Source organism: Pantoea sp. JZ29, from assembly GCF_035190385.1.
Classification (GTDB): Bacteria; Pseudomonadota; Gammaproteobacteria; order Enterobacterales; family Enterobacteriaceae; genus Pantoea; species Pantoea stewartii.
Genome location: NZ_CP045242.1, coordinates 230,686 through 288,356 on the forward strand (window position 1 = coordinate 230,686; position 57,671 = coordinate 288,356).

A 57,671-nucleotide genomic window follows, 5' to 3' on the forward strand; every position below is an offset into this window, starting at 1 on the left:
TTTAACCGTTACCGTGCCGGGCATGAAACGTTTTAACGAAGGTCATCTGACCGGGCTGCAATGGCCTGTCGATAAGCAATACCTGTTTTCCACTGCGAGCGGTAAACGCTGTTTACACGCTGAACAGCAGATGTCTGCCTCTTTCAAACAATACGCCGTTTAACTTTTACCTAAGGGAAAATCATGCCAGCCATTCGTCTGTCACGTTTGCTTTCAGCCTTACTTATCGCGACGAGCACGGCAGTCTTTGCCGCCGAGCCGGTCAAACTGCAAATGTATTACCCTATCGCGGTCGGTGGGGCGATCAGCCATACCGTGGAAGCGCTGGTGGCCGATTTCGAAAAAATTCATCCTGAGGTCAGCATTCAGCCTGTTTATACCGGTGACTACGCCACAACGGTTACGAAAGCCTTAACCGCCTTTCGTGGCGGGAATGCGCCGCAAATGGCGGTCATTGGTGATATCGAAGCCTACTCTCTGATGGATGCAGGGGCTATTGTGGCGGCCAGCGATCTGGCTCAGGATGACGCCGGTAAAAAATGGATCGACAGCTTTTACCCCGCTTTTTTGCGCCACATCAACGGCAAAGTCTGGGGCGTGCCTTTTCAGCGCTCGACGGTGGTGCTGTACTGGAATAAACAGGCGTTTGAAAAAGCGGGTCTGGCTGCTGATACAGCGCCTGCGAACTGGCAGCAGGTGGTGGATTTCGGTAAAAAACTGGTCGTGAAAGACGGCGATAACGTCAGTCAGTGGGGCATCGAAATCCCGACGACGCCCAATGGTTACTGGGTTTTCCAGGGCTTTGCGGCCACGAACGGTGCGCATCTGGATAACGGCAAGGGCACGGCGGTCTATTTTAATACGCCCAACAATGTCGAAACGCTGCAATGGCTGACCGATTTAGGCCAGAAGGCGGGCGTTTCCCCGAAAGGCGCGATTGCCTGGGGCACGACGCCACAGGATTTCCTCAGTGGTAAAACGGCCATGATGGTTACCACCACCGGCAACCTGAGCGTGGTGCGCAAAAATGCCAAATTCCCGTTTGGTGTTGCCATGTTGCCTGAAAAAACACAGCGCGGCAGCCCAACGGGCGGCGGTAATCTCTATGTTTTCAAAAGTGCTTCACCGGAACAGCAAAAAGCCGCCATGGAATTTATCCGTTGGGTCACCGCGCCAGAGCAGGCGGCGCGCTGGAGTATTGCGACAGGCTATGTCGCTACCTCCCCGGCAGCATGGGAAACGCCAGCGATGAAAGACTATGTGAAGCAGGTTCCTCAGGCGCTGGTCGCTCGTGAACAACTGAAATATGCCCAGCCTGAACTCTCTACCTACAACAGTGTGCAGATACAGGAAGCCCTGAACCATGCCATTGAGGCGGCGGTGACGCAGTCTAAAACCCCGGCTGAGGCACTGGAAGCGGCACAGAAGCAGGCCGATCGTTTACTGAAGGCCTATCAGTAAGGGGATGGCGATGAACATGGCGGCAACAGCAACGCCCGCACCGCGTGTGCGGCGCGGTTCACTTCAGCTGTGTGGCTATTTGCTGATTTTACCGGCGCTGGGTTTTCTGCTGCTGTTTACCCATTATCCTGCGCTGGCAACGGTGTGGGAAAGCCTGTTCAGCGCTGCCCGTGCAGGTCATCCGGCCCACTTTGTCGGGCTGGATAACTACGCTGCGCTGCTGGATGATGATGTGTTTATCCGGTCGCTGTGGAATAACCTGTTGTATGCCTTGATCACTATACCGCTTGCGGTTTCCCTGGCGTTACTGATGGCCCTGGCCGTTAACCGACGGCTGGCGGGTAACGCCGCTGTGCGTGCAGCCTTCTTTATTCCCTCTCTGCTGCCGATGATAGCCATCGCCAACCTGTGGCTGTTTTTCTACACACCACAGCTGGGACTTCTGAATAAGCTGCTTGCGCTGTTTTCTGTCGCACCGGTTAACTGGCTCGGCGAACCCGGTACGACGCTCGGGTGCCTGATGGCCGTTTCTGTCTGGCGCGAGGCTGGTTTTTTTATGATTTTTTATCTGGCTGCGTTACAGCAGATCGATCCGCGCCTCAGCGAAGCTGCACAAATCGAAGGGGCGTCAAAGGGGTATTTTTTTCGCCGCGTCCAGTGGCCGCTACTGATGCCGACAACGTTGTTCGTGCTGATTAATGCCTCGATGAATGCATTTCGTATCGTCGATCAGGTGATTGCGATGACCAACGGTGGCCCGGACAACAGCAGCAGCCTGTTACTGTTTTATATCTACCGTACGGCATTCAGCTACTGGGATCTCCCTGCGGCAGCGGCGATGACCGTCGTATTGCTGCTGATTTTAGCCCTGATTGCGGTGCTGAAATTTTCCCTGCTGGATAAGCGAGCGCACTATCAATGAAGCCTGAATTCTCTGCGGGCCGACTGTGCCTGAATATGGTTATCTGGCTGGCGGCGCTGCTGTGGTTGTTACCGATACTGGTGGCGTTGTGGGTAGCGGTTCACCCGGCGGCCGATCAGGGAAGCTTCTCGCTGTGGGCACCCCTGACGCTACAAAATTTCACGGATGCCTGGCACGCCGCGCCCTTTGGCCGCTATTTACTGAATACCATATTGCTGGTGGTCATGATTGTGGTGTGTCAGCTTATCCTGGCCACGATGGCGGCGTACGCGCTGGTCAGGTTTCGCCTGAAATATTCGGGTTTTCTGTTCGCGCTTATCCTGTTACAGCTGATGATAAGCCCGGATGTCCTGATCCTGAATAATTACAAAACCATTGGTGCGCTGGGCTTGCGCGATACGTTGACCGGCATTGCCTTGCCGTATTTTGCTTCAGCATTTGCGATTTTCTTGCTGCGCCAGACCTTTAAAAGCATCCCTGTGGTGCTGGAAGAAGCGGCCATTGTAGAGGGCGCCAGTCGGTTTTATATCCTGCGCAAAATCTATATTCCGCTGGCCAGGCCAATCTATATCGCTTTTGCACTGGTCTCCATTAGTTTCCACTGGAATGATTTTCTGTGGCCGCTGGTTATTACGGATTCTGTAAAAGTCCGTCCGTTGACGGTAGGACTGCAGTTATTTTCGGCACCGGAGCAGGGCGTGCAATGGGCACTGATTGGGGCGGCAACGATCATGACAACGCTGCCGCTGTTGCTGTTGTTTCTGGTGTTCCAGCGCCAGTTTATCCAGTCATTTATGCGCGCAGGCATTCGGTAAGGAAAATAACATGTTAACGCCGCACACTCTCAGCCCGTCACAACGTACCTTGCTGGCGGATATTGCGTCGCTGTATCAGCCGCCATCGTTACGTGCGTTGCCCGTCAGAGATAATGGCATCCGTTTTGGTCTGCTTGCCGATCCTCAGTATGCTGATGTGGACCCGGATATCAGCAACAATCTTTACTACCGCAATGGCCTTAATAAACTCAGCCAGGCCATCAAGGCATTCAACGCGGAGCCGCTGGATTTTGTGGTGACGCTGGGCGATCTGGTGGATCGCCACTGGCAAAGCTATGCCGCCATACTGCCGGTGTTTGCCCGGTTACAGCATCCGCATGCTGTGGTACTGGGCAACCATGATGCGCAGACCATCGCTGAACGACTAGATAATCAGGCTCCCTTACCCAAAGGCTATTACGCTTTCCGTTTTAACGGTTGGCGCTTTGTTGTTTACGATGGCAACGATATGAGCCTGTACTGTAATACCCTCAACGGCCGAGATCGTGAAGAGGCCGCAGCCTTGTTAGCGCAACTGCAACATGACCAACAACCTCAGGCGCAGCCCTGGAACGGTGCCGTTGGCAGGCAACAATTTAACTGGATTGAACAGCAGTTACAGGCTGCCCAACAGTCACGGGAAAGCGTGATTGTTTTTGGCCACTATCCGCTGGCACCCGTAACCACGCACCGCCTGATGAATGCCCCCGCGCTGGTGGCGTTATTCACACGTTATCGCGTACGCGCCTGTTTTGCCGGGCACGATCATCGAGGAGGTTATGCCTGTATCGACGGGACGGAATTTTTCACCCTGAAAGGCATGCTGGATGGCCCCACAGCGGTGCCCTTTGCGTGGGTTGATATCACGGGTGACCAACTCAGGGTGTCCGGTTTTGGTGGAGAAATCAGCCGGGGCTAGCGTTTTGTGGGTGCGGGTTCAGGGTCTCTGATGCAGGGGAAACGCGAACAGCGCTGTGTTATGCATTTTAGTTACATCATACTTTAACGATTTCCTGCCAGGGTGCCGGCATCAACTTTCGCGGCAAAATAGCGTTAGCAGCAGATAATCTGCGAACATACCTTTTCGCGGAAAACCCGCTTTCATCGGCCCGCCAGAAGTGTGTGCTATCCGTGACAGCGTAACGAGAAGCGGCAGCAGGGCAGAGATTAACGTGCAGTCTAATAAGGAAAACCCCCAGTTTCTTCACCACTATCACCTTGTTCATTCATCTGGCGGGGTGAATTCTTTGCACTGATTAGCGACTCACACCAGTGATGCCGCGCCTGAGGTAAAGCGTTCCGGTCCGTCACAGGCCAGCAAAGTGCGCTTTGATCGACTCGCAGAGTGATGCGGCTGCAGGGGATAACGGTTTTTCAGCACAGTGCAGGCTGACGCCAATCGTGCCCATCTCCGGCAGAGCTGATGTCAGCAACGTTAGCGAAGACGGTAAGCCCATCTGTGTCCGCAAGGTAATACCCAGCCCCGCCTCCGCGGCGGCCCATATTCCGCTCAGACTGCGGCTGGTGAACGCAATGCGCCAGGGAATATTTGCCCTGTCTAACGCCGCAGTGGCGGCGCTACGCATAAGGCAGGGCGCGTCAAAGACCAGCAAGGGTAGTGGTTGTTTAGCCTCCAGCAGACTCTGGACATCAAAACCCTTTACGCTGATCCAGTTGAGCGGCAACGCGCCAAGTGACTGACTGTGCGCCGTCGACTCCTCGCCTTGCCAGCAGAGGGCGACGTCAATCTCGTGCTGGCGTATTGCGGTAAGCAAGGGCTGATTGCGGCTCACGGATGCTGAAATTTGCACGTCGGGATGCGCACGCGAAAACTGACCCAGAACGGCAGGCAGTAATGTTTCGCCAAAATCTTCCTGCAAACCCAGCCGCACTTCTCCGCCAATCCCGCTGGCCTTGATGGCGGCACAGGCTTCGTCATTCAGGCTCATCAGCCTGCGCGCATAGGCAAGCATAATCTCGCCCTGCGCGGTAAGCGTCAGATGCCGTCCTGACTTCTGCACCAGCGCTGCTCCCGCCTGGTATTCCAGTTTCTTTAGCTGAGCGCTCACCGCCGAGGTTGATCGGCCCAGGCGCTGCGCGGCAGACGCAAAGCTCCCCAGTTCAATACCGGTCACAAACGTACGCAGGCTTTCTGCATCAAACGTCACGGGCCTTTTCGCCATTCTTATTCATCCCATAAAACGGGACTGTTTGTCCCAATATTTCTGATTTTATAAATCATCGCCGCCTTTTATCTTTTTATCACACCCCCAGAAGGAAAGAGAAATGAACCCCATACCGTTAACGCGCGAAAATCTGGCTGAGATCGCGCCCAGGCTGGCAGCGTTGAGTGAAGACATTTTATTTGGCGATATCTGGCAGCGCGACGGGCTTTCACCGCGAGACAGAAGTCTGATTACTGTCAGTGCGCTTATTGCGTTAAACCGACCCGAACAACTGAGCTGGCATCTGAAACTGGCTCGCAAGAATGGCCTCTCTGAGGCTGAGCTCACGGAAATGATGACCCACCTGGCCTTTTATTGCGGCTGGCCGGCGGCTGTTTCCGCCCTCACGGTTTTTAAAAACACGCTCTCAGAGTAAGGAATATCTATGCCCGTCAGTCGTATTGCGATATCTGAACACCGTATTGAACAGTGGCGTGAGGCTATCTCCACAGCGTTACAGGACGCATTCGAGACCTCTTTTTCTGTGCCGCACGGGGATTGTTTTCAGTTCTTTGACAGTTATCACCGGCATACACGTATTTTTGACCGGCACTATTTGTGCAGCGCGCAGACGGGCCGAAGTGATGACTTCCTTCTGTTTCACATTACGGCAGGGAAAGCGCGTAGCCTCGCACAAAAGCAGGCTTTTTATGCAGATTTGAATGCGCGTCTGGTAAAGGCGATTGGCATTAATCCGGCTGACGTCATGATTGTCGTGAATTTCAGTGACCCCGAGGACTGGTCATTTGGCAACGGCAAGGTGTTTAGTCTGGCCGATATCTCATCACGCTGAGGAGAAAAAATATGCTGGCGATGCAGTACCGTTTTGTTCTTCCCGCTGACTACGATATGACAATCATTCAGCGCAGGATTGCTGACAACGGCAAAAAAATGGATGGCTTTCCAGGCCTGCTGTTTAAAGCTTTTCTTTACGCCTGGCAGAAGGGCGCCGATATGAACGGCCAGGAAAACAGTTATGCCCCGTTTTATCTCTGGCAGGATGCGGACAGTATGCACCGCTTTTTAGCCAGCGAGGGGTTCAAAAGGTTGACGCAGGCCTTTGGCTGGCCGCGTATTGATACCTTTCCGGTGCTGTCTGCCGACATATCGACGGCTATCAGCCAGGCGAGTTGGGCCGTCTGTGAAATCAGCCCCGTACAACCTTACAGCGATCTCGCGCTACTGACTCACCATCGGCCGCTGGACAACGCGCTGGCACGGGTGTCCGCACTGGACGCCTGCGGCTGGCGGCGCCTGACATTCACCTTATGGCGAACGCCGCAGGCCGTCACTTGTCCGGCTCGCGCTTATCAGGTCGGATATATTGCGCGGGCGTGACCGACGGACCGTTACGCTCTGTCACACATTTATCTTACTAACCGCATATCTATTAGAACGGTTATATGACTATCTTATTTTATCTGCCGGGTACGTGTGTATGACCTTTCTGTCCGCCCGGCCATGCGGCTAAATATTTCCATTTTTTGCCAGTGAATCTAGTATTAATGTGCATAAGGCACTGTTGCCTGTTTGCCGATGGAGAGAAAAAGAATGCATCAAATGAAGCGCCTGAAAATGCTGACGGCAGCGACGCTGCTGGCGTTAAGCCTGCCTGTGACTTCTGCGTTTGCTGCGCTGGCCGCAGGAGAAACCGCACCGGACTTTAAACTGGAAGCGGCTCTGGCAGGTAAAGAAACGACCTTCTCCTTACAGCAGGCACTGAAAAAAGGACCGGTTGTACTTTATTTCTTCCCGGCGGCGTTCAGCGCCGGCTGCACGCTGGAAGCGCATGCTTTTGCGGAAGCAACCGATGAGTTTAAAAAGCAGGGCGCAACGGTAATTGGCGTGACCGCAGGTAATACCGATCAGATTGCGAAATTCTCTCAGCTTGAGTGTCGCGATAAATTCACCGTCGCCGCCGATCCGGGTGCCAAAGTGGCGGCCGAATACAAAAGTACGATGGAAATGAAAGGCAAAACTCTGTCTGACCGCACATCGTATGTTATTGCGCCGGATGGCAAAATTTTGCTGAGTTACACCGATAAAAATCCAGAGGCCCATATTCAGAAGACCCTGGATGCCGTGAAAAAATACCGTCAGGCTAACCCGGCTTAATCTCACATCTGGACAGCGCCATCATGTTGACTGCTATCGCCGCCGCGTTTCTGGGCGGCATTATTCTTAATCTCATGCCCTGTGTATTCCCGGTGATCTCGCTGAAGGCCCTGAGTCTGCTGCGCCACAATGCCCAACCCGCACATGCGCGAGCCGAAGGGCTGGCTTTTCTGGTGGGTGTGGTTGTCACGATGGTGCTGCTGGTCAGTGTGCTGTTACTGGCAAGAATGGGGGGCGCTTCCGTCGGCTGGGGTTTTCAGTTGCAATCGCCGCTGGTGATAGCCTTACTGGTGCTAATCATGGTGGCATCGGCCCTCAACCTGTTCGGCCTGTTTGAGGTTGGCTTATCCCTTCAGCGGGCGGGTGAAGTCGGAGGCGAGCGGGGAGGGCTAACCGGATCGGCACTCACCGGCGCGCTGGCCATCGTCGTTGCCACGCCCTGTAGCGCGCCGTTTATGGCCAGCGCCATCGGCTATGCCTTTACGCAGCCTCCCGTTATCAGTGTGGTTATTTTTCTTTCACTGGCGCTGGGGTTTGCTGCACCGTTCACACTAATCTCCTTTTTCCCTGTGTTTGCCCGCCTGCTACCTGCGCCGGGTGCCTGGATGATCACGCTCAAACACGGGCTCGCCTTTCCCATGCTGGGGGCAGCGGGGTGGTTGATTTGGGTACTGGAGCGTCAGGCGGGTTCGACAGCCCTGGCAGCCATTCTGACATGCTGCCTGGTGCTGAGTTTTGCCGCCTGGCTGTATGGTATGGCGCAAAAGCGACAGATGATGGGAAGGCGGCACTGGGCATTACACATCGCTACAGCCGCCATGGTCGTTCTGTTAATTCCGCCGTTGTTAACATTGAAAACCGCCACGACAACGCCGGATTCGCCCGATACCGTTGCCGCGGCCGCGGCCGCGGTGGCATGGACACCTCAAAATGTTGAGGCGATAAAAGGTCAGGGCAAACCCGTTCTGGTCAATTTTACGGCCTCATGGTGCATTACCTGTCAGGTTAACGAGCGCACTTCCCTGTCGACGCAGGCGGTTAAGCAAGCTATGGCGCGCACTGACACCATCTATATGATTGCGGACTCCACGAAGTACAATCCTGATGTCGAACAGGCGCTCAGCGACTTTGGTCGCGGCGGATTGCCGCTGTATGTCGTTTACCCTGCGGATGGCGGAAAACCTGTCGTTCTGCCGCAGGTGTTAACCCCAGGCATCGTCATCACGGCACTGCAGCAGGCCAGCGAAAAAGGTAAAAAAACCTGATGGCCTTATTGCTGCGGCAGACCATTAAACCTGCATTCAGGCCTGCGCACGCGTAAGGCGGGCCTGAACCTGCACGGCATGCAAACAGGATGAACATGAAAACAATCGGACTGATCGGTGGGATGAGCTGGGAATCCACGCTGCCCTATTACCGCTTCATCAATGAAGGTATTCGGGAAAGACTGGGCGGATTACACTCGGCACGACTGCTGTTACACAGCGTCGATTTTCACGATATTGAAGTCTGTCAGCGTGAGGGCAACTGGGCACAGGCAGGCAAGCAGTTGGGTGAAGCCGCCCGGGGACTGGCACTTGCCGGGGCCGAAGCCATCGTGCTGTGTACCAATACGATGCACAAGGTTGCCGACGATATAGAAGCCCACTGCAATCTTCCCTTTTTACACATTGCCGATGCCACGGGCAGGGCGATAACAGCCAGAGGAATGACGCGAGTCGCCTTGCTGGGCACCCGCTATACGATGGAGCAGGATTTTTATCTGGGGCGGTTACAGCAACGGTTTTCGATTAACACGATCGTGCCGGAGGCGGAGCAGCGCGCCACCCTCAATCACATCATTTTTGATGAACTCTGCATGGGAAAATTTACCGAAAGCGCACGCCAGTATTATCTTGATGTGATCACGCAGCTGCGCGATCAGGGCGCGCAAGCGGTGATTTTCGGCTGCACGGAAATAGGCCTGCTGGTTCCCGAGGCGCAAAGCGCTCTGCCTGTCTTTGATACCACCAGCCTTCATGCCCGTGATGCCGTAGACTTTATGTTGTCCTGATTGTCCGTTATCCGGGCAACCAAAAAGTCTGTTCGTCGGCGTCATTAAGGGGTTTCAAATATCACGTAGAGCTTACGCATGGTCGTGTCCATAACCCATGTGCCTTCCGTGTTTGCTTCAAAAAACAACGTATCGCCGGGTTTGAAATGCTGTGGTGCTTCGCCATCAGCAGTAAAAGATCCCGTTCCGGAAAGGAAGTGCATCATCTCCGCTTGCTTTACGCCGCGACGATAGCTGCCCGGCGAACATTCAAAAATGCCCATATCAATACTCTCATGGCCCGGAATGACTTTCTGCAGCCCGGCGATCACGATTTCAGGTGAACCAGGTAATCCCTCAACGGTACCCCAGGGTTCGAGAGTGCTGATCGAAGCAGGTTGTTCAAGTTTTTGTACTTTCATTTTTTCTTCCTGAGCGATTGTCACGGTTATGGCAGGCATTGCACGTTGCCCTTAGCGTAAACAAAACCAGAAAAACAAAGCGCGTTTTAATTTCCTGCGTATGAAACTTCTGCTCATTCACCGTCGTCTTTAAAGCAGAATATGCCTGGCAAGGTCACGGCGCGTTCGGTACAGAGGCTAAGGGCGCAGTGTGCGGTTTTCCCGACGCCTTGCGACTTAATGCCACACGACATCGTCCGACTGAAACTGGCGTAAGGCTATCAACAAAATAGAAGGATCACGTTTAACGGTATCCGGCGATAGTTAACGGGTTGGTTTATCTGTTCTGCAATAAACAAAATCGCGGGATGGATTTGAAGAAGGCCCTGGTGATGAATTAACCCTTTTAGTTATGACAGCCCTTTAGCGGATATCACTCTATTTGACGCAATCACGATGATTAAGGATTTACCAGAAAACGGTATCGAACATACCTGTAATTGCACGAGGCGAGAGCTTAAGGCGCTAGTATGTGCGGTATGTCATTCTCCTGAATTAAACACCAGCAAGACAGGCTATCCAGAGCGGGCGGCGCATCCGCCGTTTTTGCTTGTGAATGCAGGCAGTTACGATGTCATCTCATCTGCCAGACGCCGTGGGATCGCAGCCTGATTTGAGTCACCTATTCTGAGCATGCTTTGACTGTTTTTTAAAGCAAAACAGACAGGCTTATTTCGCAACAGGTAGCGTTGAGATGGGTTTCGATCCCGGTTGATCGCCTTTTCCGCCAGGCTTAACCATGCCCGTTCTCGCCGACTTTATCCGTCTGTTGATTATTTCGCCTTGCGGCGAAATAAGATTTTTAATGAAAGTTAAACGTCGCATAAACGTAACAGAACCTGAACGGCAAAAACGTACAACATCGCTACGCTCAATAAAGGTAAATCATTTCATAATCGTTACGGAGTCAAATTGATGCATAAACTTTCGATGGTTGTTATTACCGCAGGTCTGCTCATGGCAATGAGTACTCAGGTCGAAGCGAAAGGGTGCCTGAAAGGTGCAGCCGTCGGTGGCGTTGCCGGGCATATGAAAAACCACGGTGCAGCGGGTGCGGCGGCTGGCTGTGCGGTTGGGCATCATATGGCGAAGAAAAAACAAAAAGAAGCGGATGCTAAGCAGCAAGGGCAGCAGTAAATCTCGCCGCCCTACACCGTCCGTCAGCGGACAGGTGTAGGGCAGATCAGGCTTTCACCGCAGGTAATCTCTTCTCTCCCTTTCGTGACGCACGTTAGCTCAGCAGGCTGGCGGCCACGTTTACAGATAGCCCCAGAATCGTCAGATTAAAGATAAAAGAGATGACCGACTGCAGGAGGGCGAGTTTTCGCATTTCTGTTGTGCCCGTTGCCACATCGGCGGTCTGAGAAGCCACCGCGATGGTAAAAGAGAAATAGAGAAAATCCCAGTAAGCCGGGTGCGCAGGTTTCTCTGGAAAGATCATCGGGGTAACGCTGCTGCTACGATGCAAATAGTGCTGGTGTGCATAATGCATGGCAAACGCGCTGGGCAGTAAAGCCCAGGAGGCGATGAGCGTTATGGCGGTCAGAAGCAAATGCAGGGCCCGCGGTGTGCCCGTCAGGCTTTTCAGCGTGGGAAGCTCGCTCATAATGGCCACCATACTGATCGTACAGGCTACAATCACCAGTCCCAGTACCAGTGCGGCACTTTGATCCTGCATCTGGGCGATTCGTTTAATCTGATCAGGCGCAGTGCGTAACATACGAAACCAGATAAACCAAAGATAGAGCCACGCCAGCACGTTCCAGCTTATCAAGAGTCGCTGCATTTGCCCCAACTGTTCGGGCAGTAAAAAATAGCAGACGATACCCGCAACGACAGAGATGAGCAGGCGCAACCGGGCGAAAAGATTTGAGCCAAAGGAAGAGTGCATGGTCATGGGTTTTTACTGGTAATTGAATCAGTTAACTCTAGTGTATTCCGGATTATCCTGCCGTAAAAAAAGCACGAGATTTACCCTGCGTTGTGAATGGGATAATGATGACATTCAGCTCTGAGTCAAATGCCCCAGCCACCACACCTTAAGTCAGGCAAACAGATGCGGTTACGTGCGATGTCACCCCATTTCGTCTTTCTGTTCTGTACCGGCACCGAGAATGTGCAACGCACATTCATTACTCATCATTCTGGTGCTTAGCGGCCTGAAAATCGGGTAATTGCCTGATTTCTGGCAACATGATTTCTGGCACGTCAATTGCAAAACTGTGAACAGTACGCAGCGCAACACATAATCTGATAGCAATAGCTGGCTAGGGTTCCGGTTCACGCAGGTGAATGTCTGGTCCGAGAGCTGGCGACCTCTGCGAGGTTACACGGCGGGACAAAAGCCCGGGAGACAGCAGCACCGTGAGGTGTCGCGCTGCTCCTTTTTTGTGCCAACCAGAGGTTAACCATGAAAACAACGTCGTTCATCCGCACGCTTTTGCTGTCACTGATCTTGCTGATCAGCTTTCCTTCCTTCGCCGCGGTCAAAAAAGAATTCAACATCTGCTGGACGATCTATGCGGGCTGGATGCCCTGGGGCACCATCAGTAATGAAAAAATTATTGATAAATGGGCCAGCAAATACGGCATCAAAATCCATATCGTTCAACTCAACGACTACATCGAATCCATTAACCAGTATACAGCGGGACAGTTTGACGGCTGCACCATGACTAATATGGATGCGCTGACTATCCCGGCGGCAGGCGGCGTGGATTCGACTGCGCTGATCACCGGCAGCTATTCCGATGGCAACGACGGTATAGTCCTGAAAGGGGTGAATAAAAAACTCAGCGACCTGAAGGGCATGTCGGTCTATTTACCTGAGCTGTCGGTATCGCACTATCTTCTGGTTCGCGGACTGGAAAAAGCCGGACTGCAGGAAAAGGACGTGAAGGTCGTCAATACCTCGGATGCGGATATCGTCTCGGCCTTTGGCACCAGCAACGTGCGGGCGGTGGTCGCCTGGAACCCGCAACTGTCCGTCATTAAAAAGACGCCACAAACCACTGAAGTGTTCAGCTCCTCCCAGGTCCCCGGTGAACTCATCGACATGATGGTGGTGAACACCCAGACGCTGAAAGATAACCCGGCTCTTGGCAAAGTGCTGACCGGAGCCTGGTTTGAAATGATGGCAAAAATGCACGCAGGCGATACGAAAGTGCTGAGTGAGATGGCTGCTGATTCCGGTACCGACCTTGCGGGCTATCAGGCCCAGCTGAAAACGACCCACCTGTTCTGGACACCTGCCGAAACGCTGGCCTTTATTTCTTCCCCGGAATTACCAAAAACCATGCAGCGCGTGGCGACATTCTCCTTTGATAAAGGGCTGCTGGGTCAGGGCGCACAGAGCGCTGACTTTATTGGCATGACGTTCCCGGGCAACGTCACCATTGGCGACAGGGCTAACAGCAAGCTGCGCTTCGACGACAGCTATCTGAAGCTGGCCGCCGCGGGCAAGTTGTAACCACTGACCACGGGAGTTCGTGCCATGCGCCTCATCAACCGCTATCCCCGCCAGGGCATGCGCCTGACGCTAATGCTGTTGCCCTTCGTGCTGATTATCGCCGCCTGGTTTATCGGGTCGGCGGTGCGGCTCGAAGCCAATCCGCAGGACAAACTGCTGCCCGGCCTGTCGCAGATGATTGATGCCATTGACCGGATGGCTTTCACGCCGGATAAGCGCAGTGGTGAATACCTGCTGTGGACCGATACGTTTACCAGCCTGAGCCGCCTGCTGCTGGGGCTGACGCTCTCCTCGTTGATCGGCCTGTGTCTGGGTATCGCCGCAGGGGTGTTCCCGCTGTCCCGCGCCGCCCTGTCACCCCTGCTGACGGTTGTCTCGATGATTCCGCCGCTGGCGATTCTGCCCGTGCTGTTTATTGTTTTCGGCCTGGATGAGTTGTCAAAAGTGATGCTTATCGTCATTGGCATTACGCCGATGCTCGCGCGCGATCTTGAACACCGGGCGCGGGAAATCCCGGCAGAACTCTTTATCAAAGCGCAAACCCTGGGGGCGAATAGCTGGACGGTTGTACTGCGGGTTGTCCTGCCGCAGCTGTTATCGCGGCTTATTACCTCGCTACGTCTGCTGCTGGGATCGGCCTGGCTGTTTTTAATCTCTTCTGAAGCGATTTCGGCGACCGCCGGGCTCGGCTATCGCATTTTCCTCGTACGGCGTTACATGGCGATGGATGTGATTATTCCTTATGTCATCTGGATCACGCTGCTGGCATGGCTGATGGATCTGGGCCTGCGCAGGTTGCACAACGCCTGTTTCCCCTGGGCGGAAGGAGGCCGGAAATGAGTTTTATCAGCATCAGGAATATCTGGCAGGAGTACGGCGATCATGTAGTGCTGGAGCGTATCAATTTACAGGTTAAAGAGGGTGAATTCTGCTCCCTGGTCGGTGCATCGGGCTGCGGAAAGTCGACATTTTTACGCCTGCTGCTGGGTCAGGAGAAACCTACCCGGGGAGAGATCACGCTGGATGGCCAGGCTCTGGCAACAGAACCAGACCGTAGCCGCGGCGTCGTGTTTCAGCGCTACTCCGTGTTTCCCCATCTCAACGTCCTGGATAACGTCGCGACGGGACTTGAGTTACCTGCTTCCCCGCTGTTTGGCCGCCTGTTTGGTGCCCGGAAACGCGAGGCCCGCCAGCAGGCGCGCGCGATGCTGGAGAAGGTGGGGCTGGGAAATGCGCTGGATAAATATCCGGCGCAGCTCTCCGGCGGCATGCAGCAAAGGCTGGCGATTGCCCAGGCATTCATCATGCAACCGCGCGTGCTGTTGCTTGATGAACCTTTTGGCGCACTGGATCCCGGCATTCGCAAAGATATGCATGCGCTGTTGCTTCAACTATGGAGTGAAACCCGTATGACGGTGTTTATGGTCACTCACGATCTTGCCGAAGGCTTCAACCTGGGCACCCGGCTACTGGTATTCGACAAAGTCCGTCACGATCCCCAGGCCCCTGATGCCTGGGGCGCACGTATCACTTACGACATTCCGCTTAATGAGGCGCGAATGGCACAGCTGATGGCAGACAGTAAAGACAACGTTTATGCATTAAGGAGACAGCAATGACCGCACGTTTTCACTCGGCTCCCAGCCTGCGCGAAGAGCGGCTTCCCGGCGGGGCGCATACCTCACTCATTCTGCGTAAAGGACAGATCCTGCGCCTGACCGATCTCGACGGCGGCGCTAACGTCAGCATGATGATGCTCAATCCCCACGAAAAAAGTGAACGCCTGAATCTGCCGGATACGCTAAAGGGTCAGCATACTGCCCGGCTCACCATCGGGCACTGTTTCTACTCCGATATGGGCCGCGTACTCGCCGGAATCGTGGCGGACAGCTGTGGCTGGCACGACCCGTTTGGTGGCGTACTGAACGCGGCAGAAACGCACGAAAAATATGGCACGGGGCGCTATCAGGAGCTGCGGAATGGCTTCCATCGTAACGGCGTCGATAATCTGTTGGTCGAAATGGGCAAATGGGATTTGGGTCTGGAAGATCTGCTCATGGTCGTTAACTTCTTCAGCAAAGTCACTGTAGATGAAGATGGCTACTTCCACTTCATCACAGCGAACAGTCGCGCAGGGGATTTTGTTGAGTTGTTTGCCCCTATGGACGTTCTGATCGTTTTGACCGCGCTGCCACATCCGATGGATCCTGCCCCGGACTATGCCCCGCGCCCCATTCAGCTGAGCTGGTATCAGGCGGATGACGAACAGGCCGCTACCGAAGCGTTGTTTATCCGCGATGAAAACCAGCGCGCGATTCGCAATACCCAACTTTTTGCCCTGTAAGGAGGCCGTGATGACCATGATTTCCAGCGACCGCCGCCCTGAAGATGCCGTGTACCGTCACGTTATCCCGGCGGGAGAACCCTGGCTGTTTGAGGTTAAAAAAGGGCAAACACTGCGTCTGCTCGATTTGGAAGGGAATCAGGCGATCGATACGCTGTTTTACAACGCGAATAACCCGCGTGAACGTTACGATCCTCAACGTACGCTACGCCGTCAGGGTAAGGCTTACCTGACCACCGGCAGCGTACTCTATTCCAATCTGGGCAATCCGTTGCTGACTATTGTCGCCGATACCTGCGGCCGTCACGATACGTTGGGCGGGGCTTGTGCGCAGGAAAGTAACACTGTGCGCTATGCCCATGACAAGCGCTATATGCACAGCTGCCGGGATAATTTTCTCTGTGCCTGCCTGCACGATGGCCGTCTGCATAAACGCGATATCGGTGCCAACATCAACTTTTTTATGAATGTCCCTGTTACCCCGCAAGGGGGACTGACCTTTGAGGACGGCATCTCTGCGGCCGGTAAATACGTTGAACTGCGTGCTGAGTGTAATGCGGTAGTTTTAATCTCTAACTGTCCGCAGTTAAACAACCCCTGCAACGGCTGGAACCCTACACCCGCCGAGGTACTGGTGTGGAACTGAGTCCGGCGCGGCTGAGCGTTACGCGCGCCTGAACAACATCAGCCCCGGGGACGGCCCCAGGGGACATATCGACTTTGTGCGGGACGGCCCGCTTCCCTGAGAGTTCCGCTTATGTTTGATACCTTACTGATTGCCAACCGTGGCGCGATTGCCTGCCGCATTTTGCGCACCCTACGTGCCATGCAGGTGAAGGGTGTGGCTGTGTACGCCGAAGCCGATCTCGGTAGCCTGCATATTCGCGACGCGGATGAAGCGTTAAGCCTTGGCGAAGGCCCGGCGGCGCAAACCTATCTGGTCGCCGAAAAAATTATCGCCGCAGCGCAGCAAAGTGGCGCACAGGCCATTCATCCGGGCTACGGTTTTCTTTCTGAAAATGCCGCGTTCGCGGAAGCCTGTGAGGCCGCAGGACTGATTTTTGTCGGCCCAACGCCGCAGCAGTTGCGAACCTTTGGCCTGAAGCACACGGCCCGGGCCCTGGCGAAAGCCGAAGGTGTGCCCTTACTGGAAGGCAGCGAATTACTGGCCGATGCCGCCGAAGCCTGCCGTGTCGCCGGGACAGTCGGTTATCCGGTGATGCTGAAAAGCACCGCGGGCGGCGGCGGAATTGGCATGCGCGTTTGCCGCGATGCGCACGAGCTGGCCGACGCGTTCGATACGGTACAGCGGCTGGGGCAAAACAACTTCAGCGACGCCGGCGTGTTTCTCGAAAACTATATCGAACGGGCGCGCCACCTTGAGGTGCAGATTTTCGGCGACGGGCAGGGTGAGGTTATCGCGCTGGGCGTGCGTGACTGCTCGGTGCAGCGGCGTAATCAAAAGGTCATCGAAGAAACCCCCGCGCCCAATCTGCCCGAAGGAATGGCGCAGGCGCTGTGCGAGGCGGCGGTTGCGCTGGGTAAAGCGGTAAACTATCGCAGTGCGGGCACGGTGGAGTTTGTTTATGACAGCGTCGCCCGCCAGTTTTACTTCCTGGAGGTCAATACCCGCCTTCAGGTAGAGCATGGCGTAACGGAACAGGTCTGGGGTGTTGACCTGGTGAAATGGATGATTGAACTGGCGGCGGGCACCTTGCCGCCGCTGCGCGAGCTGGCCGCGGGGCTTCAGCCACAGGGCCATGCTGTTCAGGCACGGGTTTATGCGGAAGATCCGGGACGGCAGTTTCAGCCTTCCCCCGGACTGCTCACGGAGGTAGCCTTTCCCGAAACCGAGAATGCCAGCCTGCGCATTGATCACTGGGTCGAAGCCGGCTGTGAAGTGCCGCCGTTTTTTGATCCGCTACTGGCAAAAATGATCGCCTGGCGGCCCAGCCGCGATGAGGCCATTGCCACGCTTTCGCAGGCGCTGGGGGAGACGCGTTTGTACGGTGTTGAAACCAATCGCCTCTATCTGCAGCAAATCCTGGCGTTTGCGCCCTTTGTCCAGGGAGAACCCTGGACCCGTTGTCTGGAGCAGCTGTGTTATCAGGCGGCGACAGTTGAGGTGCTGAGTGCCGGTACGCAAACCAGCGTTCAGGATTACCCGGGCCGTCTGGGGTACTGGGCAGTCGGCGTACCGCCATCCGGGCCGATGGATGATCGCGCCCTGCGTTCAGGCAACCGGCTGCTGGGGAATGAGGAGGGCGAAGCCGCGCTGGAAATCACCCTCACCGGACCCACCCTGAAATTTAACACCGCCATTGAGGCGGTGATTTGCGGTGCATCGCTGAGCGCTACCCTGGATGGCCAGCCCGTGCCGATGGAATGTGTCTTTACGATATCCGCCGGAGCAACGCTAAAGCTGGGTGCCGTAAACGGTGCGGGCGTGCGAAGCTATCTCTGCCTGAGCGGCGGTATTCAGGTGCCAACATATTTAGGCAGCAAAAGCACCTTTACGCTCGGCCAGTTTGGTGGTCATGCCGGACGCGCCCTGCGCAGCGGTGATATTCTGCACCTGGCACCGCAGGCGGCGCAGGCGGGCACGAAACTTCCTCTGGCTTTGCGTACGAATCTTCCGCAGGTCCGCACCTTGCGGGTGATTTATGGCCCCCATGGCGCGCCGGAGTTTTTTACGCCGGACTATATCGCCACCTTTTTTGCCACGGACTGGGAAGTACATTTCAACTCCAGTCGCACGGGCGTTCGTCTGATTGGACCCAAGCCTGACTGGAGCCGTGACAGCGGCGGCGAAGCCGGACTGCACCCGTCGAATATTCACGATAACCCCTACGCTATTGGCGCGGTTGATTTTACCGGCGATATGCCGGTAATTTTGGGCCCGGATGGACCCAGTCTGGGGGGCTTCGTTTGTCCGGTCACGGTTATAGAAGCCGACCTCTGGCAACTGGGGCAACTGAAAGCCGGTGATAACGTGCGCTTTACCGCAGTGGATTTGCCCACCGCGCGTCAGCTGGCCCGGGAGCAACGCCAGGCGCTGGCAACGCTCTGCGCGCAGGAGACGGCCTGGCAACCTGCGCCGCTGACCTCGCCGATTGTTATGACCTGCGGCGAGGCCGATAAGCGCCTGGTGGCGCGGCTTTCGGGCGATACGCATCTGCTCCTCGAAGCCGGGGAGCCGGAACTGGACCTGGTTCTGCGTTTTCGCATTCATGCCCTGATGCAGGCGCTGGAAGCGCATGCAAAAGACGGGGTGATTGATATCACGCCGGGGATCCGTTCGCTGCAAATCCATTTTCAGCCTGAAATTCTCACCCATGACGCGCTGCTGGCATGGGTGCGCGGCGAGTGGCTCACAGTTTGTATGCATGATGATCTGCAGGTGCCGACGCGCGTGGTGCATCTGCCGCTTTCCTGGGACGATCCCGCCTGCCGTCAGGCGATTGAAAAATACATGACTACGGTACGTCCTGATGCGCCGTGGTGCCCCAGCAACCTGGAGTTTATTCGTCGGATTAACGATCTGCCTGACGAGCAGGCGGTCTGGAAAACGGTATTTGAAGCCAACTACCTGGTTATGGGGCTGGGCGATGTCTATCTTGGCGCGCCGGTAGCGACACCGCTGGATCCGCGCCATCGTCTTGTCACCACAAAATATAATCCGGCGCGTACCTGGACGGCAGAAAATTCGGTCGGTATCGGTGGGGCTTACCTGTGCGTTTACGGTATGGAAGGGCCCGGTGGCTATCAGTTTGTGGGCCGCACGCTTCAGATGTGGAACCGCTATCGCGACGTCACCGATTTTGCCGGAAAACCCTGGCTACTGCGCTTCTTCGATCAACTGCGTTTTTACCCCGTATCCGCCGGGGAACTGATGCAAATCCGCCGCGATTTTCCACTGGGACGCTATCCGCTGCGCATTGAGCACAGCACGCTGCGGTTAAGCGATTATCAGCAGTTTCTTGCTCAGGAGGCGCAGAGCATCGCGGCGTTTCGTGACCATCAGCAAAAGGCGTTTAATGCGGAACGCGATCGCTGGATCGCCAGCGGTCAGGCTCATTTCGACAGCCAGGAAAGCGTGGTGGAAGAGGGCGGCGATAGGTTATTACAGCAGGGTGAACAGGGCGTCGAAAGCCCGGTTTCCGGCAATCTCTGGCAGGTCCAAACTACGGCGGGAAGTCGCGTGCATGCGGGGGATGTGCTGGTCGTGCTGGAATCCATGAAAATGGAGATTCCGCTACTGGCACCGTGCGACGGCATCATTCAGCAGATAAATGTGCAGCCAGGCAGTGCTGTGCGCGCGGGACAGCGGGTTGCGGTGATAAGGGAAGAGAACGTCTGAAGCGGGAGCGGTTTCGGGCCCCGGATAGCGGTTACCGCCGGGGCTGATCACGCTCGTTGGTGATCTCCGTCTGGCAGGGGCGCGAAGCAGGTATGTCTCGTGCACCTGCGCGCCGAAAGCCATGCGCTCTGGCATGTTATCGGCGCGCTGTTTGCTAAACAAAAACGGCTGTAAAGGTGATGCGTATTCCCGGCCTTTTACGCGTCGCGGACGCTGCCACCATAAGCTTCCGGCACCAGATCCTGCTCGGCATCCCCGCTCTCAAGTAGCATTAACAGACTTTCAGCAACTTTTTCAGGTGAATGCGCGAAGGCGGCAATCTCTTTTTCCTGCGCGCTGGCCTGCTCACGGCCTGATTTAACGGACTGGTAAAATTCTGTCGCGGTCACAAAGGGATAGAAAGTCGATACCGTGATCCCCTCAGAAGCCAGCTCCAGACGGGCAACACGTGAAAGCATATTCAGTCCGGCTTTCGCGCTGGTATAGGCCGCAGAGCCTGGATAGGTTGCCAGCGTTGCACCTGAGCTGACATTAACAATGCTGCCGCGTCCTTGCTGACGCATCGCGGGTAGGACCGCCTGCATCATCCTGAGTGGCGCAACCAGATTTACGTCCAGCAGTGCCATGAAGTCCTCACTGCCGATCGTGTCAATGGCACCATGCAGCCCTTGCCCCGCATTGTTGATTAACGCGTCAACGCGCCCAAAATGGCTAAGCGTGGTCTGAACGGCGTTGGCAATCTCATCATGACGCGTCACATCACAGGCTATCGCTATGGCGTTTCCCAACGTTTGCGCCAGCGCGCTAATGCGTTCTTTACGCCGCGCGATAAGTACCACCTGCGCGCCAGATTGTGCAGCCGCCCGGGCGGTTGCTGCACCAATGCCCGACGATGCGCCGGTTATCATGATTACTGCCCCTTTAATATTCATCGCTTTTCTCGCTCCGGTTGCGGCACTCTCCGCACTGATTTTAGTGCGCACATCATTGCCGCGCGGCCTGAATTCTGCTTATTATTTGCCTGTTTCTGCTTAATTCTGCGTAAGGCTGAGCTTATGACAACGGCATTAGACGCCCTGCGCGAGAGCGTGCAGGACTGGCCTGTGGGTGCAAACGCGCATTCGGCCATCCCACGACTGGACATCTACCGGGTCACGCAACCTCTTACTCTTCCGCCTGAGGTTTATCCGCCCTTTATTAGCCTGATCCTGCAGGGTGAGAAGCAACTGCAGATTGGATCGCGTCTCTTTCGCTATAGCGCCGGGCAGGCCTTTATCTCGTCTGTCGATCTGCCAGCAAGCGGTAAGATTGTGGGTGCCAGCGATGCAGCGCCTTATCTGGCAGTGCGCCTGACATTCGATCTTGCCGTGATAAGAGCATTACTGCATGTGTCACCCGCAGTGAGTGAACCACCGGACGGACCGGGGTTTGCTGTTGAGGATGCAGATGCAACATTACTGGATGCCTGGTTGCGACTGGTGCGTCTGATTCATCATCCCGAAGATATTGCTGTGATGGCGCCCTTAACGGAGCGTGAAATTGTTTACCGCCTGTTGCGTGGCCCCCAGGGGGCGCTGTTGCGTCAGGCTGCTGACACAAGCAGTTATTTTTCATCCATCCGCAGTGCGGTGAGCTGGTTGAAAACGCACTATGCTTCGCCGGTGCGCATTGAACAACTGGCGCATATGACCAACATGAGTATCTCGGTATTTCATCGTCGTTTTAAAGCCAGCACCGGATTTTCTCCGTTGCAGTATCAAAAGCATCTGCGGCTTTATGCTGCGCGTAATCTGCTCTTTCGTCAGCCCGGTAACGTCGCTGCCGTTGCGTCGACGGTGGGTTATGACAGTTTGACGCAGTTTACCCGTGAATATAGTCGTCTGTTTGGCATCCCGCCCGCGCGGGACGCCAGAGATCATCGTGGGGTAGGCGCGTTTCAGCAGGTGAGGTCGCTTTGATGACCCGCACCCGAATAATGCATCAGGGCACAATAACCATTTGAGAGGGCGCGCCAACGGCAACGTAGTTTCCGGTAAAGGTGATGGCACCGCTCGCTTTGTCCACTCTGAAGCTGGTGATGTTATCGCTACGCTGATTCATCACGTAAATCATGCTGCCATCGGGGGATAACGTCAGCGTTCGTGGGTAATCACCGCGCGTCCACACATCATCCTTATGCGTCAGTGTGCCGTTAGCATTGACCTCAAAGTGCGCAATGCTGTCATGCAGACGGTTGGCCACGTAAAGATTTTTCCCGGCCTTATCAATAACTAACCCGGCTGCAAAACTGGTGCCTTTATAACCGGCAGGCAGCGTAGAAACCGTGGCCTTTTCCTGCAAGGCACCGGTATGCGGATTAATAAGGTAATGTGTGAGTGTCGAGGCTTCTTCATTGACTAACCAGAGCGCACGACCGTCGGCGCTAAAGACGAAATGGCGCGGGCCTGCTCCTGCTGACGAGGCATTTATCCATGCGGGTTTACCGGGCGTGAGCGTACCGTCTTTATTCAGGTGATACTGGTAAATGCGATCCAGTCCCAGATCCGTCGAGTACACAAACTGGCCCGTAGGATCGCTGGCGACCATATGTGCATGCGGACCGTTGTGATCGCTAATAGCAAAACTGCCCTCCGGTGCCGCCGCGGGTTTGCCTGCGCCTGCCGGGCCACTGTCCTGATGATGATCGATGGCCTGGCTCAGTTTACCCTCTGACGTCACCGCAAACACTGTGATACTGCCGCTGACATAATTGGCGACCATCAGGTAACGCTGGTCGGGTGTCAGAGACAGATAAACCGGCCCCTTACCTTGAGTGTCAACCTGATTTAATGCCGTGAGCGAGCCGTCCGGGTCAATCTGATAAGCGGTAACGCTGCCTTTTTCGGTCTCACTGGCCACATAGAGATGTTTACCATCGGCTGACGCGACCATCTGCGCCTGATTGGGCAGTTGACTCACCAACGTTTTTCCCGACAGTTCACCCTGCGCATTGATCGTGAATCGATAAACCCCTTCGCCATCAGGATTATAGGTTCCCACATACGCGTAAGATGCCTGAGCCATAAACGGCACGAAGGCCGTAACGCTTGCAACGGCGGCTGCTGTCAGAATCGTTTTATTCATAATTTTTCCCTATTTACCAGTGTCATTAATCGAATATAACGGTTGCCCGTTCATCAATGCAGTGACTGCGCCGTGAGTAAAAGGGCAGAACGCAGCGTTTCAGTGATGCGCGCTTTGCCTTCACGTCGAAACGATTACCAGAAAAGTGTGGCGGAGAGTATCCATCCACTTTGTCGTGTCGCTTTTCGGCCTGTCAGAAGCGCCTCTACATGGCACGCATGCCTGGCTGCGGTTTTCTGAAGGTGTCCGTTAAGCGTTTGTATTGGGAATGTAAAGCCAGAGTCTGGATAAATTATCAGCAAGCTCTGATGGGATACAGAGAGTGTTTTTCCGGTAGTAAGCGGAAATGTTTTGTCTGGGGATGGGGGATGTCACAGGAGGGGAATGGGCAGAAAGCTGTTTGGGGATAAAGGCTTGAATAAAAAGGCTTTTGCTGACGCAGACTCTTCCCGACTCATCATTATTAACGATTCAGGTTCAGGTCTGGTGTTTGATACAGATGCGAACACCGCAGGTCACTTCTGTGCAGCCTGAAAACTTTATTATCTTAAGTAAAACCGAATTCAATGTCAGAAACATGATATAGCGTGGTTATTTTATCATGGTGAATTAAAAAGAAACCTGCGTTTCTTCGAGCCGAATAATTAATTGCCATTCTCTGTAATGGTGCAATGTATTTTCGCGCATCTGTAAAAGCTTTTCGGCGGGGATATATTGATCCTCACCGGGTCCGCTTTCAGGCTTTTCTCCTGTGTGCGAAGAATAACCCGGTCGTCCGGAAATAAAAAGCGGGGCTCTGGACGGTTTCCAGTAAACAAGATGAAGCTAACCCTCTGTCGGTAAAAGAGAAAATGAAAAGGGGGGAGGAGGGCATCGCCCTGACACTCTGTCCTTGAGTTGTGGTAACGGCGGAAGTTGCCATACAACAGGCTGACTCAGAGAAAACCTCGAAAATTGCCCAAATACAGGGGGCGGGAAAAGCGATAAAATCTGTCTGGTCAATTACCGCATAAGTGACTCGCATCGGGTATCATATCATTCATATGCTAAACTCTTTCAATTAATAATCTAAGCCGAATTCGTCCTCTTTTTATATCCGCATTCATTCAGACAGACATATCAAAAATTGCTCGCGATAAGGCGAGCAGAGTGAAATTAATATAAAATTTGAGTTTAACGCTATAAAGGTGTTGTGGTGATGGTAATAATGTTATTAAAATTTCCCGCAGTAGGTTTATCGTCGGAACGGACACCTGTGAAACCCAAATCAAAAACACGACTGGCGGAATTAACTGAAAATGATATTTTACCATCAGAGCCGAAAACTGTTTTTTTTCCATCAATATCGGTAAGGAAATTCAAACCGCCGCCAGCAACGAGATACCCGCCAGATGTTACCTTATTGGTGCTAAGGCTAATATTAATACCAGCACTGTAAGAGCACTGTGAAATAACTTTCACACTTTTACTGACACCAGTCGACTGACCAGGAGAAAGAGCGGCGAGTTGAGAAGTGGTAAAGGTCCCCATATCCAGATTCGGGTTACTGACAGATGTCGTGCAAACAGGCGGTGGGGGCAATACATTGACTGTGTAGGTAAACCTGTCGGAGTTTTCTCCATATCGGTGATCAATATTTATGCTTATCGTTTTAGTCTCAGAGGATTCATTTTTGAATGTGGCGTATACAGTGTCTACTAACTTCTCTACCTTTCTATTTGAATCAGGGCGGTTTGAGGGGAAATAACGGTTCTTTTCATGGTTGAGAGGGATTTTTATATTATTTGCGTATGAATACGTACCATCACTATAAGTATATGTAACATTGGCAATGACAGAATCATTATCAACCTGAGCATCGTCACTTTTCCATCCTGTAATATCATAATCGTATGCAGGCTCAATGCTATGGCCATTATAAACAGACTGTAACTGCATTCTGCATACCTTACCTGACGTGCAGGTAAAACTGCCGCTGACGGAATCTGCAAAAACAGACCGGGAATGTAGAGAACAGACAAGCACAGGTATGATACAGAAAACTATGAATTTGCATCTCGCCCCCAAAAAAAATTTAAGGAAAAAGCTAAAAGTCAGCGTATTATTCATTTTGTGTATTTACTCATTGAAGGGCGATGCCGTTAAGAATAAACGACATTCGCCAGTCATTTTCAGTAAGTGAAATAAAAGCTACCCGGTACGGGCAGCTTTGCTAATTAGTTGTACGCAACGTTGAGCGTGACAATACTGCTAAAATCACCAGCCGTGGGTGCGGTGGCAGACGTCTGGATTAACTTTGCGGTAAAATCCATTCTCACTTTGCTATCCACTATCGCATAATCAACGGAGCTGCTGCCGTTGGGCAAAAGCTGGGTTGCTTGTGTGCTACCACCGTACAGACCGAGTGCTACACCTGCAGCTCCTGAACGGGTACTATTTGCAAAAAGTGTCTGATTGGTTCCGTCAGGGGTTCCATTTGCAGTCACAGTAACTGATTTAGCACCAGCGCCACAGCCTTCTAAATCCAGATGAAATGTTTTAGCCGCACCAGATTCTCCTGTGCCCGTAAAATCTCTAAGAGATGCCCGGCCTAAAGATACATTGATTCCAGAAGCACTCCAGCCGGGCGTACAGGTATTATCAACAACCGTTGCTGTAACATTAATTTTTGCAGTTTCGGTTGCCGCATAAACATCAGTAGCTACGCATGCAATTAAGATATTCATCAAGAAAGCAGTACTGAACTTTTTGGTTGAAGGCATTTTAGATCCTCAATAGTTTTCATTTAAAATTTGAAATAAGAATGTTTGCAATAGTTCATATTTCACTTACACACCAGAGACATTTGAATAATGCTTTTATCCTGTTTTATTTTTGAAAAGTCATAATGGGCAGTACATTGTTCGCCTGTATGATTTCCCCATTTAGCCCTAAGCAATCCTTTCTCCTTTAAACCGGTAAGATATACCTCTCCATTTTCATCAATAATTCCGGCTTTATCATCGTCAGAGACAGAAACACCGGCACCAAAAGGTAAAGGTTTATCCTGATAAATCAGGTTTAAAAGAGCTTGATGCCCTTTACGAACGTTAAAACCTGCAAGCACTATCGCACCTTCGGTAGGAGTAACGTATTTGACGGGCTCTTTAATTTCAGTAAACTGATCAAGCGAGCCGACATTAAGAGCGACACGATTTCGACGATAATCTGAAGCATTATTTTTGATTGTATAACCACGCCAGTCAGTTCTCACTCCCGGACTATCAGTTACAGGTATATACGATGCTTCAGGTGCTTTAATAAGAATATTAGTTTTACTCAGCTGCTGACCAAACGTCAGACCATATGACGAAAGTACCACGCTTCCTGTAGCTCCATATCTTAACTGGCTGTAATTCTTACTCTGACCGTAACCCAATGAAATACCGCCATAGGTACCCAAATAATCAATGGCAGCGTCGCCGGAGTTACCCTCCCGCTGGTTATAAACCTGACTAACACCCCAGTTTAAATTATTGTTTTCCAGAGCACTTCCGCTGAGCTGCATTTGATTAGAGGTACTGCCGTTACCGCTGTTAATATTGTATGCCAGGTAACTATTACTCAGCATACCTCTATTGAATAACCAGTTATCAAGTGGAAGTGAAAAAGAGAGGTATATACTCTTATCAGCATAAGGCTGATCGCTGTATTTACTATACCCTGCGGAGACTTGATAATTAACCTTCCAGAATGAACTGTTGAATCCGACTTGAAAAGAAGTGGTCGGTGTCATGCCACTCCAATATGTCTGCCGACTTGCAGTCAGATACAGCGAGCCTACTTCCCCGAGTCGTTGTGTTATATTAGCCTGTATAAGATTTTTTTTAGCTTGATAGAGGTTGTAATAATCACCCCAGTTTACTTTATCGTTATTAGGATTAATGCGGTTTGAAAGATCATCACTGGCCCATCCGTTCATTTTTTTCAAAGCCGCTTCAGATAGCGTGTAATAACCCCTGGTAGAAAATCGGTTTGCCATTAACTGGAATGTTGTCCCTACCGATGACAGAGATCTTGCATACATCAATCTCCATGAAGCACCACTATGCTTCGATTCATCAGCTAAAAGACTCTCTGCCCGGGTAACATCGGCTGATATGGCACCGAGAAAGCCAGCATTTAAACCTGCACCGATTGCAGCCGCCTGATAACGGTTTGCTAGCTGCGTGCCACCATAAATGGTTGTATCATCCGTTACACCCCACTGAAAAGTTCCATGCGCAAAGTTAAGCGGATCATATAAGTTGTTAGTATCTCTGACTTTCCCGGCTGCCAGCGTATAAACAACACGTCCTTCTCGTTGTAAAACCGGTACAGAAGAATAAGGCACAACAAAATGTGTCTTTGTACCATTAGTTTCTACAATCGTAACCCTGAGGTCACCACTGTTGCTGACGGAAGCCAGATCAGTAATAGAGAATGCCCCTGCAGGCACTGCCGTGCTGTAGATAAGATTACCGTTTTGACGAACATACACTTCGGCATTACTGGCAGCGACACCTCTGATTACCGGCGCGAAGCCCTGCATCGTGTCGGAATACATTGCTAAATCAGTCCCTATTTTAAAACCACTGAATGAAAAAGATTCAAATATGTTTCCATTCGACTGTGTATTACCTATGACGAGGTTACTCTTCCATGGAACGATAGGCCGCATTAAATAAGTATTCAGATGTTCCCAATTATGCTCTCGCTTACCGTTGCTCCTATATCGAGTTAGTATACTGTTATCGCGTAAACGCCACGCGCCTGTGTTTATGCCAGAATTTAAGTTCATATAATCATTAAAGGCATTTCCGTATACGGTACTGTTTTTATTTCCTGAATATTGCCAGCTCAAAAAAACCGCGTTTATGCCGTTGTCCCATTCAGTTTCATTCGTTGATTCATTGTTTTTTAAAATTAAATATGCTTGTGGGATATTAATGTCCAGCCTCATTTTGGAGAAGCTGAATCGTGTATACGCAGAGTCTATATATTCTCCCGGATTAAAACATTTCGTTCGGGACGTATTATTTATCTTAGTAAACGTGTTAAAGTTCAAGCCGATACTTTGAAAAAAATCCGGCCTGAGACAAGCCATTAAACCGGTATCATCTCTTACGCTTTTTGTTTTTATATTCATATAATGTATGGAAGTAAAATAAATGTTCTTCTTTTCAATGAATGAACCATTTAAATACACGTCAACATTATAATTTCCAGGTAATTGTCTGCCCGGGGTAGAGAACACAGATAAATCAGCTACATTATTGACATTGTCTGAAATCATAGCTGGATCAAAATTAAGTCGGGCAAAACTAATTTTAGGGTTTAAAATTACGGTCAATATAAAAATACTTTTCACAAAAAAAGATGTTCTTTCCATTTTTATTGCTTTTTTTGTTATAGCACTTTGGCATGAATTGGGAGAGTGTTCGCACCATAGTCATTAATGGTTGAGTAAATAATCAGAGATGAGCTTGTATCCCCTGATGTTAATAATTGCTCTGAAAAAGGTTTAACCATCATGCTTTCGATATTTTGTGAGCCGTATTTAATATTGACCATGGTCAGGTAATAAGGTGTTGGGTTTTTTACAACTATGCTGTTATTACTTTTCATGAAACTTAACTTTGCCGGAGCTTTCTCAGGAGAGGGGCTTAACCCTGACGGACGCACAAATAATTTAATGCGGCTTGCTATGGCGATACGGACATTATTCTCATCATCAGTTTTTTTTCCGATTGAAGGAATACCTTTCGCAATGAAGTAGTAAAGAGACTCTCTGTCTTCCGGCAGATTATGATTCATAAGAATGAGCCTGAGAATGTTCTCATCCTCAGGACCACTCAGATAAAGGGGAGGGACTACAATCAAATCCTTGACTTTCATACCTGCCTGATTTTCAACCCAGGACTGTACCAAAAAAGAATCTTTGGATGATGTGTTAGATATAGTGAAAGTCAGTTGTTTATCATCCATTGGATAAACAAGTCTTGTTCCTTCTATAGTAATACCACCATCAGCAATGGCGTGATTAAGGAAAACTAAAAAAAACGCAAATACAGCTATAACACTTCGTATTTTTGACATGATCTACAATTTAACCTCAAAAAACCCTGATGCGGCAACTACATGACTTCATAAATTGATATCGGCCTCTTAGTTTATTAGACCTGGGTTAGTCATGATGTGAAGGATAACTCTACCATTTTCTTTTTTATTTTGTTAAATATGAGATCTGAATAAATATGAAGTTTTCTTTTTATCCTGAAATGATTTTTTTAATTAATCTTTTGTTTTTTACTAAAAACAATTCCGTTGTTTGATTTAAATCAATTGTTAACTTAAAAAAGGTCTCCGGAATTAATGTGGATATTTGCTGTTCTTTACAAAAGAAGTCTGTGCGCCCACCTGTAACCTGTTAAAGAAGATGAATTCTTTTATCAAAAGATTAGATAGCATTGATGTTTGTGAATGTGCTGTCCATGAATAGCCGACTTTTTTGATATTGCTGATTAAACAGGAAAGAGGTGGTGGTTATGAGCCTGTGCGCTATCAGAAATTCCAGTTAGGTAGACTGATTCATTTTTTGCATTTACATAATTATTGCTTACACCGATCTGAAAATTATCACCGCAGCGCAGCAAAGTCGCGCGCAGGCAATTCACCCGGGTTACGGTTTTCTCTTTGAAAATGCCGCGCTTGCGGAAGCCTGTGAGTCCGCAGGGCGGATTTTTATCGGCCCAACGCCGCAGCAGTTGCGAACCTTTGGCCTGAGGCTCACAGCCCGTGCTCTGGCGAAAGCCGAAGATATGCATTGCTGGAAGGCAGCGAATTACTCGTCGATGTCGCCGAGGTCTGCCGCGTCACCAGTACAGCCAGTTATCTGGTGAGGCTGAAAAGTTCACCTGCGTTCAGGTTCGGGCTGCCTCCGTAGAAACAGGGGTTATTGAGTTCTTCAGTTGTGTACAACGCCTGCGCCCTCACGTTCAGCCGGAATTATCATCCTGACGCTTTTATGAAGATACCGCTGATAGTGACGCGGGCAACCTGACGGTCGGGAACGCACTCCGGCCACCAGCTGACCTGTCATCAGTTTCCTTCAGGCTTATCCTCTTTCAGGTAAACCGGATCGGCGCTCTTTGGCAGAGTCAGGGAAATCTGGCGCTAACGGTCGAGGCGCTCATGAAAATAAACCCGCAGTACCTCTGACTGCTGCAGTTCTGCTTCCATCGGGATAAGGGTTTATTCATTTGCTCTTTACAGACAACACAACGCCTGAGGCTGCGAGATCAATATTGATTTTATACCGCTCCAGCCTGTCTTTCGCTGCAATATCATGTGACGTAGTAACTCTTCCTGAATACAGTATGGTGTCTGTACAGACAAAGGCGGCAGGAGAGGGTGATATAATGGCCAGAACGGCCGGTGGGATTACGTGTGCGGTTTTTCGTCAGACACATTCAGGGAAAGCTTCAATAGTGCGCGGCGGGTGACAGATGCTCTCAGTATTTTCCGGGAGTTTACACCCAGCTTTTTCTGCACGGAATTGATGGCTTCTTTAACCTTATCTTGAGAAAACCTAAGTTATTTAGCGAGACTCTCTCTCGTAATGTGACAGAAGACCAGCATGCAAAGATGAGTGGCCTGCTGCACAGTCTGCTCAGGAAAAATGTTGTAAGCGATTCATAATATACGTATTCGTTAGCAGTCATCGTGATTTCATGATCACTTTAACTGCGATACGTTTTCCTGAGTTCATAAATCATGTTACTGATTAATTCGTCCTGATATAAAAAATACGGCGAGTTTAAAAAGTCACTCAACAGATTGTCAGGTATAGAGTTTTTATTATGGAACCTGGTAATTTTGTTAAGACAGCTCAGAACGTTGAATTTATAAAAAATCTTAGTGAATATAAACGAGAAAAAATAGCGTTCCCTGGTGTTGTTTATATTATGTAAAAATCACATGGCTGAATGCCCTAATCCAGACCCATCATGCGCCAGAAATATACTACTAAAACAATGCCATTTTAAATTTCTTGCAGTCTGTTTTTTATTTATATACCCTTGCAGAAAATAAAAGGGAATTAAGCATCTTCCGGTCTGTTGTTTCATTTACGTAGGATACACCACACCGGAATGGAGTAAATGGGGTTATTCACCCCATTGACAGATGCAATGACTTGTGTATAAGGATTCTTATTCCACAGAGAGTAATCTGCTTTATACATCTGCAAGCCGCAAGGAACGTACTTTGAAGATCACACTTATTACCAATCCTTCCCACCAGGAAAAAAACGTTATCACTGATGGACTCTGGAGCCACAACGCCACATTCCATCCCGTTGAAATCGAACCCTTTCTGCTTTACTGCACAGACGATGATGGCAACGTAGCTGGGGGTCTGATCGCTCAGACCTGGTGGGGGACTCTTGAAATTCAGTATTTATGGATCGCTGAACGTATCAGAGGTAAGGGATATGGAAAAGAATTGATGTCAGCTGCTGAAGCAGAAGCCAGAAACCGAAACTGCCACATGGCCACAGTGGACACGTTCGATTTTCAGGCCAGGTCGTTCTATGAAAAGCTCGGTTACAAAGAGTATGGATCACTCTCAGGCTATGCACATAAGTTCAGACGTCACTACCTGGCAAAAGAATTTACGTAGCATACCTGCGAAAGCAGAGGTATGTATGCAGTATAAGAGAGTCTGCGCGAACACACTGTCCATCATGATCAAAATGATCGAAAAACTGGATGAACCGTGGGGAATTAAAGACTGCCAGTCCAGACATCTTTTTATGAACAAAGCCGCCCGCATGTACACCTGCACACCGGCGGCTTTCGATCTTGAGGGTAAACTTGACTGCGAATTTCCCACAACGTGGGCGGAGCAGGCGGAAGGGTTTATTGAACATGACAGAAAGGCGGAATCAGAAGGAAAAGGCGTCAGCGTGATAGAGACCGACTTCTGGTTTGGCCGAAAAGAACTCTACCCTTATATCAGTGAGAAAATACCCTTCAGGGATGCGAACGGTGTCTGTATGGGGACACTGTGGAATGCCAGAAAAATAAGGGTCCTTTCCCCGTACGTATGTATCAGTGATAAAAAACCGGGCGTCCTGCATACAGCGTCCGACCAGTCTGTATTCACTCGTTCGGAAATGGATATGATTTTTTATCTGATGAAAAACCTGAGTCAGAAAGAGGTCGCAAACCAACTCGGATTATCCACAAAGACCATTAATAACAAAATGCAAAATATATACAGAAAGACAGGAGTTAATTCAGTTTCTGCGCTCTATGAATTCTGCTTACATAAAAACCTGCAGAATTACCTGCCTGAATTTGCCATTAATAAAGGCATAAAATTTATCTGACCGGAGCACTTATGAGCTTGCATGAAAATTATTCTGTTGAAAGGGTTCCGGCCGCAGCCCGCCTGCCGTTCTGGGGCGTGGCACTGGTTCACATGGGGATGCTGACTGCGCTGGACCAGTTCATGTTGGGGGCCACCCTTGGCCACTCAATGAGCTATGCACACGCCTTCATCGCCATCACCGCCGGCAGCCTGATTTTCTTTGTCGCAACGTTTGGGCTGGGTTACGCCGGTATGCGGGAAGGCATCTCCGGCAGCCTGCTGGCTCGCTGGTGCGGTTTTGGCCGGGGAGGTTCCGTGCTGGTCAGTCTGCTTATCGCCGTCAGTCTCCTGGGATGGTTTGGCATACAGAATTCCGTCTTTGCCAGTTCGCTGGATCATGCCCTTGGCCAGAAACTCGGATTCCACTGGGCAGCTGCGCTTTCAGGTCTTACCCTGACGCTTATCGTGGCTTTCGGTTTCAGAGCGCTACGCTTTGCCGCCCGCATAGCGGTCCCGGCGTTCGCCATCAGCGTTCTATACATTTCTACCGTTCTGCTGACAGGTCAGGACATGGGGGCGCTTTCGGCGCTGTCTGAAGCAGGAAAAGGTCTTTCCATCAGTGATGCCATTACGCTTGTGGTGGGAGGCAGTATCGTGGCCAGCCTGATAACGCCAGACCTGACACGCTATTACAGCAACGGCCGGCAGGTCATGCTCATGACGGTTCTGACCATCTTTGCGGGAGAATACGTTATCAACGGGCTGGCAGTGATCATTTCCGTGATACTGAATACTGCAGACGTGGTGACCATTATGAGTCAGGTCACAGGCGGCATTGGGCTGGTCGTCGTGGTGTTTTCGACGATGAGGATCAACGACATCAACCTGTATTCGTCCTCGCTTGGCGTGGCCAACGCGATTGAAGCTTTTACGGGGAAAAAAATCCCGTACGTGGTTATCACGCTTTTCATCGGCCTTGCCGGCACTACGATGTCGGTCATGGGCATTCTTGACCGTTTCGTCGACTTTCTTAACCTGCTGGGTGTCCTGTTCCCGCCAGTCATCGGAGTCATGATGGTTGACTATTTCATTCTGAAAAGTGACAGGAAGGTACTGGACGAAAGCCGGCGCAGGAACGCCTTACCCGACGAAGCGCAGACGAAAAACTTCGGCTGGAATGCGATCATCGCCAGCCTGTTGGGCGCGGTAGCGGGTTATTACGTCACCTACGGCGTACCGGCGCTGAACTCAATCATTGCTGGCTGCCTGATGTACCTCGTACTGAATTTTATCAAAGGACAAATGACGTCACGGGACAGTGAAAGCATATCCGGAATCTGACAGCCGTAAACATGCCCTGACACAGACTAATCTGCGCTGTTTAAGGCGGGTACATTCAGCCACGCTTCAGCGGCCTTCCTGGCCGCTTTCTTTACCCCGCGATCATTACGTGTCAGTACTGACGAGGAAGAACTGACGCTGCAGAAAAGCATTTTTGAAGATGCCCGGGGCAGGGATGGTTATGTTGACGGCGTTTATAAAGAAAAGGCCTCAGATGCCAGAGCCGACCGCGCTGAACTCCAGCGCATGATTGCCGACCTGCATGCCGGTGAGGTGGTTGTAGCCGAAACAGGCCATGTATTCATTTTCAGGGAGCAGGTCAGTTGGTCGGTAAGGCTCATCAGCATATAAATCCAGCTCTTCAAAATATAAAACGGCTCAACTATTGTCATCGAATGATGCCGGGAACCAGTACAGCAAGGCCTTGCACAAGCTGGCGATTGCGCAAGCCACGGCGGCGGTTCGCCATTGCCAGCGGCCCGGACTCGCTATAACGAACAGGCAGACGCCGGCAGTGGTGAACCGTCAGGCCGAGTCGTTGTGATGCAAGCGAGGTGGTAAGCCGGCCATCAATAACGTCATGCACGATCTTGATGCGGTTAACTTCATTCATCGTAAAGCACGCCGAACCCTAAGCCGTCATCAGGTTTATCCTCAGCCCGGAAGCCTTGGTAAAAGGACGTCAATGCGGACATATCAATACAGCCAGAGGCAGACATCTGAACTTAGCCACTACAGTAAAGTGCGTATAATCATAGTTATGTTAAATTATATAACTTTTATGTAATTATCTGCCCATTACCAGTCCTGTAAGTCGCCCTGTCTTCACAATCCTCCTGCTTCTCGTTTTTCAGAAGCGTATATCTGGTCGCTGCGCCTGTAGCGAAAGCTGTATTGATACTAAAGCACCCACATATTTAGTGGAACTGGTGGACCCCTAACTCCCACTCACAAAAGGTTTAACGTTAGTTAAAGTGGCTTTTACCATCCATCCCCAGGGAAAATAAGAGGTATCATTGATATGGGTTGCGTATCTTCCAAAAACTCCATCACGTCTGATAGTTTTCGTTCTTACACATTAAATTCTCCAGACAATTTTGGGGCATCATCATCTTCTGCGGTCAGGCGTCAGGGACATTCCCCTAGATATGGCGAGCTAAAAGGACCACAACCTAGCAGGTTGGTACCTTATCAGCAGTCTCTGGTCGGTGTGGCACGTTGGCCGGATCAAAGGTTTAACAGAGATGATTCACCTCACCAAATGGCATATGGACAATCTTTTTACAATAAAACCAGAGAATTGGGTTCGGAAATTGCTGAGGGCTCAGTGACAAACTTCCATGAGCTTTGGGGTAAGGCCCGTGAATGGAGAGCAAACATGGCTTCCGAAAACGCACATGTTTTTCGGGAGGAACGTGATCCCAATACTTATAAAGTTTATGGAACGCCTTTAGCTGAACAGTACGCTTATGTAGCCCGGAAGTTAGCTGACCGAAATGATTTAGAAACCAGCCCTTCTCAATATTCTCTTCCGCCAACTAAATCCCTTCAAATTATAGGGAAAATAAATGGTGAAAAAATTCCCCTTACACAGGTTACAGTCAGTACAGATAAGAATGCAGATCGAATGCAAGAACCTTATTTAAGTATACGCCAGCGAGGGTTCGATGATATTGGAGAGCCGAATCAAATGTTTCATACAAGTGCTGAACATGTACCGCTAATCATGCAACATGTTGAAGATCTGTACAGAAAAGCTATCGATGCAAGAGAACCTGATTCCAAAGCATTAAACACGCTGGCAGAAATGCATTGGTGGATGGCGCATGCCATGCCAGACAAGCGTGGAAGTGCAGCGAAAACTGAATTATGTGTTCGTTCTATTGCCCAGGCAAGAGGCATGGATTTAGGACCTATGAAACATGGTATTGTGCCGGACCTGGAAGCAATGACCATGCAGCTTAAAGATTTCATGAGAAAGTATGAAAGTTTTTTTGAAAAACCATAGTGATATTTATCGAAAATACTTCTCATGACTTATTTATTTAGTCCTGCTAATCTGTCATAAGTCATAATAAATCCGGCGTTTTATAAAATAATTTTTCCTTCCTTTACGCTGGTCCGGCTGGGCCAGCTTGACTCTTTTTGGATAATCTGTAGTTTCGCTAAAATAAGTTGACTATACATTGCTCATAAATTTATTTCTTGAGTAATTTACCTTTGTCGCGTGATGCAGATAAGCGCCCTCCTCTACACGTTAATAAAAAATCGCCAAACTGCGCATTGTTACGGCCTCATGGCGACTTAGCTTAATGTTAAATTTTTTAATTTATGAGGGCGATTTATTTTATAACACTTTTTTGACTAACTAAGTTGTATCTAAGAGGCTTTGATGTTGTTACGTATTATAATTCAAGCCACGTCGTGCTCAGTAATGTGTGTGATGAACTCACGCACCTCTTCAGCTTGTGTAATAAAACCTGTTATAAGGTTACCAAAACTGGTTTCATCAATCTGACTTATCGTTTGCTGAAAACATAAACGCACTATATGATTTTCATCTATCGCCAGCCAACAGCCTCGCATAGCAGACATTTCAAAATTCAACTGCAATAAAAGCGCATAAAAGTTCTGTCCGGCCTGATGTTCAGCGTTGATTAACTGGCAATGAAAAAGCAGGCAGTCACTTTGGTCTGGAACCTCCAGCACTGCGGCTTCATGTCCCTGCGTGTTATACAATGCGCATACACCTTCTTTAAGGTGCAACGTTGTATTGCAGCTCGTGGCAAATTGCTGTAATAATGCTTCAACTTTTTTTTGAGAAGGTGTCATTAATTTACTCCTGAATATTGTAATAACCTGTAGTGACTGATGAATTAATCATAATGTCAGCTTTTCATTTCAAACCCTTCTTTTTTAAGCTCAGACAAAGCAGAGGCTACGTCTGGATTTGCTTTAGCAATTTCGCCTTCCAGGGTAAAGCGCCTGGGTGTGTCTTGATCTTGCCCATATTTGAAATTAATGGTGCCAATATTACGTCCCATACTTAGACCTGCACTGTTGCTAGCCCCGAGTAGCAATGCGGGCATATTAAAACCCTCGCTTTTACTAACACTCTGACTGACACTGATTGAACGGATGCGTAAGTTATTACGATCCTGAAAGAGCAGCGCAAGTTCTTCACGTCCCACCTTACCGTCCAGAATGGCTTTTTCCGTTTGGTCACGCAGGCCATCTTTGAGCTCCATCGAAACGCTTGCGCTGGTGAATGGTGAACTTTGCAACTTTTGGATAAGCGCCTTAAGTAAAGGGTTGTTAGCCATCATATTACTAATACGGGTTGCGCTGGTCGGCGGTAATGCTGCATTGAAATGATGATGTAAAATATCGAAAATGCCGTTTTCATCTAAACGAGAGAGGTTGGTGTATTGCGTGGTATGTTTGGCTGAACCTAATTCCATCATATTACTTTCTGCTGCCCGTTGGCGCTGAACTAATTGTTTCAGACTTCGCACTGCTTCATAACGGTCATCGCCAACGACATTATTATAGCTGAAATGTCGATCAAGGCTTTTCAGTTGCTCAGCCGGATCGGGATTTTCTTGATTTTTAAGAGATGAAAGTAATGTAGTACTCATACTGTCTTTAAAATGCTTACCTAACGTTGAAATTAACTCGTCGATATCGTTTTGAGAGACGGGATCAGCATGTTTCATTTCAACGCTGATGCTTTGTGTCGTGCGATTATCCAAAGCCAGCGCTGCTGAAACATTAACTGACATAAATGCAGGGAAGGTTCCAGATTTTTTTTCTGGTTTTGTTGTTCCATCCTGACTGACGCTGGCACCGCGGATAAAATCATGAGCGACGCCCGCACTTAACGTAAGGTTGGCACCTATATTAGCAGAATTGAAAAATGTAGGCCGGTTGTCACTGGCCGAAACCGTATTCCCAAGCTGGCCGACTGTTGTACTGCGCTCGCTTCTGGCTGAAACAAGATTGGCTGAGGCGCTCAATCCTGTAGATGCACGGAAGGTGGCGGTATCGGGTTTGCTACCGTCGGCGGTGATATTGATACCGGCACGGAGATCTGACGCGGCCGAAACATCTATGTTAAAGACCAGTTTGCTCCCCTGTTTCATCTGATGCTCAATCCCTTTTTTCATCAGATCTACTGGGGTCAATGTGCCCTGAATCATCCCATTCAGAAATGAGGGAAGCTCATCTTCTGTGAGTTTAAAATTGAGGCTGTTTTGTAGCGTGCGCTGCATGTTGCTACTCAGGGTGGCACCGATACGAAAATCCGGGCTGATTTTATGTTTTTTGCTCAGCCAGTCACTGGCGTTTTCGGCGGTGGTTTGGGTGCCGGTCATATAAGTTAATAAATCATGTCCTGTAGAAACAGAGAGGCTTCCTGTCACTCCGCCGTCGCGGGCAAAGCTGACATCGAGTCCGCCATCAGTACGACCAAACGTGAGATTATAAGCCCGATCCAGAGTGATGCCCGCGCCGGGTACAATCGGTACCGGTATTTTTTTTATAGTGGGAACAAAGGCCGTACTGAGGCCACCACTGTATGCACGACTGAAACTCATACTTTCACCCGCGTTCAGGGACAGAAGCGTATCCTTCAATTTCTTTTCCAGGCTGGCGTTTCCTTGGGTTTCCAGTACGGTGCGAGTGGTCAGGTTTACGCCATGATGCTCTTTTCGAAACGCGTTGATAAAAGCTTTTACCGCGTCGTAATTCGCCTCCAGTGCGGCATTATGGGTAAAGCCCATGTCGGTAAACTGTTTTACCGGGTTTGCTTCGTACTGGTTTTCACGCAGGGCCTCAAACTGTTGATGTAGCTGGGCTATCTGGCTGGGGTCGGGATTATGCCCCGATATCAGTGCTGCCTTGTCTACAAACTGGTGCAACTCACCAAGGGTAACGACATCCAGAATAAGCCGGGATTTTGTCAGTGCGTTCTCATCATTAGGATCACGCTGGCGTCCCAACGGTATATCACCTTTCTGGTGGCTCATATTGAGACCTGACGTGACAAAATGGCTAAGCAATTTTTGCAATTTACTTTGAGGGGACGGAGAGGCAGCACGAACGGCTTGCTCCAGACCTTTACTTAAATCCCTGCCAGAGCGGTTAACGTTAAAGCTTTGTATGGCCGCTTTACTGATCGGAGGTTTGAATTTTTCATTGATTTGACCGTTGCTGGTCAGTACGCCTTGATGCTTTCCTAGCAATATTGCTGCTTGTGTTGCGCTGTTTTCAAGTTCTTCACGGAATTGCTTTATATTTTTAAGTAACGTCGCACCCTGCTCCCCAAAGTCCAGTGCGTCCAGTTTGCTTTGCAAATCCGTTTGCGCACCCTTGTTTCGTACATTTTGAGATTCCAGTTGCTTAATCAGCGCGCCTTGCATTTCATAGACGGCACTCAGGCCTCGCCGTCCTTGCCATCTGTGTTGAAGATTGTATGCAATATTTTTCAGAGGACGCGGTGTAGCCATGGTAGGATTAAATATATAAGCACGCACCCTTTCAGCGAATTTACTCTTTATTTGTCGGTTTTCCCTCCCTGTCTGGCCGGCAAGCTGCGCTGAAGCCTGTATTGTTAATCCGGTCCCCGGAATTAGCGCACCTTTCATACCCTGATTGAGTCTTGCAAATACACGCTGTGAATCGCGCTGACCGGTTTCTAATTGCGTGGGTTCAGATGCGTTTTGAGGATGCCATGTTTCACCTCTTAACTGGTAACGGCTGCCGTCGAGAAGTACTGCAACAGGATGAAAATGAGCGTCAGTTTCGATACGATCTATTCCGCTCTCACCTGGTGGCATTGTCAGTTTTTGCCAACCTCTCCCTGACTCACCCTGCTGCCAGTGTTCACGTGCCTGGCGAAATATCTCTCCTTCGCGGGTCACTGCATACAAATTCTGCTTTTTATCGAGATGAATATCTTTAAGAGTGCCGTTCAGCCCTTCCTGACTCAGGGTTCGCGCGGGACGTGCTAATTGCTGAGCGCCTGGTTTTATTTGAAAAGACCGGATATCGCCTTTTTCAGATAAGGCAAGGTAATTATTCACGCCAACAACAGCGATAGCCTGCGCTTTATCCGTTTTATCCAACCCATGAAGTGCCGTTCCCGGTTCCGGTTTATTGCGAACATGAGGCAATGCGAAGAAATTATCTCTGCCCTGGCTAATGGATGAGGTTGACTGATTAATATTCAGGCGCTTGACTTCACCCTCTTTCAGAATATATGCGCCACCGTCGAGTCCTTTTTTTAACTGCTGACAGCCCGCCTCTGCTTCTGTCCAGCCCCTGGTAAGCTGATCAAAATAGTGCACTTTGCCATCCTGCAGCGTCAGACTGCCTTCATGCCCCAGATTAACGATTTCATGAGGTGCAGGATTAATATTATTCAGCCCGAGCTGATTGTTTATGATCAGCGCATCACTCAAATTCCAGCCTGCATGAAACTGATTGTCGTCAGCCAGTGGGCAAGCATGCATCTGTCGGAAGTTATCTTTTACCAGCGCATTGACCTGTCCGTTGTCATCAGTAAAAAAACCTTCAATACGGTGATCGTGGCCAAAATGTTGCTTAAGAACATTTTGCGACATGGGATTCATGGGCAACTCGCCATCATTAATCTGTGATAGCTCGCCGCAGTATAATTTCCCTTCGCTGTCGGCAGCAAAAAGCCTGCCGTCCTTTAGCGCGATCGACTGGGTTTCAAGATGTGGCTCACCACGCTGAAGCATTTGCATGGTGTCAGCCAGATGAAGACTGAACGCTATACGCTCACTGGAAACCGCATTTGCCGAAGGCATCAGACAAATATGGTGGGGGCTTTCTGTATCAGTCAGAACAGCGACTTCCCCGTGCTCACTGACAGCAAATGACTTAATCTTGTCGACAAACCTTTCTGATACGTGATTATCGGAAAGATTGTGAAGTGCCCGGCTATCCCGTACGGCGTAGAGTTTGCCATCCCCCTGAACGGAAAGCTGGCTATACGGCGTTTTATCCGACGTTTGCCACACTCCGACTTCATTATTTAAATAATGGATTTTGTCATCATGAATGCGGACCCATTGGTTTTCCTGGTTCATCTCCCCTGCTACAGAATGTCGCCAGATACCGCTGAGGTAAGCATGGTGGATGTCGCCGGGAGGATTGAGATGCAATACTTTCTGACCTTCAGCTCCCCTGTCCAGGATTAATTTTCCATTATCATTTACCAGTTTAATCGGTTCATCACTGTTTTTGGACAACTGCATTTTTACCGTTGAGGGCAGGCTGTTATGAAAAACGCTGTAACCACCCTCATGACTTTTGAGGTCAAACAAGTGCCCTTGTTCATCCAGCAGCATATGATGGTTGCCCTCTGCGCTGGCTGTGTGTGCAACATAGTGTTGCCCCTCCTTGCCTAAGGTTTGTTCCAAAAGCGTATTCATTGCAGTGGGATTACTGTCAGCAAGCCGTAATTTACCTTTATCCAGCGTCAGGCTAAGCGGGCTGACCGGTGTATTTTCCAGAGGTGGTGGAGTCTGAAGCGGCTGTATTCTTCGGTTTGCCTCAGCTTCCGCGGTATTTTCTGCAATAGCGGGTAATGTAGGCCGGAAGCGGTGAAGGCTTGTCACATCCCGGCCTGTTTTTAGTATTCGTGAAGGATTTTCTCGAGCATCAAGATGCCGCTGCGGAAGCTGTTGTTCGGGCTGAGTTGCATCAACCTCTTCCGTTATTTCTGATGTTGTGGATGGAATGGCAGGTAAAGGCGCTCTCGCGTCCATGACTGATGATGTGGTAGCTCCCTGAGAAAATGGTCTCGTTTTGTTCAAGATGTTTTGACGCATCTGATTGAAATTGTTCAGTTGATGCTTAATATCGATGGCAGACGTTTCACGTGGGTCTGCCTTTGCGACAGGCTTATCGCGCATGTCTTCCACGCTGTGACGTCTTACACCGGGAGAACGGGTCAGGCGCGGGGAAGCGGCTGAAGGATGGGGGGCTTGAATCTCACCGTCCTGCTCTGGTTGTGCCAAAAAGTCACCCAGCGTGGGTCTCCGAATCCGACTGCTTTCCGGAAGATTTGAGCCAGGGTTTGTGGGTTGGGCAGGGGCCTTTGTTGTTTTTTTAAATCCGAGAAAATTTTTTAAACTGAAGCTTTTATTTTTTTGCCGGGCAGCACCATTTTCACCATCAGCGGATAAATGCTGACGAATAGCGGGCATACTGGCAATGTTTTTACCCTCGCTGGCTAGCGTTCCGCCTGACGCCTGAGGGGCGCTGCTGCTGCTTCCCTGTTGCAGTGGCGGGATTGTAGAATTATTAGGATTTTCGACATTCTGAACGGTTGTTTTCTTTTCTGTTGCGTGCAAATTCAGTCTCATAATCCGCCCTCGCCATCAGGTCTTCGCAAAAAAACATTAATTATCTTTATGTGGTGAGTTTGCGTGGACAGTTCCACTTTGTTGAATAAAGCCTCAAGCGAAGGATGAACAGTATTTCAGAACGTGTACGCAAAATTTTTTCCCTATAGTGAAATGATATTTATGGCGCGTGTTCTTATAACGATGAAATAAGGAATGCGTGAGAATGATGATTAGCGGTCCGAGGGGGGAATCATTGCTGGCAAGGGGCACCGGGCAAATCGTGAAGTAACATGATTTATCTACCCGGAAAGACTTTCGCGGAGCCAGGATTTATTGCAGGTCCGTAAAATGGGCAGGCAGAAACTCCCTGCCTGCCTTATGGTGCTTTATGCCGCACTCAGTCTGGTCAGTGCCATATTGTTTATGGCATCTCCCGTCAGGGTGGCATCAATACCCATTGATGATCCGCCTGCGCCACGTGCCTGAAGGTTGATGTTGCCATTATCGCCAGCCATAGCGCTTTTGATGATGCCTTTGGCTTTATTAAATTGCTCCATGCTGGCAGGCGTCATACCGTCATCGTCTGGTTGACTCAGTGCTTCAGCCCAGGATTTCGTATCGGTCTTTACTGCCGAATCTGCGTTTTTTTGGTACTGGGGTTTGCCAAAAGTTTCGGGATATTGATCCATAAACTGTCCCACTTCCCTGGCCAGCGCGCGATCCTCTTTGTTAATAAAAGAGCGAGTACTGCTATCGCTGTGTGTACCAATATTGTTCAGGGCCTCAATGCCCGCTTTCATACCGACACCGGTACCGATCGCATTACCCAACTGCTGAAAGTCAGCAGGACCACTCAGATCCTGTAACCCTTTTCCGCCCAGTCCATTACCGCCACCAAGCCCCATGCCTCCATCCAGTCCACCTTCGGATCCGTTTTCAGCAACCTGGCTCAGGCCTCCTCCCATAAAGGCAGTCAGGGCATCCGTAACACCTTTTTTATATGCATTTTGCTCATCCTGAGAAGGTTGACGCCCTGCGTTGCCTCCCGATGCGCCATCCTGATCGCCAAACAGGCTTTGCGTAATATCGGCGAATATTTTCATCAACTGTTCCATCGGACTCATACCGGATGTTTGGCCAGCGCCTGACAGAGAATCATCACCCGTCTGGGTCGGATCAAGTCCCAGCGACGAACCAACCCCCGTAGTACCTCCAGGTGAACCACCCGATGTTCCACTCAGCGTGTTCCCGGGTGCCGAGCCTGAACCACCGAAAGGTGAGTTCCCCAGGCCGCTTCCCATCCCAGTGCCTGAACCAAAAAGGCTGCTAAGGCCGCCGCCGCCCATCATGCTCATCATCATCATCATGCCAGTGAGGGCAGCTGCAAGCAGATCGATGCTTTCATTGTGACCTTTCCCCTCGCCCAGCCCTGGCTGGGAAAGTAATCCCAATCCGTCGGTACGTAAATCCGTTCCCATCAAACCATTATTGCCACCCAAAGTAACTTGTAGCGCAGATGTGCCCAGCGGACTCGTATTCATACTCATGTCCTCTTCCTCTTTGAATAAGTGATGATTACTTTGCATACGGAGCGCTATGTGAGTGTCCGGGCAAAGCTTTTATTAAGTGCCGCTATCGCGGTGCTGGTTCCTGTCTGAAATGAAAATAATCACACGTGATGGGGGAATTTGACGTTTACAGGGCGTGACTTTCGTTTGGGTCAGAAGAACGAAATTTGCAAATAAAAGCGGCACAGCGATGTGGAAAAAAGCTGTAAATACAAAGCGTAGTGGGTTAGCAGAGGTAGGTGGAAGATCATAAAAGATGAAACTTACTCAGATCCAGACTTCAGTTTCGATGCCGGCTAGCTGAAAAAGTTGTGCAATCTGATGCTTGTCATCAGCGCCCTCTTCCCTTAACTGATACCAGCAAGAAAGTATGTTCTCACTGTTCAAACAGAGATAACAGCCATCATAGTAATCCGGGTGCTGCGCGCGGCGGCGCAGCAATCGCTGAAAAATTCCGGGAGCCTGAAAAGGGGGATACAGGTTAAGCATCAATTCACGTCCATGAGTACCGCACAATACAACAAGTTCTACCCCCTGAAGCACTGTCCAGCGGCAGTTTTGTTGAAGTTTGAGCACGTCTAGCACAGCAGAAAGTGAGTTAACCTGAGGGCAAGTTTCATTCATTTACCGAGACCTTAGTATAGTCCGCAGCGTTGTTGCGTAAATCGGGTTGCCACCAGATAACCAACTGATGTGGGCTGGACTGTGGACGACAGTCTGAGGATGTACAGGACAACCCTTTATCCTGCCGCGAAGCGCAGCCAGCAAGTAAAAATGCGGCCACCAGAAGAAGGTAAGCAGAAGATTTAAGCATATATTTAGCCTCAACGATTTATCAGCGATTCTCGTGTCACAGCAATATTACGATGTGGTTGTAGGGCCATGTAAACTTCTGCCGATTCACCCGGTGCCAGGGAACTGTGCGGCCAGACAGCCACCGCCAGTGTCCGTTTGCCTGCGCAACTGGCTTCGTTAAAGCGCAGTGTGTTATGCGTGATATTGCGGACCACACCAACGCTCAGTCGTAAACTCCCGCTGTCGCTGCTGTACCACTGCCCGCGCGCGTTATCAAAAAGTAAGCCCGGGGTGGACTGGCAAATATCGTTTAAACGTTCCCCCGCTGCTTCTGCTTTAAAACCTGCGGGAGTTTGTCGTTCAGCCAGATCGCGCAGGGCATTTTCCACCATATCCTGCAGGTTAACGTTACTGTGACGACGTTCGACTCGCGCCATGGCGTCACTTAACTGCTGACGGTTATCTGCGGAGACATAGCGTGTGGGATCTGTTTGATCACCGATCAGACGCGGGGTAAGAATAAACAATCGCTCACGCTGAGAAATTTCATGCCGTGTTGACGTGAAAAGCCTCCCTAACCACGGAATATCTCCCAGCAAAGGAATCCGGCGGTCACGTTCACCACTTTCTTCGACATGGAATCCACCTAACACCAGGGCGCGATTTTCGCTTATTAATGCCTGGGTGCTAACCGTACCGCGTTTAACGCCGGTTGCCTGGCCGTCGTTGTTGGTTTCAACGTGCCCATCTTCAATATCAATCACTAACTGAATACTGGCATGGTTCTGATGGCCTACTGCACGCGGCGTGACCTGAAGACTGGTGCCTGCCGTGACTGGCTGAATATCCGCAACGCGTTCACCTGTTGCAGTAATGTAAGCGGTCTGGCTGAAATCAATGACAGCTGGCTGATTTTCAAGTGTCAGCACCGACGGGTTGGCGACAATCGATGCGGTACCTTCTCCTTCCAGAGCCTTAATATCGGCAAAAAAACGTTTAAAATCACTGACGAAAAGCGTACCGCTGCCTGACATTAGTGATGTACCGCCAGTTACGCCACCTAACGTTGCCTGCCAGTTTGCTTCCAGTCGATTAAGGGCGGTACGATCGATATCAATGATGACTGCATCAATTTCTACCAAATTTTGCGGTATATCGATCTTGTTAATAAGCTGCGCGTATTCTTCACGACGCTTATCATCATCCCTGATAAGTAATGCATTATTCCTTACGTCTGCAGAAATGCGGCCACTGAGATCGTCAACGCTGTTATTATCTCTGTCACCCGGTCGGTTAGTGTTGTTCGCGTGATTAGAGAGACGAGCCAGTAATGACTGGGTGTTTTGCATCATTGCAGCGTTATCCGCTCCCCCTATCGTCCCCTCAGCCCCGCTGGCGCTTACCGGCGCGGCACGCTTACCGTTCATCAACTCATTAAGCATTGTGGCGACACCGGGAATGACCAGCGTTTGATCCCGGTAATGAATAGTCCTGTCCGCAACCGAAGCATACTTAAGGGGAAAGGTCATCACCTTCCGCCGATCCTCTTTTTTCTGTCGCTGTTCGCTGAAACGTTTAACCAAAGACAGGTATTGTGGCGGACCTGTCACCAGTACCACCCCATCATCAGGTAGCTCACCCCAACCGAATCGGGGATCGAGCAGGCCAATACCACTTAAGGCCTGTTTAATATCAGGCGCGGCATCCGGGGAAATTTCGAGCCGCTCAGAGCTTTGTTCATCTTGTGGGCTAATGTAGAGAGTATTATTGTAAACGAACCATTGAAAACGGTGCTCCAGGGCTAACCGGTCCAGGAAAGCGCTTGCGCTGTCGGCGCGCATCTTGCCATTGACTTCCGTGTCTTCGATATTCCCCAACTGCAAATCAACTCCATGCCCGTCAGCAAAATCTTGAAGTAAAGTGGATAACATAGTGTGATCGGCGGAATAGGCGTAAGACTGGTCTTTCCAGTCAGACGGCGTCTGAGCACATAACCGAAACGTGGCGCACAGCACTAAGACCGCGCATATAACTCGCCAGCGCGATTGAGGTTCGTTAACCATGATCTCCCCTTGATAAAAAAGCCATGCTGTGTAATGGCACGGAACAATGGGTTATTGCTTTTTTTTGCAGTTTTTGTAGCAAACTCTGCCAGACATCTCGTTGATTAAGCAGAGATTCCAGTTGTTTAGCTATTTTTTCTGAGTGAGCCTCATGGAGACGCAAAATTAAGACCAGACTGTTATTTTGCAAGGCTAATGCGGCCGAATCCCGTCCGTAATGACGCAGTGCAGGGGCTGAGAGGCGCAATGCTTGCGCCAGAAACATTTCATCCAGCGGTACTTTATTTGTTAACTCAGCAAGCGCAAAAAGCTTCCCTCCCCGTTGCTGTAACCAGAGAAGACCATCATCGACCTTGCATTGATGGTCTTCGGCGGGGTTAGTCAAAAAAGATCGCACCCAGTGCTGCAATTTAGTTGATCTCGTTGATGAGGGCTTTGATTAAACCATGTTTGACGGTCAATTCTTGCGTGGCTGCCCAACTGGCACTGGAAAGGCCCATGCTGGCTTCAAAAAAGGCAAAACTGTCAGCTTGACTATATCCCTCACTGGCATTCATGGTGGCTTCGTCAAGCTGGTTTTTCGCACGTTCAAACTGATTGTCTAAACGCCGCTGAATCGAACTCAGTGATGACATACATACCCTCTCATTTTGGATGTTCCTGTCATTGAGTGGCAGAAAGTGCAAAACGGTTCCTTAAAAAATAGCTTTTTAAGGCGCTTGTTGTTCTACCGGACAAGGTTTTAATTGCTGCGAAGCCAGCTGCCAGTCGAGGTATAATTCACCCTGTGGTGTAACAAGTTTCAGGCTGTCTGGCGGAAGGGACTCTTCTGGCTGCAGTTGCCAGTTCAGGTGTGAATAATTTTCCAGCATTGTCGCAATGGACGCCTGTTGAGAGGGATGGCAGCACAGCGTAGCCTTATCTGTCTGCGTTTTTTCAAGCAACAATTGTCGCAGCAGTCCCTGGAGGCGCTGTGATTCAGGGACTTCCGTCAGCAACTGTTCCAGGGCCTGTTCCAGTACGACGTCCATCACTGAGAGCACGTCTGACTCCCACTGCTGTTGCTGCTTTTGCCAGTGCATGAACATCGTGTCTGCCCGCTTCCAGAACGCTTCCTCTGCACGCTGCCGAACCAACAGTGAAGAAGCTTCCGCTTCCTGTTCTGCGGCCGATATTATTTTTTCTGCTCGCTGATGGGCCTCCTGAATGATTGTCCTGGCCTGCTCCTGTACGGCGAGCTGATGCCGGGAGATCACTGGTGCGAGATCATCTTTGCCATTCACCAAATCAATATGTCTGCGTATCAACATGGGCATTCCTGCCTTGCATACCAGAGAACGGCCTGCCAGAGCGGTCGTAAGCGTTCGGGAAAGGTTTCAATGTGGTGCAGTTTTTCCATCTGATTTACACGCTCAGCATTAAATGCCAGACGCAGGCGCTGCCAGCATTCCGGGCCAGCGCGTAGACGCAATAACCATAAGCTCTTAAGATCTGGGCAACTGGCGGGTAAGTCTGTGGCTTGAGTAAGCCAGAGTCCAGGACGCAGTCCCTGAGCAATGCGACGACACCAACGTTGTTGTGTTGGTTCGAGCAATGCGAGTGCGCAATCCCGCCAACATACTTCTGCAGCAAGTAACATTGCCAGTTGCCGTTGCGACATCGTCAGTTCCAGCCATGCCAAAATTTCAGCATCGACCGGTGCGACTTTATTATCTAGCTTCAACTGCTGGCAGATTTGCTTGTGGTGAGTCCTTGCCAGGGCACTAAGACGCGCCTCATCCAGGTCATAAAATGCCGCATAGCGCCAACTTTTATCGGCGGTTAACCAGCTGTCGATGCACCACCACCGTAGCCACCGCAAACGCGCATCATCTGAAAAAGGCATATCACTCACCCTTTTCGTCCGACTCTGTTTTTTTACGTTGGTGATAGCGCCGCCAGTAGGGTAAGCCTACAGATGCAGCTACGGCCAACAGAATCAATGTACCGATAGTGCCACTTAACCAGGTTAACTGTGTCGCCCGCTGAGGCGTTACGGTAAAAGGGCCGAAAGAGACTTCCGATGGCTTATCCTGATACGTTCCCGCCGGGACAAAAACAATAGCCAGATCTTTGCCGGGCCGCCCAGCCAGCCCGGGTAGGCTGCTGGCTACCATTTGACGTATACGTGGTTCAATGACATCAGGATCGAGTTCAGGGCGATACTTAATAAATACCGCCGCACTGGCGGGTAAGATCGGTTCGCCCGGCGCAACGCGTTCCGGAAGCACCACATGCACCCTGGCCACAATCACGCCGTCAATTTGACTCAGTGTCGATTCTACTTCCTGCGACAGTGCGTAAATGTAGCGGGCACGTTCCTCAAGCGGCGTAGAGATAACGCCATTTTTCTGAAAAACTTCGCCCAGATTGGTGCGCGTGGGTCGTGGTAAACCTGCAACGTCCAGAATATGCACGGCACGGTTCAGGTCTGCAGTATCCACCATTACAGTGATGCCATCTTTGTTCGTGTGTTTTTCAGCCTTGATGTGGTAACGACCCAGTTCCGCTGCGACTTCATTGGCATCGTTTTCCGTAAGACCATGATTGAGTTCTACCTGATCATTGCAACCGAACAACAGCAACACTGACATTAAAATCAATGATTTGAGAGGAAATTTAACCATGCGAATTATTGGAGATTCGTCAGTTTTTCTAGACTCTGGACACTCTTACCAATCAGTTTTGCATTGAGAAGGCTTTCCAGATAGTAAGATGATAAGGTGCGGTTAGCATCCATGACGCTTTTTGAGTCAATGCTGCGTGAGGCTTTAGCGAGAGCCCTGTCGGCCTGCTGAGATTCCTTGCTTGCCGCTTGCGTCAGATCAGTAAGTTTGTTTATCCATGAATGATTATCCGGAACATCAGCTTTCTTCACAGGCGCCTGCAACGCTGTTCTAAACCATGAAGCATCTGCAATGCTGGTGTCCGCCAGACTGACGTCATTATTTTCAGAATTCATGACCAATGAAGAGGATGTGCCGGTATTAATTTTCATTGTTCGTCCTTATCTCTGGGAAGAAACGGGCGCAGCTTTAAAGCTGACGCCCGTTTTAATAATCAGAACTGAATGGCTTTTGCCGCATTATGACCGGAGTTGATTTCTTTGGTCGCAGAGTCCATTTTTCCATCCAGAATGGAGTTCTGAGTATCCATTTTCATTTTAGCTGCCTGGGCAACCGCAGACTCTGTCATAGAATCGCTCATGGCACCTTCCAGGGTTTTTGAAGCAAAACTGGTGGCACTCGACAGTGGACCACCTAGTCCCATAAGTCCGGTAAGAAGACCGCTCATAATTTTCTCTCCAGTTAATTAGGTTTATTCTCAGAACATCACATAATGTTCATGCTTTTAGTGGTGAGTCTTTTATTGCGGTTCCCTTTAATGAGATTTTTTTAATACGCCCGGATTAATCAGGTAGTCAGCTACGCCGTCAGGCAGGTATAAAGGCAGAACAGATATTAAGCTTCTTGCCGGGCTGGAAAAACGTATCGGCAAGAAGCTGACTATCAGACAATGATGCGTTGCGTTGTCACGTTGAGTAATTTGATACGGTGATAAAGCGTGCGTAGCGGCATACCTAACTCCATGGCGGCTTCATCAATGCTGTGCCCATGGCGGACCAGGCAGTCGTGAATCAGGCTTTTTTCAATGCGACGCAGTATCTCCTTCAACTGTGGCCCTTGCCGTTCGGCGTTCCGGGGAACGTTAAGGGGGGTAATCCCAGCGTAAAGCGTTTAGCCGCCGTTTTAAGTTCACGAATATTTCCCGGCCAGCTGTAACTAAGTAAATATTCACAAAGTTCCTGTGTAATTTCCGGCGGCGTGCATTGCATCGTTGTGGCCGCCTTAGCAATGAAGTGACGAAACAGGGGGATAATAATTTCAACCTGTGATCGCAGAGGCTGTAGCTGAATCGAGACAGTATTTAGCCGAAAATAAAGATCGCGGCGGAAAGTGCCCTGCTCAACCAGCGTCAGTAGCGGCTTCTGCGTTGCTACGATGACGCGCATATTTACCGGGATAAACCGGGTACCGCCAAGGCGCTCTATGCCACGGTTTTCAAGTACTCGCAGTAATTTGGCCTGCAGGGATAATGGCATGCTATCGATCTCGTCGAGAAACAGAATGCCGTTATTTGCTTCTTCGATGTAACCCGCTCTGGCTTGCACAGCACCGGTGTAAGCTCCGTTGTTGACGCCAAAAAGTTCACTCTCAGCCAGCGTTTCCGGAATGGCTGCACAGTTAACCGCTACCAGTCTGCCTGAGCACCCTGAAAGTCGGTGGATCTTACGTGCCAGAGTATCTTTTCCCGTTCCGGTTTCACCTTCCAGAACAAGATCGATTTCCAGCGGTGCTACAGTTTCAATGAGTGAAGCTAATGAATCGTGGATATCGACAGGTTGCTCTTTCGTGAATGAGATATGCTCTCCCAATTCCGGATGTGGTCGGAATGAGTGCTCATTATTTTCAATATTCATAAAAAGTTGCCCCTCACTTATCCCTTTCATCTGACATCATCGCAGTTAACAACATACTTAAAGCCAATAGCTGAATTACATTTAATTACAATCACTATTCTTATGTTTACGAAGTGCTTACAGGGGCATAAGAAATACCATGTCAGCACAGATAAACCATCGTCATATGCTGATATCGGGTAAGGAATTGATGGAGGATTGTAAGGATTTCCTGACTAACCCTGTGTGAAATGAAAACGGTTACATAAAATTTTTAGGCATAACGTGCTGTTTAAAAAGATTTTTTTGTAACCTGTTGAAATGATTAAGTAATAACGGTGGGTAGCATTAATTTGTAAATTAAGAGCAATCCTAAGAGATTAAATGATGGCTTATCGCGTATTTAACAATGTCAGCATTGGTCTTAAACATCATTTTTTCCATCAGGCGGGCTTTATGCGTACTGACGGTTTTGTTACTGATTGCCAGAGCTTCTGCGATACTGTTAACTCCTTCTCCTCTGGCCAGCTTCAGCATAATTTGCATTTCTCGCGCAGTAAGCTGTTGATGAAGTCCTTCATTCGCACTCATATTTTCATTAAAGACAATTTGCTCGGCGAGCATTTGGTCAATAAAACGCTGTCCGCGCGCTACGCGATGAATGGCAGCCAGCAGGGTTTCAGGATCGTTATCTTTCGTGATGTAACCCAGCGCGCCACATTTAAGTACCCGTCGTGCGATCTGTGGCTCACTGTACATCGTCAGGATAAGGATTGGCAGTTGAGGGTATAGCGAGTGAATGCGGCTGATCAGCTCTTCTCCGCACAGTCCAGGCATACACATATCTAACAGTAAAAGATCGACCTGCTCATTACGCAAACCTTCCATGACCTGTGTACCGTTTCCTGCTTCGCTCACTACCACCAGACGTTCGTCTAACGAAAAAATTTGCTTTAGTCCTTCGCGCATGATGACGTGGTCATCCACAATCATTATTCGAATCGTGTTATCCATATTGTTATCCAAATCTTTACTATTATTCGTCAGGGTATTAAAGGAATGGTCAAAGTCACACGGGTTCCATTGGCAGGCTGACTTTTGACTTCTACTTTGCCTCCGATCATGCGACCACGTTCTTTCATCCCCATAAGACCAAACGCGTTATCTTTGCTCTGATTGCAATCAAAGCCACGGCCGTTATCACTCACTGTTAACACGACCAGATGAGGCTTCCGGATAACCTCTATGAGAACCTCGTTTGCCTGGGCGTGACGAGAGATATTGGTTAAAGACTCCTGCGCGACACGAAATGCGGCTGTGACTTGCTCATCATTCAGTCTTACCTCATTTTCTGGCGCGATCAGCTGGCACTGACAACCAATATGGCGATTAATGAACTCATCGCGAAGCCACTCTAGCGCGGGCGTCAGACCCATGTTCAGCACATTTGGCCTGAGGCGGGTAGCGACATTACGCACTACCTGAATCGTTTTATCAGTAAGCCCCATCAGATGAACTATTCGCTCATGTAGCAAAGGGTTATCTTTGCTGAACTGGATGCGAAGCATCGAAATACCCATTCTCAGCGACGTAAGGTGCTGCCCCAGCTCATCGTGGATTTCACGCGCTATACGTTTTCGCTCCTCTTCACGTGATATTTCTCGCTGCCTTGTTAACAAACGCAAGCGCATATGTGAATCTTCTAACTTTTTTTCAGCGTAATGAATGGCTGTGATATCACGTCCGACCAACATAACTGAGGTCAGATTGCCATTTTGATTAAACTCCGGCACACAGCGGGTATGAATAATCATGGTTCCGCTAGTAAGTGAACTGTCCGACTCTACAAGTTCCCCTTCAGCTTCAATTTTCCTGTTTACCACTTCTTTAAGAAGGCGTTCAATATGCCTCACACAGGGTAAATCCCCCTGAATCTCACGCAAAGTGCGTCCGCGAAGCTCTTCAAAAGATAACCGCAGGTGACGCAATGCAGCAGGATTGGCGTATTGGCATTTTAAATCGGGCGAGAATCGAACCACCATATCCGGTGAGTTCTCAACTAATACCCGAAACTCCTGTTCCCGAGCATAAGCTACCTGCTCTAGTTGCTTACGCTCTCTTATATCTTTTACCACGCACATACTGTAGCTTTTCTCTTCGTAAACAAATGGATTCGCACTAATCTCAACCGCTATCATCTCGCCCTGTGAGCTTTTGTGAAAGGTCTCAAAGGTGAATGGCCTGCCGCCATTTTGCTCTCGTACGCGTTTCCACATATCCATGACGTCATCGAAATCCCATTCGGGATCAATATCTGAAACGCGCATATTGAGCAATTCTGCATTGCTGTAGCCAAGCATTCTGCACGCTTCGTCATTGACATAAAAAAAACAGGTATCACTGTCAATCAGGTATACGGCGTCCCTTAGCATGTTCATGGCGAACTCAAGAAGTTTGATTGGCGTATCACTGCTATGTAATCGTCTGTCCAAATACTGCATCTCGCCTCCTTGAAGTAAACATTGTTAACCGGTCTGGGCGCAGATCCACAAGCTCAAGTCGTAATATTGAGAAGTGTCCTAACAGTGGATTAAACACACATCTCATTACAGACCGTTTCCGGTTTGTTTTACCCCGTTCAGCTTTAATAAAAGACTGACTGCTTTAGTGACACACGCGTCCGTGACAAACGCGAACGTACTGTGCCAACAGGGATGTTTAGACTCTTAGCAATATTCTGATAACTGCCGTCTTCCTCTACTAACATACTGAGCAGCTTACGTGTTTCTTTGGGCAGCAGGGCAATAGACTGGAGCGTAGAGCCGAGAATGCGTTGATGCTCTATGATGTGGCTAGGATCATCCTCCTGATTCAGAACAACATCCTCTTCTAATTCATCATAGTGGGGACGGGAAGACTGCGAACGGAAATGATTACGAATAAGGTTCAGGGCAATACCGAATACCCACGTCTCGGGTCGCGAGGCCCCCGCAAACTTATCACGGTTACGAATGACTTCCAGCCAGGTCATTTGAACTAGATCTTCCGCATCTTCTCGATGCGCAACACGCTTTCGAATGAAGTTATAAACGCGGCGTCCATGTTCACGAAAAATTTTCTCCCAATCAATATTATGTGGGGATGGAGGGTTAACGTGTAATGACTCAGTAGGGTGCAGGTTCATTTCTGACATAATACGCTCCGTATCTTAATCCATTTTGCCGTTTGGCTTAATGGCGATAGCAAAGTCTGTGCCAGCGATTTTATTTTGTTAAGCATTTGAAATTTAACGATTTAAATTTCATTTCCCTTCATTTTTTCGCAACTTTTTGCCGTAAGCTCCAGCTAAATCTGCAACTCATTGCAATCTTCTGTAATTAACTCTGTTGCCTGGGAAAATTTATTGGGAACCGGAGCATAAAACACGCCACATATCTGCATCAGCTTCCCTGTATGAGGTTCGCTAGGATGAAAATTGCTCCCGCTGTGCCCGGCGTTCAATCGGCGCATTTGTCTCCCAATACCGTGGTTGAAGAGGCATCGGTACCCGTTGTGAGTTCAGCGTCTTCGGTAAGCGGCGCATCATCAAGAGTGCCCGCCTCACCGCTTGAAGACGCTATGGAAGAGGTCTCAATGACGTTTGCTGAACATGTAGAGCGTAAAAACAAAGCGCTTAACCAGCGAAAAGTCGTCGCGCAACCGGGTAGCAAATCAACTCAACATATTGAACGTATTGAAAAACTCTACGAGTTAATGAAGTTGCTTGAGCACCCACAGCATGCTCAGCTGGAAACGCAGAATCAAAAAATGCAGACGTTGCTCCAGCGATCGCCTGCGCCTGACTTAGATGCTCTGCTGGATGTCGCTGGAAAGGATCCAGCCCTTTGTGACGTTTTGTTAAGACATACGATGATAAAGGGGCAGCAGACACAGAATACGTTGATAGTGGAGCGATCGCGGCACAGCATCGAACAACTGCATGAAAAGAAGGGAGCTGAAGTCAACGCAGGTTTAAATACTGCGCACGCCATTGCCAGCTTCAGTACCGATCCGCTGCAGAAGCAAGCGTTGCGTCACCTTTACTATGAGACGATTGTTCATCTGCAATCGGGTAATGCAATGCTGGATGCGCTGCTCAACCGTTTCGGCAGCGTTAATTTCATCCAGGGTCTGCGTACCCTACAGCGAGCACTTTCAGATGATATAGCAGCGCGTAGCTCTTCCATACCGAAACGCGCGCTACAAAAAATCATGGTTAGCCTGCAGGACGCCAGTCATATCAGCCAGACGCTTACAGCAAGCAAAGTTTTAATTTCGCGACTGACCAGTAAGTTGCCCGGTGTCGGCATTACTCCCCTGGATCTCACCCGTCGTTTGCTTAACCTGAGTGGCAATGGTGCCTATTTGCGTGATTTACAAAACTTAACGCGCGATGTAGCCGGCCAGCATCCTCAACATCAGGTTTTGTTTCTCAGTGGATTGGTTCCCCTACTCAGCCATTTGCCTATGGGAGTGTGGCGTGAGGACAGAAATAAAAACCGCCACCTGGCGTTAAATCTGTTACGCACAATGATCGGTGAATATGCAGCTGCTGAGCAGCGTGCGGAGCTCAAACAATCCAGGACGGCAGGGTAAATGAGTTCGTTGTTTGTCTGGTTAAATCGTCTCGCCATTAGTGCGATGCAACGCTCGGAAGTCGTAGGTGCCACGATCGTCATGTCGATCGTGTTCATGATGATAATTCCTCTGCCAACCAGTCTGATTGATGTGCTGATCGCACTCAATATATGCATATCTTCTCTACTTATTGTTTTGGCAATGTATCTGCCAAAACCACTGGCTTTCTCGACGTTTCCTTCAGTACTGCTCTTAACAACGATGTTTCGTCTGGCGCTGTCCATCTCAACGACGCGTCAAATCCTGTTGCAACAGGATGCAGGACACATTGTTGAAGCGTTCGGAAATTTTGTAGTGGGCGGCAATCTGGCAGTAGGTCTGGTGATCTTTTTGATTCTGACCGTAGTGAATTTTCTGGTGATAACTAAGGGTTCAGAGCGCGTGGCAGAAGTGGCTGCGCGCTTCACTCTGGATGCGATGCCGGGTAAGCAGATGTCAATTGACAGCGACCTCCGCGCAGGACTCATAGAAGCCCATCAGGCACGTCAGCGACGAGAGAATCTGGCTAAAGAGAGTCAGCTATTCGGCGCGATGGACGGCGCAATGAAGTTTGTAAAAGGTGACGCCATAGCGGGCCTGGTCATTGTCTTTATCAACATGCTTGGCGGATTCGCCATTGGTGTTCTGCAAAATGGTATGGACGCCAGTGCAGCAATTCATATCTATTCTGTATTGACCATTGGTGATGGTTTGATCGCACAGATCCCCGCGCTTCTCATTTCACTGACAGCCGGGATGATTATTACCCGGGTTTCCGCTGATGGTCAGCAAGTCGATGCCAACATCGGCCGGGAAATCGCCGAACAGTTAACAAGCCAGCCTAAGGCCTGGATTATGTCTGCCGCAGGCATGCTCGGCTTTGCGCTGTTGCCCGGTATGCCCACCGCCGTCTTCATCATCATCAGTTTACTCGCCCTGGGCAGCGGTCTTTTTCAGTTATGGCGCAGTAAACATAACAGAATACGACAGGAGGCCGACCAGCTCCATTTGCAGCAGCTGGCACCAGAAGAAAATGGCTACCAGGATCTCAGGCGTTTCAACCCAACCCGCGCTTTTCTGCTGCAGTTTAGCCAGGTTCATCAGGGTGGTGAGGCTGCCACAACGCTGATACGGGAAATACGTCGTCTTCGTAATCGCCTGGTATACCGTTTTGGCTTCACGCTTCCCGGTTTCGATATCGAGTTTTCGCCCAGGCTGGCTGAGGATGAGTTTCGCTTCTGTGTTTATGAAATTCCTCTGGTGACTGCAACCTTTGGCATTCCCTTCGTGGCTGTCAGGAAAAGTGATGTGGATGCCTCGCACGGTGAGGACCATGATGAAGCTGATATTCAACTCAAGCCGGGTATTGCAGACCGGAACGAAGCTGACTATTGCTGGCTGTCACCTGACCACCCACTCCTGCAAAAGGACGAAATGCGCTACTGGGCAGCCGGGCAGCTCATTATGCTGCGCATGGAGCAGGCTATTCACCAGAGCTGCGCGCAGTTTATTGGTCTGCAGGAGAGTAAATCCATTCTTACCTGGCTGGAAAGCGAACAACCCGAGCTGGCTCAGGAATTGCAACGTATTATGCCGCTTTCCCGCTTTGCGTCCGTATTACAGCGACTGGCCTCCGAGCGTATTCCGCTGCG

General features: G+C 50.1%; 52 protein-coding genes, 4 pseudogenes and 1 riboswitch (2 of these 57 only partly in view). Of the genes and pseudogenes, 28 read left to right on the forward strand and 28 right to left on the reverse strand.

Features of this window, described 5'->3' with window-relative positions; all coding sequences use genetic code 11:
* The 5 genes in view from GC090_RS20960 to GC090_RS20980 are tightly spaced (at most 20 nt apart) and all read left to right on the forward strand, a layout consistent with a single transcriptional unit that may run on beyond the window.
* A protein-coding gene (locus tag GC090_RS20960) for an ABC transporter ATP-binding protein (RefSeq protein WP_205951456.1) crosses the window boundary here: on the forward strand, window positions 1–163 show its 3' portion. It extends 941 nt beyond the left edge of the window; only the last 163 of its 1,104 coding nucleotides appear in the window; the start codon falls outside the window, past its left edge; its stop codon occupies window positions 161–163.
* A gap of 20 nt (window positions 164–183) precedes the next feature.
* On the forward strand, window positions 184–1,461 hold the full coding sequence (locus tag GC090_RS20965) for an ABC transporter substrate-binding protein (RefSeq protein WP_324021650.1): 1,278 nt from the start codon (window positions 184–186) through the stop codon (window positions 1,459–1,461).
* Between the two features lie 4 nt (window positions 1,462–1,465).
* The gene (locus GC090_RS20970) at window positions 1,466–2,383 is read left to right on the forward strand and encodes a carbohydrate ABC transporter permease (RefSeq protein ID WP_006122086.1); all 918 of its coding nucleotides are present in this window, start codon (window positions 1,466–1,468) and stop codon (window positions 2,381–2,383) included.
* Window positions 2,380–3,198: a carbohydrate ABC transporter permease gene (locus GC090_RS20975; RefSeq protein ID WP_324021652.1), complete on the forward strand. Its 819-nt coding sequence runs from the start codon at window positions 2,380–2,382 to the stop codon at window positions 3,196–3,198. The genes GC090_RS20970 and GC090_RS20975 overlap by 4 nt, the downstream gene beginning before the upstream one ends.
* A gap of 10 nt (window positions 3,199–3,208) precedes the next feature.
* Window positions 3,209–4,117: a metallophosphoesterase gene (locus GC090_RS20980; protein WP_033742271.1), complete on the forward strand. Its 909-nt coding sequence runs from the start codon at window positions 3,209–3,211 to the stop codon at window positions 4,115–4,117.
* A 388-nt stretch (window positions 4,118–4,505) separates the two neighbouring features.
* Here the strand turns inward: GC090_RS20980 and GC090_RS20985 are convergent, their stop codons facing one another.
* Window positions 4,506–5,381: a LysR substrate-binding domain-containing protein gene (locus GC090_RS20985; RefSeq protein ID WP_058708852.1), complete on the reverse strand. Its 876-nt coding sequence runs from the start codon at window positions 5,379–5,381 to the stop codon at window positions 4,506–4,508.
* Between the two features lie 103 nt (window positions 5,382–5,484).
* On the opposite strand from GC090_RS20985, the gene GC090_RS20990 reads away from it, so the two are divergent.
* The 6 genes from GC090_RS20990 (at window position 5,485) to GC090_RS21015 (ending at window position 9,591) form a co-directional block, all read left to right on the forward strand.
* A complete protein-coding gene (locus GC090_RS20990) occupies window positions 5,485–5,799 on the forward strand; it encodes a carboxymuconolactone decarboxylase family protein (protein ID WP_162286594.1) in 315 nt (104 codons plus the stop codon).
* 9 nt (window positions 5,800–5,808) lie between these two features.
* A complete protein-coding gene (locus GC090_RS20995; RefSeq protein WP_058702459.1) occupies window positions 5,809–6,216 on the forward strand; it encodes a tautomerase family protein in 408 nt (135 codons plus the stop codon).
* Between the two features lie 11 nt (window positions 6,217–6,227).
* Entirely contained in the window at window positions 6,228–6,761 is a 534-nt protein-coding gene (locus tag GC090_RS21000; RefSeq protein ID WP_033742267.1) for a DUF4865 family protein, read from the forward strand.
* A 213-nt stretch (window positions 6,762–6,974) separates the two neighbouring features.
* Window positions 6,975–7,538: a peroxiredoxin gene (locus GC090_RS21005; protein ID WP_033742266.1), complete on the forward strand. Its 564-nt coding sequence runs from the start codon at window positions 6,975–6,977 to the stop codon at window positions 7,536–7,538.
* Window positions 7,539–7,561: 23 nt separating this feature from the next.
* Window positions 7,562–8,803: a protein-disulfide reductase DsbD family protein gene (locus GC090_RS21010; RefSeq protein ID WP_324021655.1), complete on the forward strand. Its 1,242-nt coding sequence runs from the start codon at window positions 7,562–7,564 to the stop codon at window positions 8,801–8,803.
* A gap of 95 nt (window positions 8,804–8,898) precedes the next feature.
* On the forward strand, window positions 8,899–9,591 hold the full coding sequence (locus GC090_RS21015) for an aspartate/glutamate racemase (protein WP_006122091.1): 693 nt from the start codon (window positions 8,899–8,901) through the stop codon (window positions 9,589–9,591).
* Window positions 9,592–9,635: 44 nt separating this feature from the next.
* On the opposite strand, the gene GC090_RS21020 is transcribed toward GC090_RS21015, so the two are convergent.
* Window positions 9,636–9,992, reverse strand: coding sequence for a cupin domain-containing protein (locus GC090_RS21020; RefSeq protein ID WP_039339333.1), 357 nt, complete (start codon window positions 9,990–9,992; stop codon window positions 9,636–9,638).
* A 954-nt stretch (window positions 9,993–10,946) separates the two neighbouring features.
* Between GC090_RS21020 and GC090_RS21025 the strand changes: the two genes are divergently transcribed.
* Entirely contained in the window at window positions 10,947–11,168 is a 222-nt protein-coding gene (locus GC090_RS21025) for a hypothetical protein (RefSeq protein WP_039339335.1), read from the forward strand.
* A gap of 94 nt (window positions 11,169–11,262) precedes the next feature.
* Here the strand turns inward: GC090_RS21025 and GC090_RS21030 are convergent, their stop codons facing one another.
* Window positions 11,263–11,922 carry a DUF1345 domain-containing protein gene (locus GC090_RS21030; RefSeq protein WP_039339618.1) on the reverse strand — a complete coding sequence of 220 codons (660 nt, stop codon included), beginning with the start codon at window positions 11,920–11,922 and terminating at the stop codon, window positions 11,263–11,265.
* Window positions 11,923–12,287: 365 nt separating this feature from the next.
* A riboswitch (guanidine-I (ykkC/yxkD leader) is annotated at window positions 12,288–12,386 on the forward strand.
* Between the two features lie 55 nt (window positions 12,387–12,441).
* On the opposite strand from GC090_RS21030, the gene GC090_RS21035 reads away from it, so the two are divergent.
* The 6 genes from GC090_RS21035 (at window position 12,442) to uca (ending at window position 20,204) form a co-directional block, all read left to right on the forward strand.
* Window positions 12,442–13,500 carry a putative urea ABC transporter substrate-binding protein gene (locus GC090_RS21035; RefSeq protein WP_324021658.1) on the forward strand — a complete coding sequence of 353 codons (1,059 nt, stop codon included), beginning with the start codon at window positions 12,442–12,444 and terminating at the stop codon, window positions 13,498–13,500.
* 24 nt (window positions 13,501–13,524) lie between these two features.
* A complete protein-coding gene (locus GC090_RS21040) occupies window positions 13,525–14,340 on the forward strand; it encodes an ABC transporter permease (protein ID WP_033742259.1) in 816 nt (271 codons plus the stop codon).
* The gene (locus tag GC090_RS21045) at window positions 14,337–15,119 is read left to right on the forward strand and encodes an ABC transporter ATP-binding protein (protein ID WP_205954640.1); all 783 of its coding nucleotides are present in this window, start codon (window positions 14,337–14,339) and stop codon (window positions 15,117–15,119) included. Before GC090_RS21040 ends, GC090_RS21045 begins: the two co-directional genes overlap by 4 nt.
* A complete protein-coding gene (locus tag GC090_RS21050; RefSeq protein ID WP_162286600.1) occupies window positions 15,116–15,844 on the forward strand; it encodes an urea amidolyase associated protein UAAP1 in 729 nt (242 codons plus the stop codon). The genes GC090_RS21045 and GC090_RS21050 overlap by 4 nt, the downstream gene beginning before the upstream one ends.
* A 10-nt stretch (window positions 15,845–15,854) precedes the next feature.
* Window positions 15,855–16,490 carry an urea amidolyase associated protein UAAP2 gene (locus tag GC090_RS21055; RefSeq protein ID WP_205951463.1) on the forward strand — a complete coding sequence of 212 codons (636 nt, stop codon included), beginning with the start codon at window positions 15,855–15,857 and terminating at the stop codon, window positions 16,488–16,490.
* Window positions 16,491–16,601: 111 nt separating this feature from the next.
* Entirely contained in the window at window positions 16,602–20,204 is a 3,603-nt protein-coding gene (gene uca / locus GC090_RS21060; protein ID WP_324021662.1) for an urea carboxylase, read from the forward strand.
* 197 nt (window positions 20,205–20,401) lie between these two features.
* Here uca and GC090_RS21065 read toward each other — a convergent pair whose 3' ends face one another.
* Window positions 20,402–21,112, reverse strand: coding sequence for an SDR family oxidoreductase (locus tag GC090_RS21065; protein WP_232368669.1), 711 nt, complete (start codon window positions 21,110–21,112; stop codon window positions 20,402–20,404).
* Between the two features lie 147 nt (window positions 21,113–21,259).
* Here GC090_RS21065 and GC090_RS21070 point away from each other — a divergent pair, with 147 nt between their 5' ends.
* Window positions 21,260–22,162 (forward strand): AraC family transcriptional regulator, encoded by a 903-nt coding sequence (locus GC090_RS21070; protein WP_324021664.1) that lies wholly within the window; start codon window positions 21,260–21,262, stop codon window positions 22,160–22,162.
* A 22-nt stretch (window positions 22,163–22,184) separates the two neighbouring features.
* Here GC090_RS21070 and GC090_RS21075 read toward each other — a convergent pair whose 3' ends face one another.
* Entirely contained in the window at window positions 22,185–23,327 is a 1,143-nt protein-coding gene (locus GC090_RS21075; RefSeq protein ID WP_416381887.1) for a lactonase family protein, read from the reverse strand.
* 384 nt (window positions 23,328–23,711) lie between these two features.
* On the opposite strand from GC090_RS21075, the gene GC090_RS21080 reads away from it, so the two are divergent.
* Window positions 23,712–23,861 (forward strand): hypothetical protein, encoded by a 150-nt coding sequence (locus GC090_RS21080; RefSeq protein WP_289368240.1) that lies wholly within the window; start codon window positions 23,712–23,714, stop codon window positions 23,859–23,861.
* A gap of 645 nt (window positions 23,862–24,506) precedes the next feature.
* On the opposite strand, the gene GC090_RS21085 is transcribed toward GC090_RS21080, so the two are convergent.
* The 4 genes from GC090_RS21085 to GC090_RS21100 all read right to left on the reverse strand — a co-directional run bounded on the left by GC090_RS21085 (window position 24,507) and on the right by GC090_RS21100 (window position 29,444).
* Window positions 24,507–25,265, reverse strand: a complete 759-nt coding sequence (locus tag GC090_RS21085) for a fimbrial protein (RefSeq protein ID WP_324021666.1) — start codon at window positions 25,263–25,265, stop codon at window positions 24,507–24,509.
* A gap of 278 nt (window positions 25,266–25,543) precedes the next feature.
* Entirely contained in the window at window positions 25,544–26,089 is a 546-nt protein-coding gene (locus GC090_RS21090) for a fimbrial protein (RefSeq protein ID WP_205956009.1), read from the reverse strand.
* Window positions 26,090–26,151: 62 nt separating this feature from the next.
* Window positions 26,152–28,737 (reverse strand): fimbria/pilus outer membrane usher protein, encoded by a 2,586-nt coding sequence (locus GC090_RS21095; protein ID WP_324021668.1) that lies wholly within the window; start codon window positions 28,735–28,737, stop codon window positions 26,152–26,154.
* 17 nt (window positions 28,738–28,754) lie between these two features.
* Window positions 28,755–29,444, reverse strand: a complete 690-nt coding sequence (locus GC090_RS21100) for a fimbria/pilus periplasmic chaperone (RefSeq protein WP_110268448.1) — start codon at window positions 29,442–29,444, stop codon at window positions 28,755–28,757.
* Window positions 29,445–29,977: 533 nt separating this feature from the next.
* On the opposite strand from GC090_RS21100, the pseudogene GC090_RS21105 reads away from it, so the two are divergent.
* A pseudogene (locus tag GC090_RS21105) lies at window positions 29,978–30,261 on the forward strand (biotin carboxylase N-terminal domain-containing protein); the annotation flags it as partial.
* Window positions 30,262–30,446: 185 nt separating this feature from the next.
* Here GC090_RS21105 and GC090_RS23310 read toward each other — a convergent pair.
* Window positions 30,447–30,723 (reverse strand): annotated as a pseudogene (locus GC090_RS23310) (DNA polymerase III subunit theta).
* 890 nt (window positions 30,724–31,613) lie between these two features.
* On the opposite strand from GC090_RS23310, the gene GC090_RS21110 reads away from it, so the two are divergent.
* The 4 genes and pseudogenes from GC090_RS21110 to GC090_RS21125 all read left to right on the forward strand — a co-directional run.
* Complete coding sequence (locus GC090_RS21110; RefSeq protein WP_033742594.1) at window positions 31,614–32,027, forward strand: GNAT family N-acetyltransferase; 414 nt, start codon at window positions 31,614–31,616, stop codon at window positions 32,025–32,027.
* Window positions 32,028–32,100: 73 nt separating this feature from the next.
* Window positions 32,101–32,739, forward strand: a complete 639-nt coding sequence (locus GC090_RS21115; RefSeq protein WP_226374662.1) for a helix-turn-helix transcriptional regulator — start codon at window positions 32,101–32,103, stop codon at window positions 32,737–32,739.
* 11 nt (window positions 32,740–32,750) lie between these two features.
* Window positions 32,751–34,061, forward strand: a complete 1,311-nt coding sequence (locus tag GC090_RS21120; protein ID WP_039339351.1) for a cytosine permease — start codon at window positions 32,751–32,753, stop codon at window positions 34,059–34,061.
* Window positions 34,062–34,139: 78 nt separating this feature from the next.
* A pseudogene (locus tag GC090_RS21125) lies at window positions 34,140–34,349 on the forward strand (recombinase family protein); the annotation flags it as partial.
* Window positions 34,350–34,449: 100 nt separating this feature from the next.
* Here the strand turns inward: GC090_RS21125 and GC090_RS21130 are convergent.
* Window positions 34,450–34,674: a hypothetical protein gene (locus GC090_RS21130; RefSeq protein ID WP_039339352.1), complete on the reverse strand. Its 225-nt coding sequence runs from the start codon at window positions 34,672–34,674 to the stop codon at window positions 34,450–34,452.
* A 408-nt stretch (window positions 34,675–35,082) separates the two neighbouring features.
* On the opposite strand from GC090_RS21130, the gene xopAH reads away from it, so the two are divergent.
* Window positions 35,083–36,069 carry a XopAH/AvrB family type III secretion system effector gene (gene xopAH / locus GC090_RS21135; protein ID WP_033742588.1) on the forward strand — a complete coding sequence of 329 codons (987 nt, stop codon included), beginning with the start codon at window positions 35,083–35,085 and terminating at the stop codon, window positions 36,067–36,069.
* A 404-nt stretch (window positions 36,070–36,473) separates the two neighbouring features.
* Here the strand turns inward: xopAH and GC090_RS21140 are convergent, their stop codons facing one another.
* From GC090_RS21140 to GC090_RS21220, 17 genes and pseudogenes are all read right to left on the reverse strand, one after another.
* Entirely contained in the window at window positions 36,474–36,893 is a 420-nt protein-coding gene (locus GC090_RS21140; protein WP_044243030.1) for a type III secretion system chaperone, read from the reverse strand.
* Window positions 36,894–36,949: 56 nt separating this feature from the next.
* A complete protein-coding gene (locus tag GC090_RS21145; protein WP_324021671.1) occupies window positions 36,950–42,457 on the reverse strand; it encodes an AvrE-family type 3 secretion system effector in 5,508 nt (1,835 codons plus the stop codon).
* A 368-nt stretch (window positions 42,458–42,825) separates the two neighbouring features.
* Entirely contained in the window at window positions 42,826–43,986 is a 1,161-nt protein-coding gene (locus tag GC090_RS21150) for a harpin HrpZ family protein (protein WP_110268452.1), read from the reverse strand.
* Window positions 43,987–44,274: 288 nt separating this feature from the next.
* Window positions 44,275–44,631, reverse strand: coding sequence for an HrpV family type III secretion system protein (gene hrpV / locus GC090_RS21155; protein ID WP_033742582.1), 357 nt, complete (start codon window positions 44,629–44,631; stop codon window positions 44,275–44,277).
* Window positions 44,624–44,821, reverse strand: coding sequence for an HrpT family type III secretion system protein (gene hrpT / locus GC090_RS21160; RefSeq protein ID WP_324021673.1), 198 nt, complete (start codon window positions 44,819–44,821; stop codon window positions 44,624–44,626). The genes hrpV and hrpT overlap by 8 nt, the downstream gene beginning before the upstream one ends.
* A 10-nt stretch (window positions 44,822–44,831) precedes the next feature.
* Window positions 44,832–46,865, reverse strand: coding sequence for a type III secretion system outer membrane ring subunit SctC (gene sctC / locus GC090_RS21165; RefSeq protein WP_205956017.1), 2,034 nt, complete (start codon window positions 46,863–46,865; stop codon window positions 44,832–44,834).
* The gene (locus tag GC090_RS21170) at window positions 46,858–47,250 is read right to left on the reverse strand and encodes a type III secretion system chaperone (protein WP_226374663.1); all 393 of its coding nucleotides are present in this window, start codon (window positions 47,248–47,250) and stop codon (window positions 46,858–46,860) included. The genes sctC and GC090_RS21170 overlap by 8 nt, the downstream gene beginning before the upstream one ends.
* A 25-nt stretch (window positions 47,251–47,275) precedes the next feature.
* Complete coding sequence (locus GC090_RS21175; RefSeq protein WP_033742579.1) at window positions 47,276–47,500, reverse strand: serine kinase; 225 nt, start codon at window positions 47,498–47,500, stop codon at window positions 47,276–47,278.
* Between the two features lie 75 nt (window positions 47,501–47,575).
* Window positions 47,576–48,175, reverse strand: a complete 600-nt coding sequence (gene sctL, locus GC090_RS21180; RefSeq protein WP_033742576.1) for a type III secretion system stator protein SctL — start codon at window positions 48,173–48,175, stop codon at window positions 47,576–47,578.
* A complete protein-coding gene (locus GC090_RS21185) occupies window positions 48,169–48,750 on the reverse strand; it encodes a type III secretion system protein (RefSeq protein ID WP_217271732.1) in 582 nt (193 codons plus the stop codon). The genes sctL and GC090_RS21185 overlap by 7 nt, the downstream gene beginning before the upstream one ends.
* 1 nt (window position 48,751) lies before the next feature.
* Entirely contained in the window at window positions 48,752–49,531 is a 780-nt protein-coding gene (gene sctJ, locus GC090_RS21190) for a type III secretion system inner membrane ring lipoprotein SctJ (protein WP_324021676.1), read from the reverse strand.
* A 5-nt stretch (window positions 49,532–49,536) separates the two neighbouring features.
* Entirely contained in the window at window positions 49,537–49,902 is a 366-nt protein-coding gene (locus tag GC090_RS21195; protein WP_039339368.1) for an EscI/YscI/HrpB family type III secretion system inner rod protein, read from the reverse strand.
* Between the two features lie 62 nt (window positions 49,903–49,964).
* Window positions 49,965–50,198: a type III secretion system major pilin HrpA gene (locus GC090_RS21200; protein WP_080752824.1), complete on the reverse strand. Its 234-nt coding sequence runs from the start codon at window positions 50,196–50,198 to the stop codon at window positions 49,965–49,967.
* 215 nt (window positions 50,199–50,413) lie between these two features.
* Window positions 50,414–51,384, reverse strand: a pseudogene (locus tag GC090_RS21205) (sigma 54-interacting transcriptional regulator).
* 351 nt (window positions 51,385–51,735) lie between these two features.
* Complete coding sequence (locus tag GC090_RS21210; protein WP_033742563.1) at window positions 51,736–52,377, reverse strand: response regulator transcription factor; 642 nt, start codon at window positions 52,375–52,377, stop codon at window positions 51,736–51,738.
* Window positions 52,378–52,406: 29 nt separating this feature from the next.
* Entirely contained in the window at window positions 52,407–53,864 is a 1,458-nt protein-coding gene (locus GC090_RS21215; RefSeq protein WP_172913321.1) for a PAS domain-containing sensor histidine kinase, read from the reverse strand.
* 143 nt (window positions 53,865–54,007) lie between these two features.
* Window positions 54,008–54,556, reverse strand: a complete 549-nt coding sequence (locus GC090_RS21220; RefSeq protein WP_052310157.1) for an RNA polymerase sigma factor — start codon at window positions 54,554–54,556, stop codon at window positions 54,008–54,010.
* A gap of 275 nt (window positions 54,557–54,831) precedes the next feature.
* Between GC090_RS21220 and sctW the strand changes: the two genes are divergently transcribed.
* Both sctW and sctV read left to right on the forward strand, forming a co-directional pair.
* Window positions 54,832–55,998, forward strand: a complete 1,167-nt coding sequence (gene sctW, locus GC090_RS21225; protein ID WP_324021680.1) for a type III secretion system gatekeeper subunit SctW — start codon at window positions 54,832–54,834, stop codon at window positions 55,996–55,998.
* Window positions 55,999–57,671: the 5' portion of a type III secretion system export apparatus subunit SctV gene (sctV, locus tag GC090_RS21230; protein ID WP_324021682.1), read on the forward strand. Its footprint extends 481 nt past the window's final position; the window shows 1,673 of its 2,154 coding nt (coding positions 1–1,673); it begins with the start codon at window positions 55,999–56,001; its stop codon lies beyond the right edge, outside the window. It abuts the gene before it with no gap.

What these genes read in the sequence shown, in the direction of transcription:
- GC090_RS20965 (WP_324021650.1), top strand. Translation starts at nt 184, where the DNA reads ATGCCAGCCATTCGTCTGTCACGTTTGCTTTCAGCCTTACTTATCGCG.
- GC090_RS20970 (WP_006122086.1), top strand. Translation starts at nt 1,466, where the DNA reads ATGGCGATGAACATGGCGGCAACAGCAACGCCCGCACCGCGTGTGCGG.
- GC090_RS20975 (WP_324021652.1), top strand. Translation starts at nt 2,380, where the DNA reads ATGAAGCCTGAATTCTCTGCGGGCCGACTGTGCCTGAATATGGTTATC.
- GC090_RS20980 (WP_033742271.1), top strand. Translation starts at nt 3,209, where the DNA reads ATGTTAACGCCGCACACTCTCAGCCCGTCACAACGTACCTTGCTGGCG.
- GC090_RS20985 (WP_058708852.1), bottom strand. Translation starts at nt 5,381, where the DNA reads ATGGCGAAAAGGCCCGTGACGTTTGATGCAGAAAGCCTGCGTACGTTT.
- GC090_RS20990 (WP_162286594.1), top strand. Translation starts at nt 5,485, where the DNA reads ATGAACCCCATACCGTTAACGCGCGAAAATCTGGCTGAGATCGCGCCC.
- GC090_RS20995 (WP_058702459.1), top strand. Translation starts at nt 5,809, where the DNA reads ATGCCCGTCAGTCGTATTGCGATATCTGAACACCGTATTGAACAGTGG.
- GC090_RS21000 (WP_033742267.1), top strand. Translation starts at nt 6,228, where the DNA reads ATGCTGGCGATGCAGTACCGTTTTGTTCTTCCCGCTGACTACGATATG.
- GC090_RS21005 (WP_033742266.1), top strand. Translation starts at nt 6,975, where the DNA reads ATGCATCAAATGAAGCGCCTGAAAATGCTGACGGCAGCGACGCTGCTG.
- GC090_RS21010 (WP_324021655.1), top strand. Translation starts at nt 7,562, where the DNA reads ATGTTGACTGCTATCGCCGCCGCGTTTCTGGGCGGCATTATTCTTAAT.
- GC090_RS21015 (WP_006122091.1), top strand. Translation starts at nt 8,899, where the DNA reads ATGAAAACAATCGGACTGATCGGTGGGATGAGCTGGGAATCCACGCTG.
- GC090_RS21020 (WP_039339333.1), bottom strand. Translation starts at nt 9,992, where the DNA reads ATGAAAGTACAAAAACTTGAACAACCTGCTTCGATCAGCACTCTCGAA.
- GC090_RS21025 (WP_039339335.1), top strand. Translation starts at nt 10,947, where the DNA reads ATGCATAAACTTTCGATGGTTGTTATTACCGCAGGTCTGCTCATGGCA.
- GC090_RS21030 (WP_039339618.1), bottom strand. Translation starts at nt 11,922, where the DNA reads ATGCACTCTTCCTTTGGCTCAAATCTTTTCGCCCGGTTGCGCCTGCTC.
- GC090_RS21035 (WP_324021658.1), top strand. Translation starts at nt 12,442, where the DNA reads ATGAAAACAACGTCGTTCATCCGCACGCTTTTGCTGTCACTGATCTTG.
- GC090_RS21040 (WP_033742259.1), top strand. Translation starts at nt 13,525, where the DNA reads ATGCGCCTCATCAACCGCTATCCCCGCCAGGGCATGCGCCTGACGCTA.
- GC090_RS21045 (WP_205954640.1), top strand. Translation starts at nt 14,337, where the DNA reads ATGAGTTTTATCAGCATCAGGAATATCTGGCAGGAGTACGGCGATCAT.
- GC090_RS21050 (WP_162286600.1), top strand. Translation starts at nt 15,116, where the DNA reads ATGACCGCACGTTTTCACTCGGCTCCCAGCCTGCGCGAAGAGCGGCTT.
- GC090_RS21055 (WP_205951463.1), top strand. Translation starts at nt 15,855, where the DNA reads ATGACCATGATTTCCAGCGACCGCCGCCCTGAAGATGCCGTGTACCGT.
- uca (WP_324021662.1), top strand. Translation starts at nt 16,602, where the DNA reads ATGTTTGATACCTTACTGATTGCCAACCGTGGCGCGATTGCCTGCCGC.
- GC090_RS21065 (WP_232368669.1), bottom strand. Translation starts at nt 21,112, where the DNA reads ATGATAACCGGCGCATCGTCGGGCATTGGTGCAGCAACCGCCCGGGCG.
- GC090_RS21070 (WP_324021664.1), top strand. Translation starts at nt 21,260, where the DNA reads ATGACAACGGCATTAGACGCCCTGCGCGAGAGCGTGCAGGACTGGCCT.
- GC090_RS21075 (WP_416381887.1), bottom strand. Translation starts at nt 23,327, where the DNA reads ATGAATAAAACGATTCTGACAGCAGCCGCCGTTGCAAGCGTTACGGCC.
- GC090_RS21080 (WP_289368240.1), top strand. Translation starts at nt 23,712, where the DNA reads ATGGGCAGAAAGCTGTTTGGGGATAAAGGCTTGAATAAAAAGGCTTTT.
- GC090_RS21085 (WP_324021666.1), bottom strand. Translation starts at nt 25,265, where the DNA reads ATGCAGTTACAGTCTGTTTATAATGGCCATAGCATTGAGCCTGCATAC.
- GC090_RS21090 (WP_205956009.1), bottom strand. Translation starts at nt 26,089, where the DNA reads ATGCCTTCAACCAAAAAGTTCAGTACTGCTTTCTTGATGAATATCTTA.
- GC090_RS21095 (WP_324021668.1), bottom strand. Translation starts at nt 28,737, where the DNA reads ATGGAAAGAACATCTTTTTTTGTGAAAAGTATTTTTATATTGACCGTA.
- GC090_RS21100 (WP_110268448.1), bottom strand. Translation starts at nt 29,444, where the DNA reads ATGTCAAAAATACGAAGTGTTATAGCTGTATTTGCGTTTTTTTTAGTT.
- GC090_RS21115 (WP_226374662.1), top strand. Translation starts at nt 32,101, where the DNA reads ATGATCGAAAAACTGGATGAACCGTGGGGAATTAAAGACTGCCAGTCC.
- GC090_RS21120 (WP_039339351.1), top strand. Translation starts at nt 32,751, where the DNA reads ATGAGCTTGCATGAAAATTATTCTGTTGAAAGGGTTCCGGCCGCAGCC.
- GC090_RS21130 (WP_039339352.1), bottom strand. Translation starts at nt 34,674, where the DNA reads ATGAATGAAGTTAACCGCATCAAGATCGTGCATGACGTTATTGATGGC.
- xopAH (WP_033742588.1), top strand. Translation starts at nt 35,083, where the DNA reads ATGGGTTGCGTATCTTCCAAAAACTCCATCACGTCTGATAGTTTTCGT.
- GC090_RS21140 (WP_044243030.1), bottom strand. Translation starts at nt 36,893, where the DNA reads ATGACACCTTCTCAAAAAAAAGTTGAAGCATTATTACAGCAATTTGCC.
- GC090_RS21145 (WP_324021671.1), bottom strand. Translation starts at nt 42,457, where the DNA reads ATGAGACTGAATTTGCACGCAACAGAAAAGAAAACAACCGTTCAGAAT.
- GC090_RS21150 (WP_110268452.1), bottom strand. Translation starts at nt 43,986, where the DNA reads ATGAGTATGAATACGAGTCCGCTGGGCACATCTGCGCTACAAGTTACT.
- hrpV (WP_033742582.1), bottom strand. Translation starts at nt 44,631, where the DNA reads ATGAATGAAACTTGCCCTCAGGTTAACTCACTTTCTGCTGTGCTAGAC.
- hrpT (WP_324021673.1), bottom strand. Translation starts at nt 44,821, where the DNA reads ATGCTTAAATCTTCTGCTTACCTTCTTCTGGTGGCCGCATTTTTACTT.
- sctC (WP_205956017.1), bottom strand. Translation starts at nt 46,865, where the DNA reads ATGGTTAACGAACCTCAATCGCGCTGGCGAGTTATATGCGCGGTCTTA.
- GC090_RS21175 (WP_033742579.1), bottom strand. Translation starts at nt 47,500, where the DNA reads ATGTCATCACTGAGTTCGATTCAGCGGCGTTTAGACAATCAGTTTGAA.
- sctL (WP_033742576.1), bottom strand. Translation starts at nt 48,175, where the DNA reads ATGTTGATACGCAGACATATTGATTTGGTGAATGGCAAAGATGATCTC.
- GC090_RS21185 (WP_217271732.1), bottom strand. Translation starts at nt 48,750, where the DNA reads ATGCCTTTTTCAGATGATGCGCGTTTGCGGTGGCTACGGTGGTGGTGC.
- sctJ (WP_324021676.1), bottom strand. Translation starts at nt 49,531, where the DNA reads ATGGTTAAATTTCCTCTCAAATCATTGATTTTAATGTCAGTGTTGCTG.
- GC090_RS21195 (WP_039339368.1), bottom strand. Translation starts at nt 49,902, where the DNA reads ATGAAAATTAATACCGGCACATCCTCTTCATTGGTCATGAATTCTGAA.
- GC090_RS21200 (WP_080752824.1), bottom strand. Translation starts at nt 50,198, where the DNA reads ATGAGCGGTCTTCTTACCGGACTTATGGGACTAGGTGGTCCACTGTCG.
- GC090_RS21210 (WP_033742563.1), bottom strand. Translation starts at nt 52,377, where the DNA reads ATGGATAACACGATTCGAATAATGATTGTGGATGACCACGTCATCATG.
- GC090_RS21215 (WP_172913321.1), bottom strand. Translation starts at nt 53,864, where the DNA reads ATGCAGTATTTGGACAGACGATTACATAGCAGTGATACGCCAATCAAA.
- GC090_RS21220 (WP_052310157.1), bottom strand. Translation starts at nt 54,556, where the DNA reads ATGTCAGAAATGAACCTGCACCCTACTGAGTCATTACACGTTAACCCT.
- sctW (WP_324021680.1), top strand. Translation starts at nt 54,832, where the DNA reads ATGAAAATTGCTCCCGCTGTGCCCGGCGTTCAATCGGCGCATTTGTCT.